Below are 56,482 nucleotides of genomic sequence, written 5' to 3'. Positions count from 1 at the left end.
ACTGCGGGTCGTTGAAGAACGGCTCGGGGGGTACGTAGAGCGTGTTCGCGTAGTTCAGCGAACCTCCGCCGACGCCCGCTCCCGCCAGCACCATCACGTTGCCGAGCAGGTGGATGCGCTGGATGCCGTAGAGGCCGAGTGCCGGTGCCCAGAGGTAGTTCTTGAGGTCCCAGGAGTTCTTCGGGAGCGTTTCACGGGTGAAGCGGCGTCCCGCTTCGAGCACGCCGACGCGGTAGCCCTTCTCCGTGAGACGCAGGGCGGAGACGGAGCCGCCGAAGCCGGACCCGACGACGATCACGTCGTAGTCGTACGACGCTTCGCCGGGCCCGCAGAACCCGCCCGCCTCACTGTCCGGCTGTTTCTGGACAGAGCTCTCCTGTGACATTGACTCTCCTCGTTGAGAACTAGCGCAGGTGCAGGGACTTCATGACCTTGAGGCCCAGGCTCATGAACGCCGCGTACTTCTCGTCGTCCATGCCGAAGGACGGCGCGAGCGGCATCAGACGCTGGTGCGCGACGGTCTGCGCCTCGGTGTACTTCAGGATGCCCTCGGAGCCGTGGCGGCGGCCGAGGCCCGAGTCCTTCATGCCGCCCATCGGCGACTGCGCGCTGCCGTAGGCGGGAGCGAAGCCCTCGTTCACGTTGACCGTGCCGGTGCGCAGACGGGCCGCGAGCTTCCGGCCGCGGCTGCCGTCCTTCGTCCAGACCGAGGAGTTCAGTCCGTACGACGTGGAGTTGGAGAGCTCGACGGCTTCGTTCTCGTCGGTGAAGCGGTAGACGGAGACGACGGGGCCGAAGGTCTCCTCGCCGCACACCGCCATGGGGGACTCGACGCCGTCCAGGATGGTCGGCTCGAAGAAGAACGGGCCGATGTCGGGACGGGCGACGCCGCCCGCGATCAGCGTGGCGCCCTTGGCGACCGCCTCGTCGACGTGCCGCTTGGTGGTCTCCAGCTGCCGCTCGCCGACCAGCGAGCCCATGTCGGCGCCGTACGCGAGGGAGCGGCCGAGCCGCATCGCCTTCGTCCGCGCCGCGAAGCGCTCGACGAACTCGTCCGCGATCGACTCGTGGACGTACAGCCGCTCGATGGAGATGCAGAGCTGGCCCGCGGAGGAGAAGCAGGCGCGCACGGCGCCCGCCGCGGCCTTGTCGATGTCGGCGTCGTGCAGGACCAGCATGGCGTTCTTGCCGCCGAGTTCGAGCGAGACGCCGACGAGGCGGCCCGCGGCACCCTGTGCGACCTCGCGGCCGACGCGGGTGGAGCCGGTGAAGGAGACGTAGTCGGCGTGCTTGACGATCTCGGGTCCGATGACGGGACCGTCACCGAGGACGACCTGGAAGACCTCGGCGGGCAGACCGGCCTCGATGATGAGGTCGCGGGCCCACAGGGCGGTCAGGCAGGTCTCCGTGTCGGGCTTCATCACCAGCGCGTTGCCCGCGACGAGCGCGGGAAGGGCGTCGCCGATGGACAGTTCGAGCGGGTAGTTCCAGGGCGCGATCTGGCCGACCACACCGCGCGGCTGACGGTTCTCGGTGACCTTCGTGAGGGTCGGTACGACGCCGGTGTGCCGCTTGGGGTTCAGATACGCGGGGGCCTTGCGGCCGTAGTGCCGGGCGGCGACGGCGACGGCCTGCAGCTCCTCGTGCGCGTGCAGGCGGGCCTTGCCGGTCTCCAGCTGGATGAGGTCGAGGACCTCGGCCTGGCGCTGGAGCACGAGGTCGTGGAAGCGGAGCAGGACCGCGGCGCGGCGGCGGACCGGGGTGCGCTCCCAGGCGATCTGCGCCACGCGGGCGCGCGCGAAGGCAGTGGCCACGTCCTCGGGGGTGGACTCGGGCAGGTCGGCCAGCTTCTCGCCGGTGAACGGCATGTGGTTGGCGGTCCGACCCGAACCGATCACATCCCGGGTGAGCTGCGCGATCAGCTCGGGAGTCACCACGTCGGCGGCGGTGCGCGCGCCTTCGGGAGCGGTGGCTATCGGGTTCGTACCGAGGTGCGCTGCGGTGGCCTGCGAGTCCGTCATGGAGGTGAGCGTAGGCCCAGGTCAGGGATTTGGGTACCCGTCGGTAATCAGCTTTCACCGAGCACACACACGATGCCAGCGATCGCTGGCGGTAAAGCCCCTGATCAGGCCGTTGTCGCGTCACCTTGCCCTTCATAGCGACTCCCAGATCGCGGACGCCCTCGCTCGGGGTGATCACGAGCACCGGAGATCCGAGTGGGAACAACAGCACGCGATCACGTGCAGCCAGACCCCAACCTCAGCCAAATTGGCAGGTACTCAACATGTAACGTCACGGCACCAGGGTTCACTTCCTGACCACAGTGAACCCTCCACTGAAATGGGGCCCATGCCATGAGATCCAAGTTCGCCGCGCTCGCGTTCACCACCGCCGCAGCTACGACCATGACACTGATCGGTCCTGCCGAGGCGGCCGAAGCGGCATCAGCAAGTTCCTGCAGGTCGGTAGCGCTGGGCACCTTCAAAGGTGGATCAGTGTGCTTTTACCACCGCACTGACACTCTCAAGGTCTTCTACTCCAATAGCAGCCAGAAAGGCTGGAAGCTCAAGGGGTCCGGCCACACCACCAGTGGGCGGAAGATCAAGTGCGTGAACAGCAAGCGGGATTCCATCAAGACCTGCGACTACAACTTGTCCGAGAGGTCCCATCTGACCTATCGGCTTACCGCGAGTAGGTCTGGATCCAACACCATCGAGACTTCCTGGCTCACAGTGAGCGTTCGTACGGGAAAGCGGATCAACAGCTGACTTCGACTTCCCAGGGGCACCCAGTACAGGTGCCCCTGGGTGCGAGTCCAGGCCGTCAAGGCTTTGCGATCTCCAGCTCGGCGATCGCGGTCTTGGCGACCTCACGGCCGCGATCGACGAAGTCGCCCTTGCTCGGGTAGTCGATCCAGAGCTTGTACATGTCGCCGGACTTGGTCATGTAATAGAAGATCTTCGCCTCGCGCGGCTTCGGCGCCTCGGTGTCCGAATCGTCCACGTAGGAGACCGCGTTCTCGGCGGATTCCCCGTCCTTGTAGGAGGTCTTGGCAGACTTGACCTTGGGAGCCGGGGCCTCCGCCATGTAGCTCTTGTCGCCGCCCTCTATCGCGTCTCCGTCCGCGTAGGCCTGTGACGGTGCCGAATTGGCGATCTCGTTCGTGCTGTCCTCGGACTTCTTCTCAAGGCTGAGAGTGATCGAGACCGCGTGGCTCGGGTCCGTGTAAGCGACCCAGTGCTCCGTCTTGTCGACCCCGTCCGCCTCGGACTTCACATAGTCCGGCGGCGCCGCCACCGTCGCGCCCAGCGCCTTCTCCTCGTGCGACTCCCAGCTGTCCGCCTCGGCCGCCGCGAATGGATTCATGACCACGAGTACGCCTGCGACCACGGCTGCGACGACTACCGCGCCGATGCCGATGAGCCCCTTGCGGCCTAGCGTCACGCCCTTGCCGCCACCGCCACCGTTACCGCCACCGCCGAACTGGACGACCTGCGTCGGCGCAGGCTGCGGCGGGCGGGCCGTTTCCTCCAGGAGGGTGCGGACCTGGGCGGCGCGGGGGCGTTGGCCGGGGTCCTTGGTGAGGAGGCCGTTGATCGTCTGGGCCAGCGGGCCGGAGGCCGAGGCGGGCGCCGCCGGGGTCGCGTTCAGGACGGACTGGAGCGTCGCGGGGGTGTTGTTGCGGCGGAACGGCGATACGCCCTCCGTCGCGGCGTAGAGGACCACGCCGAGCGACCAGAGGTCCGACGCGGGGCCGGGGCGCTGGCCGAGCACCCGCTCCGGGGCGATGAACTCGGGCGAACCGACGAAGCCGCCCGTGTCCGTCAGGTTCGTCTCGCCCTCGATCTGGGCGATGCCGAAGTCCGTGAGGATGACGCGGTCGTGCTGGCCCAGCATCACGTTGTCCGGCTTCACGTCACGGTGCAGGATGCCCGCCTGGTGGGCGGCGTCCAGGGCGCCGAGCACCTCGAGGCCGATGCGGGCGGCCTCGCGGGCGCCCAGGGTGCCCTCCTGGAGCGCGGCGCCGAGCGAGCGGCCCTGGACCAGCTCCATGACGATCCACGGCTGGCCGTCCTCCACCGCCACGTCGTGGACGTTGACCACGGCCGGGTGGTCGAGGCGGGCCGCGGCACGCGCCTCGCGGCGCATCCGCTCGAAGACGTTGCTGCGCTCGCGCTCGGGCAGGTGGTCGGGGATGCGGGGTTCCTTGACGGCGACCTCGCGGTCCACCGTCTCGTCCTTCGCGCGCCAGACCGTGCCCATGCCGCCGTGGCCGAGCTTGGACAGCAGGCGGTAGCGGCCCGCGATCAGGCGCCCCGCGCCCGGGTCCGGCTCGGACGCCTGGTTCGGCACCACCTGGGTGGGCTGGGCGTACGGCGACGGGGGCGGCGTGGGCGCGGCGGGCTGCTGCGGCCCCCCGGAGTGCTGCGGCCCCCTGGAGTGCTGCGGCCCTCCGGAGTGTTGCGGCCCCCCGGAGTGCTGCGCGGTCTGCTGCTGCGACTGCGGCGTCTGCGGCTGCGGCTGCTGTGGCGGCTGCAGTCCGAAGCTGGTGGGCTCGTACGGGCCGTAGTTGGCTCCCCCGTCATTACTCATGCCCACATCAGTACCTTGCCGAAGGCCGCCGGTTCCACTCGGGTCACCGACTTGTGACAGGGGTGATGCGCCCGCCCCCCGTACGAACAAACCTCACCGGCAAACCTCACCGGCGCATGAACGAGTCCACCGCCGTATCGAAGTACCGCCTGCCCTCCTCGGCCTTGCCGACCGGCGCCGAGACCCACACGTCGAACATCCGGCCGCCCTCCTCCCAGCACAGGTCGTACGTGTGCCGGGCGCCCTCCGCCGCCGTGAAGCCGTCCCAGCTGAACTGCCAGAGGGCCGCGGGCCGTCCGTTGTGCGAGGTCTCGGTGACCTCGCCGCCCCGGTAGCCGGGATTGTTCTCCGGCCCCTTGGCGTCGGAGCGGCGCTGCACGGCCAGCGGGCCGCCCGGCTCGGGGGCCGACTCCTTGATGCCGATGCGGAAGGTGCCGCCCGAGGACTTGTAGAAGGTGCGGGGTCCGTCCACCTCGCGCGTGAAGCCGTCCGGCACCGCGAGCGTGAACCCCCGGGAGTCCTCCCGCACGCGGTAGCCCTCCGGGGCCTCGGGCGAGGAGGGCTTCGGGGTGCGGGAGCCGCGCGTGACCGTCACCGTCGGGGTCGGCGACGGTGACGGGCTCACCGTCTTCGTCGGCGCGGACTGCGAGGCCGGACTCGACGGCGTACCGCCGTTCCCCTCGCCGTCCCTGCTCATCAGGAGCGCGGCGGACACCCCGGCCCCGGCCACCGCGGCCACCAGCGCGGCGGCGAGCAGCATGGCGCGGCGACGGCGCCGGGAAGGACCCGCGGGCTGCGCGGGCGGATGGGTGGGCAGGTCGCGGTAGGTGGGCGTGTAGCCGCCGGACCCGCCCGGCAGCGCCGACGGCTGGCCGCCGGCCCGGCCCGCCGGTGTCGACGGCATCCGCCCCGTCTCGACGTACGTCCGCAGCAGCCGCTCCGCGTCCTCCGCGCCGAGCCGGTGGTCCGGGTTGCGTTCGAGGAGGCCCAGGATGACGGGCAGCAGCGGCGCGGCGGCGGGCGGCGGCCGGATCTCGTCGAAGACGACGGCGTGCAGTACGCCGCTGATCGAGTCCCGGCGGAAGGGCGACTCGCCGGTCAGCGCGGCGACGAGCAGCGCGCCGAGCGACCAGAGGTCGGACGCGGGCCCCGTCCGCTCCCCCGACATCCGCTCGGGCGCGGTGTATTCGGGTGAGCCGACGAACGACCCGATCTCCGTGAGCGTCGTCGCCCCGCTGACCTGCGCGATCCCGAAGTCGGTGAGGACGACGCGCCCGGTCGCCTCCTCCAGGAGTACGTTCGCGGGCTTGATGTCACGGTGCAGCACCCCGGCGGCGTGCGCGACCCGCAGCGCGCCCAGCAGATCGATGCCCATCCGGGCCACCGCCCGCGCGTTCATCGGGCCCTGCCGTGCGATCCGCCCGGCCAGCGAACCGCCCTCGATCAACTCCATGACGATGTACGGGTGGTCGCTCTGCACGACGACGTCGTGGACGACGATGATGTGCGGATGCTGGAGCTGCGCCGCCGCCCGCGCCTCGCGCAGGGTGCGTTCGCGCTGCTGCATCGCGTCGGATTCGGAGAGCGTGTCGTCGAGCGCGAGTTCCTTCACGGCGACCCTGCGGCCGAGGAACTGATCCGTGGCCTGCCAGACGACGCCCATGCCACCCCTGCCGAGCCGCACATCCAGGCGGTAACGGCCAGCTATGACCCGGGCGTTGTCCCCCACGCTCCCCATGCGGCCATCATGCCCCACACGTGTGCGAACGGACCCTCCGGACCTGGGTGGCGGACTGGTTCCGGCCGCTCGTCCCGGTCATCCCGACTGCGAACGGCCGCGTTCAGCGCTCCCGCCAGCCCCGGAGCATCGCGTCGAACTGCTGTCGGGCCTTGTTCCAGTCGGCGGCGGGGGACGACATGTAAATCACGTACTCGACGCCGTCACGGCTGATATAGGACTGTGAGATGGCGCGGCGCGGGCCCGCGGTCGTGTCGTTCGCGCCCGCCTTCCAGCTGAACTCCCAGAGCGCGCCGGGCCGGTCGCGGAAGGTGTTCTGGTCCAGTTGCAGCCGCTTGTAGGCGGGCAGCTTGGGGCTCAGGTTCTTCTCGAGGTCCAGCTGGTGCGTGTAGGGGCTCTCGAACGTCGTGTTGCGGTCGATGGCGATGCGTACGAAGTGGCGCCCGTGGTCGGGGGTGTAGTCGATCTGAGTGCCGTCGGCCTCGCGCTCCCAGCCCCTGGGCAGCATGAGGCTGAAGCCCTCGGCGTCCTTCACCCGCTGCCAGTTCTCGGGGATGCCGCCGACGGCCTTGCCCGGCTCCTTGTCGCCGGACTGCTGCGTACCGCCGTCGTCGCCGTTCTCGTAGTACAGGTACCCGGCGGTTCCGCCGCCGAGCAGCACGACCGCGGCGGCCACGGCGACGATCGCGGGCCACTTGCGGCGCTTCGGGGGGCGGTTCGCGGGCTGGTGGGTGCCCTGCTGGTGGGTGCCCGACTGGTGGGTGCCCTGCTGGTGAGTGCCTTGGACGACGGTGCCGGAGTGGTGGAGTGCGGAGTGGAGGCCTGCGCCGGGGCCGTTCCCGTGGGCTACGGTGCCGGGCTCTGCGGGGTGGTAGCCGTGCTGCGGGGTGTGCTGATGCGGCTGCTGTTCCTGCTGTTGCCGGTGCGGTGACTGCTGCTGTCGCTGCTGTTGCTGTTGTCGCTGCTGTTGCTGTTGCTGAGACGTGGCGTGGACCTGTGTGGGCACGTACGCCTGCCCCGCGCTCGGCTGCCGTCCCTCCGCCGCCTCGGCGAGCATCAGCTCGGCCTCCTCCGCGGTCGGCCGGGTGTCCGGGTCCTTGCGCAGGAGCGCGCCGATGACAGGGGCCAGCACGCCCGCGTACTCGGCGGGGGCGGGCTCCTCGGTGACCACGGCCTGCATGGTGCCCAGCGGCGACGTACGCCGGAACGGGGAGTTCCCCTCGACCGCCGTGTACAGCGTGGCGCCCAGCGCCCACAGGTCGGACGCGGGCCCGGGGTTGGCGCCGCTGACCCGCTCGGGCGCCAGATAGTCGACGGAGCCGACGACCTCGCCGGTCCGCGTGATCGTCGAGTCCCCCTCGATCGCCGCGATCCCGAAGTCGGTCAGCAGGATGCGCCGGTCGTTCGACAGGAGTACGTTGCCGGGCTTGACGTCGCGGTGCAGGACCCCGGCGGCGTGCGCGGCGCGCAGGGCCTTCAGGGTCCACAGGCCGATGCGGGCTGCCTCGACGGGCGCGATGCGGCCCTGCTCCTTGACGGCGTCCGCGAGCGAGCAGCCCTCGACCAGCTCCATCACGATCCAGGGGCGGTCGTCGTACTCGAGCACGTCGTGGACGGTGACGACCGCGGGGTGGTTGATCCGGGCCGCGGCCCGCGCCTCCGCGTGCGTACGCGCGAAAAGGACCGCGCGGTCGGCCTCCTGCACGAACTGCGCTGCCGTCAGTTCCTTGACGGCGACGGTCCGGTGCAGCACCTCGTCGTGCGCGCGCCACACTCGTCCCATGCCACCGCGGCCTATGGACTCACCGAGCCGGTAGCGGCCCGCGAGGAGCAGGCCCTGCATCTGATTCACGATCCCCCGCAATGGTTCTGACATGGCCCAGGTTAGGGAGCCGGTGGCGTGCGGGGAACCTCCGGGGGTGCTCGGAGACCTCACTGTGACGCGTGACGCAGCGACAGCGGGCCTTTCCCGGGGCGGAGAAGCACCACGAAACGCCCGTCGGGAACAGATCAGCCGGTGACCTGATAGGTCGTCGACGCCTGCTCGTAGAACCGGTCGACTGCGTCCCGCTCGGCCTCGGGCCCGCGGATCTGCACGACGTGGTACTTCCCGCCGACGATCATCGCGAGATTGCGTACGAAGATGTCGCCGCCGCCTGGACCCTGCCAGGTGAACTGCCCCTCGCCCATGGCCCGTCCGCCCACGTCGATCCTGCGCATCCCGGAGGACACCGCCCAGGTCGAGTCGCGGAACGGCTGCAGCTCGCGCTCGTGCTCGCGCTGGTACTTCATCGGGTCGCTGCCGTACTCGTCCGTGCCGTCCCGCCCCGGCACCACGATCAGTTCGAAGTCGCCCCGCGTGTAGAGGACCTGCCCACGGCCGTTCTTGGGCTTGCGGTCCCAGCCGCTCGCGACAGCGACCCGGAAGCCCTCGGCGTCCTTGCGGAGCGTGAAGCCCTTGGGCACCTCGGGATCGTTGGTCTGCGGCTTCTGCGAGCCGGTGCTCGTCTCCGGTTTGCCGCTCGGCTTGTCGCCGGGCTTGTCGCTCGGCTTGTCGGACTTGCCGTCCTCGCTGGGCTTGGCGCTGGAGCTGGCGCCGGGGTCGGGCCCCTGGCTGGTGCCGGGATCACCGGCGGAACCGGCCCGCTCGCTGCCCTCGTTCTCGCCCGACTTGGGCATGAAGGCCACGGCGTACGCGATCGCCGCGACGAGCCCGACCAGGATGATGATGAGCAGCAGGCGCCCCAGCGAACGCGGCCGTCCGCTCCCGCTCCTCTTGGGCGCGGGGGCGCGTGGTGGGGCGGGGGCGCGTGGGGGTGCGCCCACGGACGCGGACGTGGCCGCCATCGGCCTGGCTTCCCGGCCGCGCTCGGTCTGTTTGGTCTGCTTGTGCTGCTTGGTCTGCTTGGTCTGCTTGGTCTGCTTGTGCTTGCGACGCCCGTCCTGCCGGGAGTTCGACGTGGGGGCGGCGGTCGCGGGGGCGCGCCGCTTCTTGCGGCGTACGAGATCACCGCGACGGCGTACGACGGGCAGCCGCCTGGCGTCGAACGGAGGCGCGGGCACGACGTTCGCCCCGGCTTCCGGTTCGGGCGCGGAGCGGACCAGCGAGCGCAGCCAGCCGTTCAGCTCCTCGAAGTCGAGCCGCTCGGTGGGGTCCTGACGCAGCAGCGACTCGACGACGGGCCGGAGCGGACCGCACTCCTCCGCGAAGGCGGGCGGCTCGGCGCAGACCAGTTGGACGAGCTCGAAGGTGCTCTCCTCCGGGTAGGGCGCGTGGCCCTGCACGGCCCGGAACAGCAGCGCGCCGAGCGCCCAGAGGTCGGTGGCGGGCCCGATGGGCGGTGCGAGCTGCCAGTTCTCGTGCACGGGCCCGGCCTGCTCGGGCGCCCACCGCTCGGTCACACCCCCGACCACGGTCATCCGCGCATGCCGGGCCCGCTCGGCAGCAAGCGCGGTGGCGGGCCCACGCCGGGCCCCACTGCGCTCGGCGACGAGGGCGTCCCAGTAGCTGTGGCCGGAGGTGGAGGGGGTGGGGGCAGGTGCGGGTGCAGTTGTGGGTGGGGGTGGGGTGTAGCCGCGGTGGGAGGCCTGTCCGCCCCTGCCCGCGTCCCGCTCGGCGAACCCGCCGGCAGGCCCACCGGCACCGCCAACGCCCCCGCCGCTCCCGCCCCTGGGCACAGCCCCGTGCCACTGCTTCGTACCCCGGACGCCGTACGGGTCCAGGATCCGCCCGGCAGCCTCGGCTTCACCGCTGCTCCCGCTGCCGCCGCCCCCGTACCCGCCCTCCGCGCCATACCCGCGCGGCCCTTCATCGTCGTACCCCTCGTGACCTTCGTACCCGTCACGCCCGTCGCGCCCCTCGGTCCTCGCCGGGTCATCGACCTCGCCGAAACCCGGGCTCGCCCCGTACGCCCCGCCGTCCCTGGGACCCGGCAACTCCGCACCCGTCGACGCGGAGCCCCGCCGGCCCTCGTCCTCGCTCACCCGCGCCGCGGCCCGCGCCCCGGCGCGATACGCGGCTATGGCGCTGGAGCGGGTCGGCCGTGCGTCGCCCCGGGGCGGTTCCACGGCCGGAGCGGCCTCGATCGCGGCATGACCACGCGAACGATCGCTCTCCTCGACCTCATGGGCCTCGTCAGGCTCACCCGCATCGGCCCCACCACCAGCACCGGCACCGGCGTCCGAGGCGTCCTCAGCCGCCCCGCCCCCGAAGCCCGAGACGAACTCCTCGGGCCGAGGGTCGTACCCGCACAGCGCCTCTTCCGCCGCGCCCGCCGCCAGGCCCGTGAGGACCACCCGGCCGTCGTCGCAGACCAGGACCGTGCGGGCGGTGATGTTCCGGTGGACCCAGCCGTGCGCGTGGAGGACCCGCAGGGCCGTCACCACGTCCGCCGCGACCTCCGCCGCCCGGTAGGGACTCAGCGGCCGGTCCGCGAGCAGCGCGGCCAGCGGCCTCGCCGCCACCAACTCGCTCACTATCCACAGCGAACCGCCCTCGGCGAACACGTCGAAGACCTGGTCGAGCCGCGGATGATCGGGAATCTGCGCGGCGGCCTGCGCCGCCTCTATGGCGCGCCGCACCGCCGGATCGGACGGCCTGCGTGTCGTACGCGCCGAAGGCCTCCGCACCGCCCCCGCGCTCACGAACCCCGCCGGAAGCTCTCCCTCCGGCAGATCGCGCTCATCGAGCTCAAGGACTTCCGCGTCGACGACCTCGGGCAACGGCACCTGCCTGACCAGGACTTCCTGGCCGCTGTACGTGTCGAAGGCGCGCGTCTCGGCGAGTTCGTACTCGTCCGCGGGAGGCAGCGGCAGGCGATAGCGGTCGGCGAGTACCCGCCCCGCGTATTCGTCCACGACGCCTCCCCCGTCCGCACGGTGGTCAATTCCGTTCGTCTAACGCCTTGTTGTGGCTGCGTACGGTCCGCAGCCACTCACGATACGTGCCGGAGGCAAACCACATTGAGGGGATGCGAGATCTCGCCGGGACCCGTTCCGTGGACCCGTTCCGTGGACCCGTTCCGCGGACCCGTTCCGCGGACCCCCGCTACTTCTTCGGCTTGAACGACTTCGTCAAGGTCTGCCAGGTGTCCTTGCGCTCGGCGCTGCTCCACTTGTCGGCCTTGGCCGTGTACATGATTCCGTAGCCCTGGTGGTCGTTGACGACGAACCCACGGTCTATCGAGCGGTACTTCGTGCCGCCTTCGACGTACGTGAACTCCCAGTCGGCCGTGTTCCACCCGCGGTAGTCGGCCTTCTCTATCCGGATCCGCTTGTACTGCGACCGGACCATGTGCAGTTCCTGCTTCTTCCAGTCACCCACGGGGTCGGACTTGGGGGTGGGTGTCCAGCCGATCAGCAGCTTCTGCCCGTTCGGACCGGTGAAACGCGCGCCCGCGGTGGAAGTGGACTGGTACTTCCAGCCCTTGGGCAGGCCCACCGAGAAACCTTGGGAGTGCTTGTACGTCGACTCGACACCGTCCTTCGGCTTCTTGCCGGAGTCGTCGCTGTCGTCGTCGTTGCCGCCGTCGCTCGGGTCCTTGCCCTCGTCCGTACCAGGGCTCGCCCCCGAGCCCGCACCCTTGTCCGCTTCGCCCTTGCCCTTCTCAGCGCCGCCGTCCTTCCCGGCGCCCTTGTCCGTCTCCCCGTCCTTCTCGCCGCTGCCCGCGGTCGCCCCACTGGACGCGGCCTTGTCCCCGCCGTTGTTGCTGTCCTGCCCACCGCTGTCGTCCTCGTTGCCCAGGGCGAAGGCCAGCACGGCCCCGAGAACCGCGAGCGCGAGAGCCAGCGAGAAGATCACGAGCGTGCGCCGAGGCACCACGTCGGTGAGCGAAGCCTTGGGAGGAGCCGCACGCGGAGGCTGCGCGGGAGGCGCAGCGGGAGCGCTCGCACCCTTGCCCCCGACCGCCGACTTCGCCCCGGAACCGGAACCAGAAGTAACAGCAGGCGAAGACGCAGAGGCAGAGGCAGAACCCGCCGCAGCGGAACCCGAAGCCGCGCCACCCGCCCCGGCACGCGACGGCTTCTCCGCCACCGCACCAGAACCGGAACCGGAACCGGAACCGGAATCAGCAGCCGAGGCACCCCCGGAAGCACCCGCACCCGCACCCGCACCCCGCGCGGTAGCCGCAGCCGCGGCCTTCCGCACCGACCGGAGCGCACCCTTCAGCCGCTCTCCGGAGTCCGCCGAGGACCCGGCGGTCCCAGAAGCCCCAGAAGCCCCGGCAGTCTCAGACGTGGCCCCCGCACCAGCCGCACCAGCGGCCCCCGCGCCGACACCACCCTTGTTCCTGCCCTTGCCGAACCGCTTCCCCAAGGCCGGCGGCACCGGAGGCAGCGGCACGACCTTCGTCGCGTCGACCGGCTCCGGCTCGTCCTTGACCTCGGGTGCGTGGATCACGTCGATGAGGAGCGCCCGCGCCCCGGTGTCGTCGAGCCGCTGGTCGGGGTCCTTGGCGAGCAGGCCGTAGATGACCTTCTCCAACGGTCCCGCGTTCGTCGGCTGTTCGACGTCCTCGGTCATCACCGCGGTGAGGGTCGCGATCGCCGACCCCTTGTCGTACGGAGGAACGCCCTCCACCGCCGCGTACAGCAGACCGCCCAGCGACCACAGGTCGGCCGCCGGACCCGGCTTGTGCCCTCGTGCCCGCTCGGGCGAGATGTACGAGGGCGCGCCGACGAGCATGCCGGTGGACGTGATCGAAGGGTCACCCTCGACCTGCGCGATGCCGAAGTCCGTGAGGACGACCCGTCCGTCCTCGGCGATCAGCACGTTCGACGGCTTCACGTCGCGGTGCAGGATTCCCTCGCGGTGCGCGGACCGCAGGACGTCGAGCACCGCGAGCCCGACCTCGGCCGCGCGCCTCGGCGTGAGCAGCCCGTCCTCGCGAATGGCCTCGGCGAGCGACTTGCCCTCGACCAGCTCCATCACGATCCACGGGCGGTCGTCCTCGTCGACCACGTCGTACACGGTCACCGCACTGGTGTTGCGGATCCGCGCGATCGCCTTGGCCTCACGCAACGTACGCGTGATGAGCCGGCGCTTCTCCTCGTCGTCGATGCTCGACGGGAAGCGCAGCTCCTTCACCGCGACCGTCCGGCCGAGTGTCTCGTCCTTGGCGCGCCAGACGGTTCCCATTCCGCCGCGGCCGAGCACTTCTCCCAGCCGGTATCGCCCGGAGAGGAGACGTTCGCTCTTGTCCTGACGGGACTGACCCGCCTGCTCCGCGTCCGACATGCGTCCCCTCTGCTGCTACCGCTGCTACCCGCGCAACCCGCCCTGACAGAGCCTCCATTGTCCCTCACTCAGGGACCGGTCTACGCCCAGGGTCCAACGTCCCTCATGATGGGCTCCGCACAAGGAGGCGCCGCCATGCCCAACGCACGGACACTGCTGGCCATACCCCTTGCGGTGACCCTCATCGGCCTGACTTCCGCCAGTGCGCCGCCGGCCGCCGAACCGGCCACGGACGCCACTCTTCCGCTGCTCGTCACCCGAGGCAAGGCCCCCGCCGCGGCTCTGTTGGCCCACGAAGCCCCATGGTCGACAACCGCGCCGGGCGCCCCGGACGCACAACCGGAACAGCGGACGACCCGACCGCCCCAGTGGCACTTCGCGCAGGCCAACAGGACCACGGCCGCCGACACCACCACAGGCACGGACAAAAGCCAAGCACCCGCCACCGGTACGGGAAGCAGTGCCCCGACCGGACGTGACCCCGGCGCCAACACAGGCCCCGGCAGTGGCCGCAGCACAGACGCGGCCATCCGCATCCGCCGCACCGACCACTTCCGCGTGGGCAGCATCACCAAGACGTTCATCGCGACGGTCGTACTCCAACTCGCCGCCGAACATCGTCTTTCTCTGTCCGACCCTGTGGACCTCCACCTGCCCGGTCTCATCCGCGGCAAGCATCTCGACGGCCGCGCCCTCACCCTGCGCGCGCTGCTCACCCACACCAGCGGCCTCGCGGACTACACCACCGACACCAAAGGCCTCGTCCCCCTCACTCCGGCGGAGGCGGTCCGCACCGCCCTCGCCCACCCCGCGACCGCACCCGGCCGCTGGTCGTACTCCAACACCAACTACGTCGTCCTGGGCATGGTGATCCAGCAGGTCACCGGCCGCTCGTACGCCACCGAGACCGAACGCCGCGTCATCACTCCCCTTCGCCTGTCCGGCACTTCCTTCCCCGGCAACCGCACCACGCTCCCCTCCCCGCACGGTCGCGCGTACACGAGCGGGGGCCGGGACGTCACCGCCCTCAACCCGCGCGTCGCGGGCGCCGCGGGCGAGCTGGTCTCCACGCTCGCCGACCTGGACCGCTTCTACTCGGCCCTCCTCGCTGGCCGGCTACTCCCCGCGCCCCAGCTGCGCCAGATGCTCAACACCCGCGCCGCGGAGGGCAGCTACGGCATGGGCCTCTACCCGCAGAAGCTGCCCTGCGGCACCACGGTCTGGGGCCACAACGGCCGCATGGCCGGGAGCTACGTCCGTACGGCCGCCACCCGCGACGGCGACCGTGTCCTGACTTTCCGGGTCAACACGGACGGGGTGGCTGACCCGGACCTCGAACGGACACTCCTGGCGGCCGAGTTCTGCCCGTAGCCAGACCGTAGCCAGAGCCCCGCAGGGGCGGTGGAGCGCCTACAGCGGCACGATGTCCGGCGCCCCGAGCCGCGCCGCGTCCGCCGTCAGGTCGTCCGGCTGCCGCTGCGACTCGCGCTCCGCCTCCACCCGCTTCTCGTAGTGCTGGACCTCCCGCTCCACCTGGTCCTTGTCCCAGCCGAGGACCGACGCCATCAGCTCCGCGCACAACCGCGCGCTGCGCGTGCCCCGGTCGAACGTCTCGATCGAGATGCGCGTGCGCCGGGTCAGCACGTCGTCCAGATGCCGTGCGCCCTCGTGGGACGCGGCATAGACGATCTCGGCGCGCAGATAGTCGTCCGCGGCGGGCAGCGGCTCGCCCAGGGTGGGGTCGGCCGTGATGAGGGCGAGGACTTCCTCCGCCAGCGATCCGTACCGGTTCAACAGGTGCTCCACGCGCACCACATGAAGGCCTGTGCGGGCCGCGATCCGGGCGCGCGCGTTCCACAGCGCCTTGTACCCTTCGGCGCCGACCAGCGGAATGTCCTCGGTGACGCACTCGGCCACCCGCTGGTCGAGGCCGTGCACCGCCTCGTCCACGGCGTCCTTCGCCATCACCCGGTACGTCGTGTACTTGCCGCCCGCGATGACCACCAGGCCCGGCGCCGGATGGGCCACCGTGTGCTCGCGCGACAGCTTGCTCGTGGCGTCCGACTCGCCGGCGAGCAGCGGCCTGAGCCCCGCGTACACCCCTTGCACGTCGTCCCGCGAGAGGGGCACGCCGAGCACCGAGTTCACGTGTTCGAGCAGATAGTCGATGTCGGCGCTGGACGCCGCCGGGTGCGCCTTGTCCAGGTCCCATTCGGTGTCGGTCGTGCCCACGATCCAGTGCCGGCCCCACGGGATGACGAAGAGGACGCTCTTCTCCGTCCGCAGGATCAGGCCGGTCGTCGAGTTGATCCGGTCCTTCGGTACGACCAGATGGATGCCCTTGGACGCCCTGACGTGGAACTGGCCCCGCTCGCCGACCATCGCCTGCGTGTCGTCCGTCCACACACCCGTGGCGTTGACCACCTGCTTGGCCCTGACCTCGTACTCCCCGCCGCCCTCGACGTCCTGCACCGTGGCGCCGACGACGCGCTCGCCCTCGCGCAGGAAGCCCGTCACCCTCGCGCGGTTGGCGACCTTCGCGCCGTACGCGGCGGCCGTGCGCACCAGCGTGGCCACGTAACGCGCGTCGTCCATCTGCGCGTCGTAGTACTGCATGGCCCCCGTCAGCGCGTCCTTCTTCAGACACGGGGCGACACGCAGGGCGTGACGACGGGTCAGGTGGCGGTGCATGGGCAGGCCTCGGCCGTGCCCCCGTGACATCGACATGGCGTCGTACAACGCGACGCCCGATCCGGCGTAGATCCGCTCCCAGCCCTTGTGCTGCAAGGGGTACAGGAACGGCACCGGCTTCACGAGGTGCGGGGCGAGCCGCTCCAGGAGCAGGCCGCGCTCCTTGAGCGCCTCGCGCACCAGCGCGAAGTCGAGCATCTCCAGATAACGCAGGCCGCCGTGGATCAACTTGCTCGACCGGCTCGACGTGCCCGACGCCCAGTCCCGCGCCTCGACGAGGCCGGTGGACAGACCGCGGGTCACGGCGTCCAGTGCGGTGCCCGCACCGACCACTCCCGCGCCCACGACCAGGACATCCAGCTCCCGCTCGGCCATTTCCGCCAGTGACTCGGCACGCTCCGCCGGTCCCAAGGTCGCTGTCCTCACCGCTGCCTCCCGTGTGCTGTCGGGTGTGGTCGCGCTCACATCATGCCCAGATTCTGACCGTGCCCGCTGAGTTCGACCGCCGCCTGTGGACAACTCGCGGCCAACACTCCGACGCCTGACACAGCACAATGCCGCATAACGGTCATATTTACTCCTAGTCTGACATTGCGCTGGTCCACCTTGTCCACAGGGCTTGCGCGCTCGTCCCGCTCCGGCTATTGGGAGGACGGCCCACCGCCATGCCCGCAGATCTCGCCGTCATCGGACTCGGCCACCTCGGCCTGCCCCTCGCCCAGGCCGCCGTCTCCGGCGGCATCGCCACCATCGGCTACGACCCCGCACGCGCCGTCGACCTGGCAAGCGGCCGCCTGCCCTGCGACGGCGCCGAGGGAACCCTCACCGCCGCCGATGTCCGCCGGATGCTCTCGGGGGGCTTTAGACCCACCACCGACCCGGTCCAGCTCGGCCGGGTCCGCACCGCGGTCATCTGCGCCCCCACTCCTCCGGCGGCCGACCGCACCCTCGACCTGAGCCAGGTGGCCGAAGCCGCCCGCGCCCTGGCCGCGCGGCTGCGCCCGCACACCACGGTCATCCTCGAGTCACCCGTTTACCCCGGAACCACAGAGGAATTCCTGCGCCCCATCCTCGAAGAGGGCTCAGGCCTGCGCGCGGGCCGCGACTTCCACCTCGCCCACTCGCCGGGACGCCTCGACCCGGGCAACCGCACCCACGGCTACGCGGGCACCCCCAAGGTCATCGGCGGCCTCACCCCGGCCTGCACCGAATCGGCCGCCGCCTTCTACGGCCGCCTCACGGACAAGGTCGTACGCGCGCGTGGCCCACGCGAGGCCGAGACCGTGCACCTCCTGGAGACCAACTACCGGCACGTGAACATGGCCCTGGTCAATGAGATGGCCGTGCTCTGCCACGACCTGAGCATCGACCTGTGGGACGTCATCCGGTGCGCCGAGACCAAGCCCTTCGGCTTCCAGGCCTTCCGCCCGGGACCCGGCGTCGGCGGCCACGGAGTCCCCCTGGACATCCCGGGACCCGGCCGCGGCGCCCGCCCCCTGCGCATGGTCGAGCTGGCCCAGCAGGTCAACGACCGCATGCCCCGGTACGTGATCCAGCGCTCGGCGACCCTGCTCAACGAGCACGGCAAGTCCGCCCGCGGCGCCCGCGTCCTGCTCCTCGGCGTCACCTACAAGCCCGACCTCGCCGACCAGCAGGGCTCCCCCGCCCAGGAGGTCGCGACCCGCCTGATGGAGCTGGGCGCCGCCGTCAGCTACCACGACCCCTACGTCCCCAGCTGGAGCGTCCTGGGCCACCCCGTGCCCCGCGCGGACTCCCTCTACGAAGCGGCGGCCGACGCCGACCTCACGATCCTGCTCCAGCACCACCGCACGTACGACCTGCAAGGTCTCGCGGTGAAGGCCCAGCTGCTCCTCGACACCCGGGGCGCGACCCCGGCGGGCGCGGCCCACCGGCTCTGACGGACGGACGGCACGCGAAAGGGCCCCGGCAGGAGTACCGGGGCCCTTCGTGCAACCGAAACGATCAGCGGCTGTGCTGCGAGTCCGCGACCGTCACCTCGACGCGCTGGAACTCCTTGAGCTCGCTGTAGCCCGTCGTCGCCATCGCACGGCGCAGCGCCCCGAAGAAGTTCATCGAGCCGTCCGGGATGTGCGAGGGACCGCTGAGGATCTCCTCCGTCGTGCCGACCACACCGAGGTCGACGCGCTTGCCGCGCGGCACGTCCTCGTGGACGGCCTCCATGCCCCAGTGGTGGCCCTTGCCCGGCGCGTCCGTGGCGCGCGCCAGCGGGGAGCCGATCATCACCGAGTCGGCGCCGCAGGCGATGGCCTTGGGCAGGTCGCCGGACCAGCCGACGCCGCCGTCCGCGATGACGTGCACGTACCGGCCGCCGGACTCGTCCATGTAGTCACGGCGGGCGGCGGCGACGTCCGCGACGGCCGTGGCCATCGGCACCTGGATGCCCAGGACGTTGCGCGTGGTGTGCGCGGCGCCGCCGCCGAAGCCGACGAGGACACCGGCCGCGCCCGTGCGCATCAGGTGCAGGGCCGCGGTGTACGTGGCGCAGCCGCCGACGATCACCGGGACGTCGAGCTCGTAGATGAACTGCTTGAGGTTGAGCGGCTCGGCGGCGCCGGAGACGTGCTCGGCGGAGACGGTGGTGCCGCGGATGACGAAGATGTCGACACCGGCGTCCACGACGGCCTTGGAGAACTCGGCGGTGCGCTGCGGGGAGAGCGCGGCGGCGGTGACCACGCCCGAGTCGCGCACCTCCTTGATGCGCTGCCCGATCAGGTCGGCCTGGATCGGAGCCGCGTAGATCTCCTGGAGGCGCCGGGTCGCGTTGTCGGTGTCCAGCTCCGCGATCTCGTCGAGCAGCGGCTGCGGGTCCTCGTACCGCGTCCACAGGCCTTCGAGGTTCAGTACGCCGAGACCACCGAGCTCACCGATGCGGATCGCGGTCTGCGGCGAGACGACCGAGTCCATCGGCGCGGCCAGGAAGGGCAGCTCGAAGCGGTAGGCGTCGATCTGCCAGGCGATCGAGACCTCCTTCGGGTCGCGGGTACGACGGCTCGGCACGACGGCGATGTCGTCGAAGGCGTACGCCCGGCGGCCGCGCTTGCCGCGCCCGATCTCGATCTCAGTCACGTGGGTGGCCCTTCAGCTTTCTTCGGTACTTCGCACTTCTTACGCACTTCGGCACTCGGTCTGCCGTTCCAGTATCCCCGACGCGCGCGAAGGGGGCGGCCCCGGGAATCCGGACCGCCCCCACGCGCGCGTACGCGGCGAAATTCGGGTCAGCGCTTGTTCGTGTAGTTCGGCGCCTCGACCGTCATCTGGATGTCGTGCGGGTGGCTCTCCTTGAGGCCCGCGGAGGTGATGCGCACGAAGCGGCCCTTGGACTCCATCTCGTCGATGGAGGCGGCGCCCACGTAACCCATCGTCTGGCGCAGGCCGCCGACGAGCTGGTGCAGCACGTTGGCCAGCGGGCCGCGGTAGGCCACCTGGCCCTCGATGCCCTCGGGGACGAGCTTGTCGTCCGAGGAGACCTCCGCCTGGAAGTAGCGGTCCTTCGAGTACGAGCGTCCCTGGCCACGGGATTGCATCGCGCCGAGCGAACCCATGCCGCGGTAGGACTTGAACTGCTTGCCGTTGATGAACATCAGCTCACCCGGCGACTCCTCGCAGCCCGCGAGCAGCGAGCCGAGCATCACGGTGTCGGCGCCGGCGGCCAGCGCCTTGCCGATGTCACCGGAGTACTGGAGGCCGCCGTCGCCGATGACCGGGACACCGGCCGCGCGCGCCGCTACGGCCGCTTCGTAGATGGCGGTGACCTGCGGGACGCCGATTCCGGCGACCACGCGCGTGGTGCAGATGGAGCCCGGTCCGACACCGACCTTGACGCCGTCGACACCGGCGTCGATGAGCGCCTGGGCGCCGTCACGCGTCGCTACGTTGCCACCGATGACGTCGACGTTCACGCCCGACTTGATCTTCGACATCCAGCTCAGGGCGTTGCTGTTGTGCCCGTGGGAGGTGTCGACGATCAGGAAGTCGACCCCGGCCGCGGCAAGGGCCTGCGCCCGCTCCAGCGCCTCGGGGCTCGCGCCGACGGCGGCGCCGACGAGGAGACGGCCCTCGGCGTCCTTGGCGGCGTTCGGGTACTGCTCGGCCTTCTTGAAGTCCTTGACGGTGATGAGGCCCTTGAGGATCCCCGCGTCGTCGACGAGCGGCAGCTTCTCGATCTTGTGGCGGCGGAGCAGCTCCATGGCGTCGACGCCGGAGATGCCGACCTTGCCGGTCACGAGCGGCATGGGCGTCATGACCTCGCGCACCTGGCGGCCGCGGTCGTTCTCGAAAGCCATGTCGCGGTTGGTGACGATGCCGAGCAGCTTGCCCGCCGGGTCGGTCACCGGGACGCCGCTGATGCGGAACTTCGCGCACAGCGCGTCAGCCTCCCCCAGCGTCGCGTCCGGGTGCACCGTGATCGGGTCGGTCACCATGCCGGACTCGGAGCGCTTCACGAGGTCGACCTGGTTGACCTGGTCCTCGATCGACAGGTTGCGGTGCAGCACGCCGACGCCACCCTGCCGCGCCATGGCGATGGCCATGCGGGCCTCGGTGACCTTGTCCATCGCCGCGGAAAGCAGCGGGATGTTCACGCGGACGTTGCGGGAGATGCGGGACGAGGTGTCGACCGCGTTCGGGAGGACCTCCGACGCGCCCGGCAGCAACAGCACGTCGTCGTAGGTCAGCCCGAGCGTCGCGAATTTCTCGGGCACCCCAGTCGAAGAGCCGCCGTTTGCAGTCATGACACCTTCCCCAAATGGCCTTGATCGGTGCGGATGTCCATGCTAACGGGAATCGAGGGTGTCTCATTCCACGATCAAGATCATCGACCAGGTTTGTACGTTCATACGTCGCGAACGGACACCGAGGGCCACCGTCAGGGCAACCGGTGATCGTTATTGCTCGGCCAGTGCCCGCAATCGACTCAACGCGCGATGCTGCGCGACCCGCACCGCGCCCGGGGACATCCCCAGCATCTGCCCGGTCTCCTCGGCCGTGAGCCCGACCGCGATCCGCAGGAGCAGCAGCTCGCGCTGGTTCTCCGGAAGGTTGGCCATGAGCTTCTTGGCCCACTCGGCGTCGCTGCTGAGCAGCGCGCGCTCCTCGGGACCGAGGGAGTCGTCGGGCCGCTCGGGCATCTCGTCCGACGGCACCGCCGTGGATCCGGGATGGCGCATCGCCGCGCGCTGGAGGTCCGCGACCTTGTGCGCGGCGATCGCGAAGACGAACGCCTCGAAGGGGCGTCCCGTGTCCTTGTAGCGCGGCAGTGCGAGGAGGACCGCGACGCAGACTTCCTGCGCCAGGTCCTCCACGAAGTGCCGCGCGTCACCCGGAAGTCGGGAGAGCCGTGTGCGGCAGTACCGCAGCGCCAAGGGGTGCACATGAGCCAGGAGATCGTGCGTCGCCTGCTCGTCACCCTCGACCGCGTGAAGGACGAGGGCACCGATCACCGTCGTCTTGTCATCGCGCATCGGTCCATGGTGCCTTGGCGCCGATTGATCCGTGGCACCACGTCCGTAGTTGTGCACCGAAGCGTTATGAGCAGGTGCGCCGGAACTCATCTCGTGCGCCCTCCCCTCCCGCTCGACCGACCTGTCCCCGAGGAACTCCACACCTCAAGGATGCGGCATCGGCGGCGAAGCAACGGCAACCGCTCCCGGGAGAGGGCGCGACGGGCGCCCGTCGCCCCGCCCACCGCACGGCGGGCGGGGCTCGCCGTGCTCGCACGGCGGCACACCTATCGGACCAGGCCCCAGCGGAAACCGAGCGCCACGGCGTGCGCCCGGTCCGAGGCGCCGAGCTTCTTGAAGAGCCGCCTGGCGTGGGTCTTGACCGTGTCCTCGGAGAGAAAAAGCTCACGTCCGATCTCGGCGTTGGACCGGCCGTGGCTCATGCCCTCGAGCACCTGGATCTCCCGCGCGGTGAGCGTGGGCGCCGCGCCCATCTCGGCCGAGCGCAGTCTGCGCGGAGCCAGTCGCCACGTCGGGTCCGCGAGCGCCTGCGTGACGGTCGCCCGCAGTTCGGCGCGCGAGGCGTCCTTGTGCAGATAGCCCCGGGCACCGGCGGCGACCGCGAGCGCGACACCGTCCAGGTCCTCGGCCACGGTGAGCATGATGATGCGCGCACCGGGGTCGGCGGACAGCAGCCGCCGGACCGTCTCGACGCCGCCCAGACCGGGCATGCGTACGTCCATCAGAATCAGGTCCGAGCGGTCGGCGCCCCAGCGGCGGAGGACTTCCTCGCCGTTGGCCGCTGTCGTCACGCGCTCGACGCCGGGCACGGTCGCGACCGCTCGGCGGAGCGCCTCTCGGGCAAGCGGGGAGTCGTCGCAGACGAGGACGGATGTCATGACTGTCCTCCGCGGCTCTCACAGCTGCTGCGCGTCACCTTGAGCCTCCAGGCTGGTACATATTCGTCACCTGTGCGGTTGACGCTCTCGGACATCTGCCCGAGCGCTTGTTCTTTCAACCGCCTCGCACTCTCAACGACGGTCACCCGAAAGAGTTACGGGGCGGTCGGCCACGTTCGGCACTCTACGTGAGGGCGCGGACACAGAGCAGGCAGCGCAAGAGACCCTCAACCTTTCATCACAACCCATGCCCCATTTAGCCCCTTTCCCTTCCTTTTGCTGGTGTCTGTGGCTAGATTTTCCAATGAGTCATATTTTCATCTCCTTAGACAGTAGATGTACGGTCGTGGGCACCGTATCCGCGCAGAACGGCTACCAGGAGACAAGCAATGGCAGATTTCTCCCGCCTTCCCGGACCGAACGCAGATCTCTGGGACTGGCAGCTCCTCGCCGCCTGCAGGGGGGTCGACAGCTCGCTCTTCTTCCACCCCGAGGGCGAGCGGGGCGCGGCACGCAGCGCCCGTGAGAACTCCGCCAAGGAGGTCTGCATGCGGTGCCCGGTGCGCGCGGAGTGCGCCGCTCACGCCCTCGCGGTACGGGAGCCGTACGGCGTGTGGGGCGGACTCACCGAGGACGAGCGCGAGGAACTCATGGGCCGCGCCCGCAACCGCCTCGTCACGACATCCACGCCGTCGGTGTCGGCTGCGGCCTCAGCCGCGGCCGCCGCATCGAGCGGCGGCATGGTCACGCGGCACTGAAGGAAACGACAGAACTGAAGGAACGTTTCTTCGCGAGCGCTCAGCGCTGCGCGGCCCGCGCGAGGTGGTCCAGCGTGGCCGCCACGGCGGGCACCTGCGCCAGATCCGGCAGGGTGAGCGCGACGATTTCACGCTGGACGGCAGGCTCCACCGTCACTGTGCGTGCACCTTTGGGGCGTACGGACTCGATGGCGAGCTCGGGCAGCACCGCGACCCCCAGTCCTGCGCCGACCAGGCCGATCACGGCCGGGTAGTCATCGGTCGCGAAGTCGATGCGGGGCACGAAACCGGCCCCCTCGCAGACCTCGACCAGCTGCCTGCGACAGCGCGGACAGCCCGCGATCCACGGCTCGTCGGCCAGTTCCCCGATGGCGACCGACTCCGCCTTGGCGAGCCGGTGGCCCTCGGGCACGAGGCCGACGAGCCGGTCGGCGAGCAGCGGGCGCACGACCAGGTCGTCCCACTCCTCGGCGGCCGACGCGCCGTCGTACCGGAAGGCGAGCGCCACGTCGCAGTCGCCCTCGCGGAGCATCTCGACCGAGCGCGGCGGCTCGGCGTCCACGAGCGAGACCCGGGTGCCGGGGTGCGCGGCGCGCAGGGCGGCCAGCGCGCTCGGCACCAGCGTCGAGCTGCCGCTGGGGAAGGAGACGAGGCGTACGCGGCCCGCCCGCAGGCCCGCGATGGCGGCGACCTCCTCCTCGGCGGCGGTCAGTCCCGCCAGGATCCCGGCGGCGTGCCGGACCAGGGACTCGCCCGCCTGGGTGAGGCGCATCTCGCGGCCCGTACGGATCAGCAGTGGCGTGCCGACGGAGGTTTCGAGCGCCTTCATCTGCTGGCTGACGGCCGGCTGGGTGCAGCCGAGCTCGCGCGCGGCGGCCGAGAAGGAGCCGGTGGCGGCGACCGCACGCAGGACGCGGAGATGACGGGCCTCGATCATGGATCAAGCATAAGGGACACTTGGATCAAACGCCCAATAATGCGTCGACGCTTTGAGCGGGCTCGCCTAGCCTTCCGCCATGAAGCTTCTTTCCGTGAATCTGGGCCGGTTCAAAGCCGTGGAGTACACCGACGCGCCCGCGGGTGGCACGGGCATCGACAAGCAGCCCGCCGAGGGGGCCGTACGGGTGGCGGCTCCCGGCGCGAAGGGTGTCGCCGGGAGCGGGGTCGCCGGGGACGAGGTCTGCGACCTGCGCCACCACGGCGGGGACGACCAGGCGGTGTACGCCTTCGCTCGCGAGGACCTCGACGCGTGGGAGCGCCTGCTCGGCCGCACACTGGCCAACGGCTCCTTCGGCGAGAACCTCACGACGTCGGGCCTCGACGTGAACGGCGCGAAGATCGGCGAGCGCTGGCGCGTCGGCCCCGATCTGCTCCTGGAGGTGACGTCGGGCCGCATTCCCTGCCAGACGTTCCAGGGGCATCTCGGCGAGAAGAGGTGGGTCAAACGCTTCACGCAGCAGGGCGCTCCCGGCGCCTATCTGCGGGTGATCGAGCCGGGTGAGATCCGGGGCGGCGACCCGGTCGAGATCGTGCACCGCCCGGAGCACGACATCACCGTCGCCCTCCAGTTCAGGGCCGTCACGACGGAGAAGCATCTGCTGCCGAGTCTGCTCGCCGCCGGGGACGCGCTCCACTCGGAGTTGACCGAGACGGCCCGTACGTACGCGCGGAAGTACGGCTCGCAGGTGTCGTAACTGGCTTGCGGGCCCGGCGACTTGAAGGGTCAGCAGGTCAAGAGGCCGTCCGGGCGACACAAGGGGCCCCGGATCTCACTAGCCTTGGTGCATGACTACGGCTCTGATTACGGGATCGACCGCCGGTATCGGCGCGGCCTTCGCCCGGCGGCTCGCCGGTGACGGCCACAACCTGATCCTGGTGGCACGCAACACCGAGCGGCTGCGGGAGCAGGCGACCGAACTGCACGACCGGCACGGCATCGAGGCGGAGGTCCTCACCGCGGACCTCGCGACGGACGACGGGATCGCCGCCGTCGAGAAGCGGCTCGCGGACCGCAGGAATCCGGTCGACCTCCTGGTGAACAACGCCGGGTTCGGCAACAAGGGCCAGTACCTGGAGGTGTCGATCGAGGACGAGCTGACGATGCTCAAGGTGCACTGCGAGGCGGTGCTCCGCCTCACGTCGGCGGCGACGGAGTCGATGCGGGAGCGCGGTCGCGGGGGCGTCGTCAACGTCGCTTCGGTGGCCGCGTTCGTGCCGCGCGGGACGTACGGCGCGTCGAAGGCGTGGGTCGTGCAGTTCACGCAGGGCGCGGCGAAGGATCTGGCCGGCTCCGGGGTGCGGCTGATGGCCCTGTGCCCCGGATTCGTACGCACCGAGTTCCACGAGCGCGCCGGGATGGGGACGTCCAACATCCCCAAGTGGATGTGGCTCGACGCGGACAAGCTGGTCGCGGCGGCGATCGCCGACCTGGCACGCGGCAAAACCCTGTCCATCCCGGACCCGCGCTACAAGGCGCTGATGGGCGTGGTGAAAGTGACCCCGAGGGCGCTGCTCGGCGGGGTGACGTCACGTACGGGACGCAAGTACGGCCCGCAGTAAGAAGAGCGCCCCGTAAGGGGCCCGGGGAACTGCGCGAGGACGGACCACGCCCCGCGGTCGGCGACGGCGCGCAACCCGGCAGACGCGCATCCGAGAACGCACCGAGGCCCGGCGCCCCCAAGCGGGGGCACCGGGCCTCGTTCAGCTCATCGGAGCGACGGGTCAGTGAGAGTGACCGTGCCCGTGACCGGCGTCAGCCTCGTCCTCGGCCGGCTTCTCGACGACCAGGGTCTCGGTCGTCAGGAGCAGCGAGGCGATGGACGCGGCGTTCTCCAGCGCGGAGCGCGTCACCTTGACCGGGTCGATGACGCCGGCCTTGACCAGGTCGCCGTACTCACCGGTCGCGGCGTTGAAGCCGAAGCCCTTGTCGAGCTCGGCGACCTTCGAGGTGATGACGTAGCCCTCGAGGCCGGCGTTCTCGGCGATCCAGCGCAGCGGCTCGACGGCGGCGCGGCGGACGACGGCGACACCGGTGGCCTCGTCGCCCTCCTTGCCGAGGTTGCCCTCGAGAACCTTGACGGCGTGCACCAGAGCGGAGCCACCACCGGAGACGATGCCCTCCTCGACCGCGGCGCGGGTCGCGGAGATGGCGTCCTCCAGACGGTGCTTCTTCTCCTTGAGCTCGACCTCGGTGGCAGCGCCGACCTTGATCACGCAGACGCCACCGGCGAGCTTCGCCAGGCGCTCCTGCAGCTTCTCGCGGTCCCAGTCCGAGTCCGTGGACTCGATCTCGGCCTTGATCTGGTTGACGCGGCCCGCGACCTCGGAGGCGTCGCCGCCGCCGTCCACGACGGTGGTGTCGTCCTTGGTGATGGTCACGCGGCGCGCGGTGCCGAGCACGTCGAGGCCGACCTGGTCGAGCTTGAGGCCGACCTCTTCGGCGATGACGGTGGCACCGGTGAGGGTGGCGAGGTCACCGAGCATGGCCTTGCGGCGGTCGCCGAAGCCGGGGGCCTTCACCGCGACGGCGTTGAAGGTGCCACGGATCTTGTTCACGACCAGGGTCGAAAGGGCCTCGCCCTCGACGTCCTCGGCGATGATCAGGAGCGGCTTCGAGGCGTTGGTCTGGATGACCTTCTCGAGCAGCGGCAGGAGGTCCTGGATGGAGGAGATCTTGCCCTGGTGGATCAGGATGTACGGGTCGTCGAGGACGGCCTCCATACGCTCCTGGTCGGACACCATGTACGGGGACAGGTAGCCCTTGTCGAAGGCCATGCCCTCGGTGAAGTCCAGCTCCAGGCCGAAGGTGTTGGACTCCTCGACGGTGATGACACCGTCCTTGCCGACCTTGTCCATCGCCTCGGCGATGAGCTCGCCGACCTGCGGGTCCTGGGCGGACAGACCGGCGACGGCCGCGATGTCGGCCTTGTCGTCGATCGGGCGCGCGGTCGCGAGGAGCTCCTCGGACACGGCCTTGACGGCGGCGTCGATGCCCTTCTTCAGGGCGGCCGGGGAGGCGCCGGCGGCTACGTTGCGCAGGCCTTCCTTGACCAGGGCCTGGGCGAGGACCGTCGCGGTGGTGGTGCCGTCACCCGCGATGTCGTTGGTCTTGGTCGCCACCTCCTTGACGAGCTGCGCGCCGAGGTTCTCGTACGGGTCCTCGACCTCGACCTCACGGGCGATGGTGACGCCGTCGTTGGTGATGGTGGGGGCGCCGAACTTCTTGTCGATGACGACGTTGCGGCCGCGGGGGCCGATCGTCACCTTGACCGTGTCGGCAAGCTTGTTGACGCCGCGCTCGAGGGCGCGACGGGCGTCCTCGTCGAACTTCAGGATCTTCGCCATGGGAGCGGTTCAGCCCTCTCGAAACTCGGGTTTAACGAGCTGCGCCCCTCGCCGCCCGGCAATCAGCGGGGTGACCAGGGGCGCAGCTCAAAAAAGTAAAACTGGTGAAGCGGGTGAAGCGGTGAATTACTTCTCGACGATCGCGAGGACGTCGCGAGCCGAGAGGACGAGGTACTCGTCGCCGTTGTACTTCACCTCGGTGCCGCCGTACTTGCTGTACAGCACGACGTCGCCGACCTTCACGTCGAGCGGCAGGCGCTCGCCGTTCTCGAAGCGCCCCGGGCCCACGGCGAGGACAGCACCCTCCTGGGGCTTCTCCTTCGCGGTGTCCGGAATGACCAGGCCGGAGGCCGTGGTCTGCTCGGCGTCGAGCGGCTGGACCACAATGCGGTCCTCGAGCGGCTTAATGGCAACCTTGGAGCTGGCGGTCGTCACGATCCGGTCTCCCCCTTCGGAGATCTACGGGGTTAACAGTCTGGGGTGGCGACCAGGTGGATCCGTCGTCGCGGGTGCCGGACCTGCCCGTCGCTGTTGGCACTCTCCAGTGGTGAGTGCCAAGCCCGAGACTAGGACGACGATTAGCACTCGGTCAAGCGGACTGCTAATTCGCTGACGCGGGTCTTATCCGGGTGGAGCGCTTTTCGGGGGCACGAGCCCGGCCTCACGCCCCTCCGGGCAGCGGTTCCCGGCAGGCGGCGACTGCGTCCCCGTAGCCATGCGCCGCCCGGTTTCCGGCGCTCCCGCGGGGGGCGCGCAGCTCGGCGAGGCCCCCGGTTTCCTCGGCGGGACCTTCTCGGCGGCCTTGCGGCCCAGGCGTTCGATCGGATCGACCGACTGTGCGCACCCGGTGAGCAGCGCGGGCGCGAGCACGCCCGCCGCGAGGGCCGCGGCGAAGTAGCGGTGCGCCCGCGCCCGCCCGGTCACAGGTAGTCCTCCAGCCTGGCCACCGCGTACCCCTTGTCGGTGACCGTCTTCATGACCTTGCGGATCATGTCGGGCATCGTGCCCTTCCAGTCCTCGCGCCCCCGGAAGTGCGTGAGGATGATGTCGCCGGGATGCAGGTCCCGGTCCCACTCCCGCCAGTCCATGCGGTTGGGGAAGGCCTCGGACGCCCACAGCGGGACCGCCTTGATGCCGCAGGACTTGGCGGCGCGCAGCGAGTCCACGTTGTAGTTGCCGTACGGCGGGCGGAAGAGTTCGGGCCGCTTGCCGTAGCGCTTCTGGATGGTGTTCTGCATGCCGCAGATCTCGCGGCGCTGCCCCTCGTACGAAAGCCCCGGCAGATAGCGGTGGTTGAGGGTGTGGTTGTTCAGCGTGACACCGCGGGACTGCATCTTCTTGAAGTAGCCGTAGTCCTCCTTGACCAGGTAGTCACTGAGGAACGCGGTGTACGGGATCTTCAGCTCGCTCATCATCTTGAGCAGCGCGGGGTCCTTCTCGGCGCCGTCGTCGATGGTCAGGAAGACGATCTTCTTCTTGGTCGGGACGGTCGTGAAGACGGGCGGCAGACTCGCCTGCCCCTTGACCTCGAACCCCTTGCGGGTGGTGATCCGCGGCTTCTGGGCCGGCGGCAGCGGCGCGGTCAGCGGGGTCTTCGCCAGGCCCCAGCGCTTCGCGGCGGCGGCGCGGGCGACCTCGGCGACGCGGAGTTTCTGGGCGTAGGTGTCGAGGGCGCGGGCGGGCGGCGCGTCCAGGCGCTGCTGGCCGGGGGCGGGATTGACCCCGCCGTCGGAGCCCGACGCACAGCCCGAGGCGATCGCGGCGACGGTGAGCACGGCCGCCGCGGCCCGCACCCGCCCCCGCGCCCTGCCCCACGCCGGGACCTGACCCTTCCGTCTCGCCCCGAATTTGTCGTTTTGTCGTACTAGTTGCATGGCGCCGGATCTTTGCAGCTCACGGCCCTGCGGACGGGCCGACACCGCCGCCGGGCGCGCACCATCCACCGACTGGCCCACAATGGGCCGGGTGAACGACCTCGACACCGCCCTGACCTCCTTCGCCGCGCTGCTCACCGCCGAAGGCCGGTCCCTGCTCGATCTCGACGAGGTGCGCGAGGCCGATCCGGCCCGGGAGCTGGCCGTCGCCACCCGTCTGCGCCGCGAGCACCCGGCGGAGCTGGTCACGGCGGTGCTCGCGCAGGCGCGGCTGCGGCGGCGGGCGGTGGCGAAGTTCGGTGGGCCGGACGCGGGGCGGATGTTCTTCACGCCGAACGGCGTCGAGCAGGCGACGCGCACGAGCGTGGCCGTGCACCGCGCCGAGAGCTTCAAGTCCCTCGGCGTGCGCAGCGTGGCCGATCTCTGCTGTGGCATCGGCGGCGACGCGATCGCCCTCGCGCGGGCCGGTATCGCCGTCCTCGCCGTCGACCGCGACCCGCTGACCTGCGCGGTGGCGCGCGCGAACGCGGACGCGCTGGGACTCGCCGACCTCATCGAGGTGCGCGAGGCCGATGTCACCGAGGTCGACACGGCCGCGTACGACGCCGTCTTCGTGGACCCGGCGCGGCGTGGCGGCCGGGGCCGCATCTTCGACCCCGAGGCGTACTCCCCGCCCCTCTCCTGGGCCGTCCGGGCCGCCCGCAAGGCTCCGCACGCGGCGCTGAAGATCGCTCCCGGCATTCCGCACGAGGCGGTGCCCGCCGAGGCCGCGGCGGAGTGGATCTCGGACGGCGGTGACGTGAAGGAGGCCGTGCTGTGGTTCGGCACGGACACCCCGTCGTCGCATCGCGCGACGCTGCTGCCGTCGGGCGCGTCCCTGTGGTCCTCGCTCGACGCGATGCTGCCGGATCCGGCGGTGCGGGCGGTGGGGCGCTATCTGTACGAGCCGGACGGCGCCGTCATCCGGGCGCATCTGGTGGCGGAGGTGGCCGCGCGGGTGGAGGGCGGACTGATCGACGAGACCATCGCGTACGTCACCTCCGACGCGCTGCACGCGACTCCGTACGCGGTGGCGTACGAGATCACCGATCAACTGCCCTTCGGGGTGAAGAAGTTGAAGGCGGTGCTGCGGGAGCGGGAGGTCGGGATCCTGACGGTGAAGAAGCGGGGCTCCGCGGTGGAACCGGAGGAACTGCGCCGCAAGGTGAAGCCCCAGGGCAAGAACTCGGCCACCGTTTTCCTGACCCGGGTGGCGGGGGCGCCGACGATGCTGATCGGGCGGCCGGTGGTGGGGAACTGACTTTCTTTTCCCCAACCCCGCCCCTTCCCGAAAACCGGCTGCGCCGGGGCCTTGCCTGCCGTCATCACCGGCTTCGCCGAGTTCGTCCTCAATCGCCGGACGGGCTACAGGATTCAGCCCGCCCCAGCAACAACTCCCGCTCCCGCCCATTGCGCGTGAGCCCCGCCGCCCGCTCGAACTCCTCCCGCGCCTCCGCCACCCGACCGAGCCGCAGCAGCACGTCACCCCGCACACTCGGCAGCAAGTGATAGCCCTTCAGGGCAGGTTCAGAGGCGAGGGCGTCCAACAGCGGCAGCGCCTGCGCCGGTCCCTCGGCCATCGACACCGCCACCGCGCGGTTCAGTTCGACCACCGGTGACGGGGCGCGGGCGGCGAGGAGTTCGTAGAGGGCGGCGATCTGCGGCCAGTCCGTGTCCTCGTACGACACGGCGTTCGCGTGGCAGGCGGCGATCGCGGCCTGGAGCTCGTAAGCTCCCGGGCCGCCCGTCGAGACGGCCCGCGCACGGGCGAGCGCCGCGAAGCCCCGCCGGATCAGCGGCCGGTTCCAGTGCCGGCGGTCCTGGTCCGCGAGGAGCACCGGCTCGCCCTTCGGCCCCGTCCGCGCCGCCGAGCGGGACGTCTGGAGCTCCAACAGCGCCGCGAGGCCGTGCACTTCGGGCTCCCGCGGCATCAGGGCGGCCAGCACGCGGACGAGCCGCAGCGCGTCCTCGCACAGCGACGGCCGCAGCCAGTCGTCGCCCGCCGTGGCCGCGTACCCCTCGTTGAAGATGAGGTAGATGACTTCGAGCACCGAGCCGAGCCTGGCCTCGCGCTCGGCTCCGTACGGCACTTCGAAGGGCACGCCCTTGGCCGCGAGGGTCCGCTTCGCGCGCACGATGCGCTGGGCCACCGTCGCCTCGGGGACCAGCATCGCGCGGGCGATCTCCGGCGTCGTGAGCCCGCCGAGCAGCCGCAGGGTGAGCGCGACGCGGGCCTCGGCGGAGAGCACCGGGTGGCAGGCGGTGAAGACGAGGCGCAGGAGGTCGTCGTCGATGTCGTCCGGGTCGGCGGGCCCTTGGACATGGGGCGGGGCCGCCTCCAGGTCGCGGCCCATCTCCTGGAGCTTGCGCTCGTAGCGCTCCCTGCGGCGCACGAGGTCGATGGCGCGGCGCTTGGCGGTGGTCATCAGCCAGGCGCCCGGGTTGTCGGGGACGCCGTCCAGCGGCCACTGTTCGAGCGCGGCGACCAGCGCGTCCTGCGCGAGCTCCTCCGCGATGCCCACGTCGCGCACGATCCGCGCGACACCGGCGATCAGGCGCGGGGACTCCATCCGGAAGACGGTCTCGATGGCGCCGCGGGGCGCGTCCGGGCGAGGGGGCTCTGAAGAGTGGTCCTTCACGGCCACCCATCAGAGCACCCCGCGCGGGGCACCGCAAAGACCCGGCGCCCGCACCCCGTGGATCGGGCCCGGCCCCGTGGCTCAGCCCTCGATGATCTCCCGGACCTCCGCCGTCACGGTCCACTTCTCGTCGTGGGTCCTCAGGAAGCGGCCGGCCCACTCGACGGCCTCGGCCCTGTCCTTGCACTGCGTGATCGAGTAGCCGCCGACGACCTCCTTGGCCTCGGTGAACGGGCCGTCCGTGACGGAGAGCCGGCCGCCCTCCCAGTGCACCTGGGTGGTCTGGGCGCTTGGCGTGAGGCCCGCGGTGTCGAGCATCACCCCGGCCTTGGTGATCTCTTCGAGGAGCGCGCCCATGCGCTCGCCCATCTCGGGGCTGGGGCCGCCCTCGGGAGAGTTCTTCTCGTCGACGCGGATCATCGTCAGAAAGCGCGGCATGGTGATGTTCCCTTCGGCTGTCGCGCGCCCCGCGGGCCACGCGACGGGCGGGGCTTCTTCCCGCCTCTCACCTCTGCGTCGAACGGGATACGCCCGGATCGACATCGTCTCCGAGGTTCTTCGAAATTTCTTCCTGAGCGGGCGGCGGAGCCGAAGGGGAGGGCGAAGGCGTACGCGCCGGATGCAGCACCGCGGTGGCCACCGCCGCCGCCACCAGCAGCGCCGCGGCGACGCCGAACGCCGTCGCGTAACCCTCCGCGAGCGCGCCCACCCCCCGGCCGGCCCCCGTCACGCCCGACGCCACCGTCACCAGCACGGCGAGCCCCAGCGAACCGCCCAGCTGCCGCGAGCTGTTGAGCAGCCCCGAAGCCATGCCGGTCTCCTCGGCGGCGACACCGGACGTCGCCGCCGTGCCCAGCGGCACGAAGCACATGCCGATGCCGACGCTCGCCACCAGCGAGGGCCCCACGACCGACCCCAGGAAGGTGCCGCCGGGCCCGACGGTGAGGGCGAACCACACGAATCCCGCCGCCCCGAGCAGCCCTCCGGTCACCAGAAGCGCCCGCTCCCCGAGGCGCCCGGCGTTCCGTGCCGAGACCACCGACCCGGCGACGATGCCCGCGCAGAACGGCAGGAAGGCCGCTCCCGCCCGCGTCGGCCCGTACGACATGACCTCCTGGAGGTAGAGCGAGGTGAAGTAGAAGGCGGCGAACTGCCCGGACGACATCAGCAGCGCGAAGGCGTTCGCGGAGAGCACGGGGCGATTCCTGAGCAGGCCGGGGCGCAGCAGCGGCTCACGCTGCCGGAACTCGACGACGGCGAACGCGGCGAGCAGCGCGAGCGCCGCGCCGAGGGTGCCCAGGGTCGTGCCGGATCCCCAGGCGTACGTCTCCGTGCGGACGAGGCCGAGGACGAGCGCCGCCATGCCCGCCGTGACGAGGAGCGCCCCCAGCACGTCGAGCCGGGGCGCGGGAACGGTGCGCCGGTCGGCGGGCACGCCGTGCCGCGCGAGGAGGAGGGCCGCGAGCACCACCGGGACGTTGATCAGCATCACGGAGCGCCAGCCCGCCCAGTCGGTGAGCACCCCGCCCGCCATCACTCCGACCGCGCCGCCGAGCGCCCCCGCCGCGCCCCAGAGCCCGAGCGCACGCGCACGCGCGGGCCCGGCCGCGTAGGTGACGGTGATCAGCGCGAGCGCGACGGGTGCGAGCGCCGCCGCTCCCGCACCCTGCACGGCCCGCGCCGCGACGAGCTGCCCCGGCGACTGCGCGAGCCCGCCCGCCAGGCTCGCGACGCCGAAGACCGCGAACCCGGCGATCAGGGTGCGCCGCCGCCCCACCAGGTCGGCCAGGCGCCCGCCCAGCATGAGGAGGCCGCCGAAGGCGAGCGCGTAGGCGTTGACGACCCAGAGCAGCGAATCGGCTCCGAAGCCGATGTCGTCGCCGATGTCGGGCAGCGCGATGTTCACGACGGACATGTCGAGGGAGACGAGGAACTGCACGGTGAGCAGCACCGGCAGCAGCCAACGGGCCCCTGAGGACTTCGGGTCAGCGGGATTCACCATGCCGACAGACATTACTATACGCGTATAGAAAATACAGGGGCGTGCGCCACCGCCACGGCACGGGCGCGACAATGAGCCACGTGGAAGCAGAGAAACCAGCGCCGGAAGCAGCGAAGCCGGGCCCGGAGAAGTCGGGCGAGCAGCAGAAGAAGAAGCGCGGTCGCCCCAGCCGCATCGACCTCGACACGATCGTCGGCATCGCGCGCCGCATCCTGCAGGAGGAGGGCGTGGCCGCCCTGAGCATGCGCAGGGTCGCCAAGGAGGTCGGCACGACGCCGATGGCGCTCTACCACCACGTACGCGACAAGGACGAGCTCCTGATGCTCACCCTGTCGGGCACGGCCGACTCGGTCCCGCGCCCGGAGCTCCCCGACGACCCGCGCGAACGGCTGCTCGCGGTCTCGGTGCACATGCACGGCACGCTGGCGCGGATGCCCTGGGTGGTCGAGGTGCTGAGCCTGGGCGATCTCACCGACAAGGGCGCGCTGTGGATGGTCGAGGAGATCGTCGCCACCTGCGTCGACTGCGGGCTGACCACGCCCCAGGCCGTCGCCGCCTACCGGACCATCTGGCACTGCGTCTACGGCGACCTGGTCTTCCGGCAGGCGATGGCCCGCCGCGCCGACGAGCCGGACCGGGGGCGCCACTTCCCCGGCATGCTCACGGACGCGGACGCCGGCGAGCTCCCCCACCTGGCCGCGCTCGCCGGCCGCTGGCTCGAACTGACCGAGGGCTACGACGTGTCGGTGCAGCTCGGCGCGGTCATCGACGGGCTCCTGGGGCAGGCGCGGCGCCCCTGAATCACCCCCGTCGAATACGGAGCGTCAGTCCAGGCCCGCCGACTCGAACCGCCACCTGTGCACCGCCCGCGTCACCAACTCCGGGGCGGGCTCGGGCAGTTCGGGGAGGTCGGCTTCGTACGCGGCATCCCACCACGTCAGGACGAGCACCCGGTCCTGCGGGGCGCGGAAGCTCTCGCGCCTGAGCGGCTCGCCGTCCAGGACCTGGGCGCGCGCCCAGGCGAGCAGTTCCTCGCCCCGGCCGTCGGCGGCGCGGGCCTCCCACATCAGCGCGACGGTCACGAGTACAGGTTCTCCTTGCTGACCTCGTGCACGTGGTCGTGGCCGTGCGAGTGGCCCGGGACGTGCGGCTCCGTCACCGGGAGCGAGGAGTCCGCCGAGAGGTCCCAGTCGGAGGCCGAGCGGTTGCGGGCCACCATCTCCGCGCCGAGTGCGGCCACCATCGCGCCGTTGTCCGTGCAGAGCTTCGGCCGGGGCACCCGCAGCCGGATCCCGGCCGCCTCGCACCGCTCCTGCGCGAGGGCGCGCAGCCGCGTGTTGGCGGCCACGCCGCCGCCGATCATCAGGTGGTCCACGCCCTCGTCCTTGCAGGCCCGCACGGCCTTGCGGGTGAGCACGTCGACGACCGCCTCCTGGAAGGACGCCGACACGTCACGCACGGGCACCTCCTCGCCCGCGGCCCGCTTGGCCTCGATCCAGCGCGCGACGGAGGTCTTCAGGCCGGAGAAGGAGAAGTCGTACGCCGGGTCGCGCGGCCCGGTGAGACCGCGCGGGAAGGTGATCGCGTTCGGGTCGCCCTCCTTCGCGTACCGGTCGATGACGGGTCCGCCGGGGAAGCCGAGGTTGAGCACCCGGGCGATCTTGTCGAAGGCCTCGCCCGCCGCGTCGTCGATGGTCGCGCCCAGCGGACGCACGTCCGACGTGATGTCGGTGGAGAGCAGCAGCGAGGAGTGGCCGCCGGAGACGAGCAGCGCCATCGTCGGCTCGGGCAGCGCGCCGTGCTCCAACTGGTCCACGCAGATGTGCGAGGCCAGGTGGTTCACTCCGTAGAGCGGCTTGCCGAGCGCGTACGCGTACGCCTTGGCCGCCGAGACACCCACGAGCAGCGCGCCCGCGAGGCCGGGCCCGGCGGTCACCGCGATGCCGTCGAGGTCCTTCGCGCTCACGCCCGCTTCCTTCAGGGCGCGCTCGATGGTGGGCACCATCGCCTCCAGGTGCGCGCGCGAGGCGACCTCGGGCACGACGCCGCCGTAGCGGGCGTGCTCGTCGACGCTGGAGGCGATGGCGTCGGCGAGCAGGGTGGTGCCGCGGACGATGCCGACACCGGTCTCGTCGCAGGAGGTCTCGATGCCGAGGACGAGAGGTTGATCGCGCGAGTCAGCCATGGGTGTCGGTTCCTTGTACGGATGTCGATGGATCGGTCAGACGCATGACCAGGGCGTCCACATTGCCCGGCTGGTAGTAGCCGCGCCGGAAGCCGATGGGCTCGAAGCCGAAGCGCTCGTACAGCTTCTGCGCCCGTGTGTTGTCGACCCGCACCTCGAGCATGACCTCGGCGCACTCGAAGGCGGTGGCCGCGCAGAGCAGATCGGTCAGGAGCCGGGAGCCGAGCCCGGTGCCCCAGTGGCTCGGGGCCACGGCGATGGTCTGCACGTCGGCCTGGTCGCCCTGCGCGGCGAGCCCCGCGTACCCGACGAGGCGGTCCCCGTCCATCGCCACCACGTAGCGGCGGGTGGCCAGCGGACCGCGCGCGTGGGCGAGCTCGGACCAGAACATGCCGCGCGACCAGGCGTCGTCGGGGAAGAGTTCCTTCTCCAGGACGAAGACCGGCTCGATGTCCCACCAGCGCATCTCGCGCAGGACGGCTGTCGTCACGGACGTCACTTGGGGGTGACCACCTTGTAGTTCTTGGGGACCTGCGCGTCAGGACGGCGCAGGTACAGCGGCCTGGGGGCCAGCAGTTCCTCGCCCGCGGCCAGCTTCCGCACGGCGAGCGCGGCGAGCGAGGCCGCCGAGACGTTCTCGGGGGCGCGGGCCTGCGGGAAGGTCTCGGGGTAGAGCACCGCGCCGGCGCCGACGGCGGGCAGGCCCGCCACCTCGTCCGCGATGTCGGCGGGGCGGTCCACGGCGGCCTCGGTCAGGCGGGTGCGCGGGTCCGCGTACCGCGCCCAGTAGACCTCCTTGCGCCGCGCGTCCGTGGCGACGACGAAGGGGCCGTCCTCGATGCCGGACTCGTAGGCGAGGCCGTCGAGCGTGCACACGCCGTGCACCGGCACGCCGAGCGCGAGGCCGAAGGTCTCGGCGGTCATCAGGCCGACACGCAGGCCCGTGTAGGGGCCGGGGCCCACGCCGACGACGATGCCGGTCACGGCGTCGAGTCTGAGCCCGGCTTCGGCGAGCACGCGGTCGACGGCGGGAAGCAGCAGCTCGCCATGGCGGCGGGCGTCCACCTGGCTGGAGGCTGCGACGACGGACGAGCCGTCGTGCAGCGCGACGGTGACGGCGGGGGTGGCGGTATCCAGAGCGAGCAAGAGCACGCGAATAGCCTACGGCTCCGGCGCCCGGAGCACGGCCGACCCGGGATGCCGCACACCTGCTGCTAACGTCACCCCGTAGCCGTACGGAGTACGAAGAGGGTGGCGCAGTTGTCCAGGAGCAGCTCGGGATTCGTGGCCGGGCTCACCGCCGCCGCGCTCGCCGCGGTCGGCTTCCTCGCCTACCAGGCGTCGGCCAGCGTGCCCGACTCCCTGGGCAAGAAGCCGGACACGTCCCCTTCCGCGTCGGCCTCGCGCTCCCCCAAGGACAAGGCCGACCCGACGACCGTCCCGGCGCAGTCCGGTGCGGGCGAGCGGGTCGTCTACTCGGTGGGCGAGGACCGCGTGTGGCTGGTCACGGCATCCGGCAAGGCGCGGCGCACGTTCAAGGTCACGCCGAGCACGGTGGACCCGGTCCCCGGCACGTACGCGGTCACCTCGCGCTCGGGCACCGTCACCGGAACGGACGGCGTGGCGATCGAGCACGTCGTGCGCTTCGCGAACGTGGACGGGGTCGCGATCGGCTTCAGCGCGGCGACGGACGGCTCGACGCCGAAGCCGGACCCGTCGAAGAAGACCGGCGGCATCCGCGAGTCCCGCAAGGACGGCAACGCGATGTGGGAGTTCGCGACGATCAGCAAGAAGGTCGTCGTCGTTCCGTAGGGACGTCACCCGCGGGCGCCGGATCGCGCGGCGGTGTCGAGACGGCGCTGGCGGCCGCGCAGGACGCCAGCAGATCGCGCATGGAAATCCCCGATGGCCCCGATGGCCCCGACAGCCCGTGCGGTCGGGGCTCTACGTCACGTTCTGAAGCCGACATGGACGCCTCCTGGGCTCCGGGGGCAGACGTGGTTAGGTAGACCTAACCAGTACCGGTATCCATGTGACCACGCCCGGAGCACGCCGCGCAACATCTTCCCGACGCCTTGTCGGAATGTTCGGGCGAAAAGACGAGGATCAGGCCGAAAGCAGCGTGAGGTCGGCCTCCTGCCACCGCGTCCCGACCCCGGTCAGCGTCACTTCGCGCACCTCGTCCGTCGTGTCGCCGACGGCCCGGTCGATGACGACACGCAGACGGCTCTCGGAGAGCTCCTCCACCTTGCCGTCGCCCCACTCCACGACGATCACCGATTCGGGGAGCGACACGTCGAGGTCGAGGTCCTCCATCTCGTCGAGGCCGCCGCCCAGGCGGTACGCGTCCACATGCACCAGGGGCGGCCCCTGGGAGAGGGACGGGTGGACGCGGGCGATGACGAAGGTCGGGGACGTGACGGCGCCCCGGACGCCGAGGCCCTCGCCCAGGCCGCGGGTCAGTGTCGTCTTGCCCGCGCCGAGCTCGCCGGTGAGCATCACGAGGTCACCGGGGCGCAGCAGCTTGGCGAGGCGGCGACCCAGGTCGCCCATCTGCTCGGGGGAGGTGACGGTGATGCCCAGGGAGTTCACGGGGGCCGGGCTGTGCGGTGCTTCCATGCCCACCCACGTTAGCCGCTGGACGTCCGTGCATCGGCCGCCGCGGGGACGGCGCCCGTGCGGGCGAGGAGGTCCGCGAGGCGGTCCGTGACGACCTCGGGGTGCTCCAGCATGACCAGGTGCCCGGCGTCCGGTACGAGCACGAGCTCGGCGTCCGGGAGCAGATCGGCGATGACCTCGCTGTGCGCGCTGGGCGTCACCAGGTCCTTGTCCCCCGCGAGGACGAGCACGGGAAGCCGGGAGAAGTGCTTGAGCGCCTCCGTCTTGTCGTGCTCGGCGAAGGCCGGGTAGAACTCCGCGACCACGTCGATGGGCGTCGACTCGATCATCCGCTCGGCGAACCGCGAGATCGCCGGGTCCACGTCCCTGGACGAGAACGAGTAGCGCTTGATGATCCCGGCGAAGAGGTCAGCGGTGGCCCGCCGCCCCTTCTCCACGAGATCGGCCTGCGAGCCCAGCGCCTTCAGGACGCCGGGGAGCACGCGCCGCACGGCGTTCATCCCGGCCACCGGAAGGCCGAAGTTGACCTCGCCGAGCCGCCCGGAGGACGTACCCACCAGGGCGACGCCGACGACGCGCTCGCGGATCAGCTCCGGGAAGTGGTCGGCCAGCGCCATCGTCGTCATGCCGCCCATGGAGTGCCCGACCAGGACCAGCGGCCCCTCGGGCGCCGCAGCGTCGATGACCGCCTTCAGGTCCCGCCCCAGCTGGTCGATGGAGACCGGCGCCCCGTCCGCGAGCTGCGCCACTCCGCGCTCGGACCGGCCGTGGCTGCGCTGGTCCCAGTACACACAGCGCACGACGCCGCGCAGGGCGGCCCGCTGGAAGTGCCAGGAGTCCTGGCTCAGGCAGTAGCCATGGCTGAAGACGACGGTGACCGGGGCGGGGGTCTTGCGCCCGAAGAGCCTGCGGCGGCGCGGTGCCTGCGCGCTCTCGCTGTCCGCCGATGCCTCGTCGACCTCGTCGACCTCGTACGAGAGTTCCGTGCCGTCGTCCGCGTACGCGCTGCCCGGCATGCCGCGCAGCGAGCCGTACGGACCCGACGCGTCGAGAGCGAGCCGCGCCTTCTTGCGCATGCCCCGGCCGACGGTCAGCCGCTCGATGGCGACACCGGCCGCGGCGCCCGCGGCGACGACGCCTATCGCGGCACCGGCGAAGCCGGCCCTGCGCCAGTTCCCGGCCGCCGCGGCGACTTCCGTCGCCGCTTGTGCGGCCGCCCCCGTGCTGGTCTCGCTCACGTGCCGCTCCTACTCACTCGTCGGGTCGCTCATTCACATGGACGCGCGGAACACGCGATCCGATGCGGGTGACGATCTCGTACGCGATGGTGCCCGCCGCCTGCGCCCAGTCCTCCGCGGTCGGCTCTCCCCGGTCGCCGGGGCCGAACAGGACGGCTTCGGAGCCCACCGCCGGTTCGTCGCCGCCGAGGTCGACCACGAACTGGTCCATGGCGATGCGTCCCGCGACCGTGCGCCACTTGCCGCCGACGAGGACGGGTCCGGTGCCGGACGCGTGGCGCGGGATCCCGTCCCCGTACCCGACGGGGACCAGGCCGAGGGTCGTGTCGCCGGGTGTGACGTAGTGATGCCCGTAGCTGACGCCGTGACCCCCCGGGGCGTGCTTCACGAGGGCGAGCGAGGCGCTGAGCGTCATGACGGGCCGCAGGCCGAACTCCTGCGAGGTGCCGACCTCGGGGCTCGGCGAGATCCCGTACATCGCGATCCCGGGACGTACGAGATCGAAGTGGGTCTCCGGAAGCGTGAGCGTGCCGGGCGAGTTGGCGATGTGCCGCACCTCGGGGCGGATCCCGCGCTCCTCGGCGGCGGCGACCATCTCGCGGAAGAGCGCGAGTTGCGCGGCGATGGACGGGTGCCCCGGCTCGTCGGCGCACGCGAAGTGCGACCAGATCCCCGTCACGCGCACCAGGCCCTCGGCCTCGGCCTGCCGCGCCTGCGAGACGAGCTCGGGCCAGTCGTCGGGCATGCATCCGTTGCGCCCGAGCCCGGTGTCGGCCTTCAACTGAACCCGTGCCGTACGCCCCACGGACCGCGCGGCGGCGGACACTTCACGCAAGGCCCAGAGCCCGCTCACCGACATGTCGAGGTCGGCTTCGACGCCCTCGCGCCAGGGCCCGCCGGGAGTCCACAGCCAGCACATGAGGCGGCCCTTGATCCCGGCGGCCCGCAGCGCGAGCGCTTCCTCGGGGGTCGCCGTGCCCACCCAGGTGGCTCCCGCCTGAACGGCGGCACGGGCGCAGGGCACCATGCCGTGTCCGTAGGCGTCCGCCTTCACGACGGCCATGAAGGCGGCGCCTGGCGCGAGGGCGCGCAAAGTCCGCACGTTGGCCCGGAGGGCGGCCAGATCGATCTCGGCGCGGGCACGCAGGGGTGCGGTCTCAGTCATAACGCCGACCAGTGTCTCAGAGCCCGCTGACACCCCGGCAGCCGCGCGCCTCAGGTGCCGGGCCTGCTTCCCCACGCGTAGACCCGGTCTCCCTTGTGCAGGGTCTTCCACAGGGCGCGTGCGTCGTCGACCCGCATGTTCACGCAGCCGCGCGAGCCCGGCGGGCTGTAGATGTTGCCGTAGATGGCGTGGAAGGCCTGTCCGCCGTTGAAGAACTGGCTGTACGGCATGGGGGTCTCGTAGATCGACGACCAGTGGTTCTTGTGCTTCCAGTAGATCTTGTGCCAGCCGACCCGGGTCGCGTACCCGGCCCGTCCGCTGCGAATGGGCACGGGCCCGAGCAGCACCTTCCTGCCCTTCTGCACCCACATCAACTGCCGCCGCAGATCGACGCAGGCGAGGCGGTACGCGCGCGTGGGGCACTTCTTGGCGGCGTTCGGCTCCTTGCGTGCGGAAATGAGCCGCATCCGGGCCCACGTGGTGGGGCCCGCGAACCCGATGGCGGGCCGGATGCCCTCCTTGCGCTGGAAGGCGCGGATCGCCCGGCAGTCCTTGGGGGACTGCTTGCCGTCCACGGAGAGCTTCAGCCACCGCTCGGCCTGCCGCTGATAGGGCCCGGTGCTCGCGGTGCACCGAGCGGCGGCGGCCTTCTTCTGCACCTCGCCCGGCGGCACGTACTCGATGAGCTGCTCCCCGACGGCGTCGGCGGGCTCGATGGCGTCCTCGGCGGCGCTGGGGGTGTAGACGTGCGGCTTCAGATCCTGGTCGGGGGTATCGCGCTGCCACGGGTGCCGGGGCGGGAGCGGGACGCCGGGGACCAGGTGGGCGCCGGGAGCGGGGCTTGGCGGGGTGGGACCGGCGAACGCGGGCGCCGCGGGGAGGGCGGCGGCCAGCGCGAGCAACACGCCAAGGCCCCGCCGAACTGTCTTACTGATCATGCGACGAGCGAACCCCGCTGCCACCCCCCACCGCCCCGCGCCACACTGCGGGGTCACCCAAAGAGCGTCCCCCCGCCACCGCCGTGAGCCGTATCCCCCGCAGCCCCACCAAACCGAACAAGCTTTCCCACCCACACGCCCGATTACCCCGCAGCGCCAAGGAATCATGGCGAAACCCGAGGTGGTCGGGAGCGCACGTTAAAGCGAGGGCGGACGGGGTCGGGAGACCGCCCCCACGCACCCGCGGTCGGCATCGAGACGTGAGGGGACGTGCCGGTATTTCCGCCCGGAGCACGGTTCCTGTCACTCCCCAGCCGAAGTACCAAAGCGGCCACCGGACGATGGCGAGGACGGACATACCGGCGCGGCACCGGCCCCCCAGACGCACCGGCACCGCACCCCGCGCACCCGCACCGGACCCGGCACCCCACAGACGGACCAGCCCCACAGCACGCCCCACGCACCCGCACCCGCACCCGCAGGACACACCACCCGCAAGCCAGCCCCCGCGCCCCGCTACTCCCCCCGAACACTCCGCCAGGCCAGCGGAATCGCCCCCGCCACATCGTGCGCCCCCACCGGCGCCCCCTCCGCCGCCAGCCGCCCCGCCAGCCCATGCAGATACGCCCCCACAGCCCCCGCGTCCCCCGCACCAAGACCCGCCGCCAGCAACGCCCCCGCCAGCCCCGAAAGAACGTCCCCGCTGCCCGCGGTCGCGAGCCACGGCGTTCCCGTCGGGTTGGCCCGCACGACACCCCCGCCCTCCCGACCGCCCCCGGCGACCAGCGTCGTGGACCCCTTGAGCAGCACAGTCGCCCCGTACCGCCCCGCCAGCTCCCGCACGGCCGCGAGACGCCCGCGTTCGACCTCCTCCCGCGCGACCCCCAGCAGCGCAGCCGCCTCCCCCGCGTGCGGCGTGAGCAACGTAGGCGCGGCCCGCCCCCGCACCACCCCGGCGTCGGCGAGCCGCAGCCCGTCCGCGTCGATCAGTACGGGCACATCCGCCCCGACCACGTCCGCGAGCCGCTCGGCATCGTCCCCGAGCCCCGGACCGACCACCCAGGCCTGCACCCGCCCCGCCTTGGACGGCGGCCCGGCGGAGACGAGGGTCTCCGGGAACCGCGCGATGACGGCATCCGCCGCGTGCCCCACGTACCGCACGGCCCCCGCGCCACCCCGCAGCGCACCGGCGACGGAGAGCACCGCCGCCCCCGGATACCGGGCGGACCCGGCGACGATCCCCACGACACCCCGCCGGTACTTGTCGCTCTCCCCGGTCGGCATGGGCAGCAGCGAGGCCACGTCGACGTACTGAAGCGCCTCCACCTCACCCGCACCCAGCCCGGCACCGGCCCCGGCCCCACCCCCGAGCCCGATGTCGACGAGCCGCACGACCCCCGCGTACTCCCGCCCGGGATCGACCAACAGCCCCGGCTTGTACGCCCCGAAGGTCACCGTCACGTCGGCCCGAACCGCGTCCCCGCTCACCTCACCGCTGTCGGCGTCCACCCCGCTCGGCAGATCGACGGCGACGACAGGAACCCCCAACTCCCGCACGAGCCCGACCACTTGAGCAGCCTCGGCCCGCAGCCCACCCTTCCCCCCGATACCGACGATCCCGTCAACGACAAGATCAGCCCCCCGCAGAACATCCCGAGAACCAGAACCAGAACCAGAAGCGGAGGCGGAGGCGGAAGCGGAAGCAGAACCAACAACCCGCCCCCCAGCCCCCCGGAACGCCGCAAGCCCCCCCACATGCACCCGTTCGGGCGAAAGCAGCACCGCGGCCACCCCAGCCCCCCGCCGGGCAAGCCGCGCCCCCGCGTACAACGCGTCGCCCCCGTTGTCCCCGCTCCCCACGAGCAGCACGACCCGGGAGCCGTACACCTTGCCCAGCACCTCGGCACAGACCACCGCGAGCCCCGCAGCGGCCCGCTGCATCAGGGCGCCTTCCGGCACCCGAGCCATCAACTCCCGCTCAGCCGCCCTTACCGTCTCCACCGAGTACGCAGTACGCATACCCCGAGTGTCACCCCGCGCCGCCCACAGCGCCTACCCCCCGGCGATCACCCCAGCGCCTACCCCTCGGCGATCACCACGGCGGACGCCACCCCCGCGTCATGGCTGAGCGAGACATGCCACGACCGCACCCCCAGCTCGGCGGCCCGCGCGGCCACCGTCCCCTTCACCCGCAGCCGCGGCTGCCCGCTGCCCTCGACGAACACCTCCGCGTCCGTCCACCGCAGCCCCCCGGGCGCACCCAGCGCCTTGGCCAGCGCCTCCTTGGCCGCGAACCGCGCCGCCAGCGAGGCGATGCCCCGCCGCTCGCCGCTCGGCAACAGCACCTCACGCTCCACGAAAAGCCGCCCGGCCATCCCGGGCGTGCGCTGTAGCGCCGCCTCGAACCGCTCGATCTCGGCCACGTCGATTCCGACCCCAATAATCACGAACAGCAGCCTACGAGCCCCCGTTGCCCCGCCCACTCAAGCCCCGCGGGGCAACACACCCCAACCACTCAAGCCCCGCAGGGCGCCGCAGGGCAACGCACACCAACCGCCAAAGCCCCGCAGGGTGACGCACCCCACCCCCCGCCCCGTTCAAACAGCCGTAACAATGGACTGTGATCTCTTCGGTCTCCGTACCCCCGACGACCCCGCGGAGCGCCCACCGGCACAGGCCGGAGGCGACTCCCTACGTCGACCTCACCCGCACCGAGTGGAGCGCCCTGCGCGACAAGACGCCGCTCCCCCTGACCGCAGCGGAGCTGGAGGAGCTGCGCGGCCTGGGCGATGTCATCGACCTGGACGAGGTGCGGGACATCTACCTCCCGCTCTCCCGCCTCCTGAACCTCTACGTAGGGGCCACGGACGGCCTGCGCGGCGCGCTCAACACCTTCCTCGGCGAGAAGGGCTCCCAGTCGGGCACGCCTTTCGTCATAGGGGTCGCGGGCTCGGTGGCGGTCGGCAAGTCGACCGTCGCCCGCCTCCTCCAGGCCCTGCTCTCCCGCTGGCCCGAGCATCCCCGCGTCGAGCGGGTGACGACGGACGGCTTCCTGCTGCCCACCAAGGAGCTCCAGGCCCGTGGCCTGATGTCCCGCAAGGGCTTCCCGGAGTCGTACGACAGAAGGGCCCTGACCCGCTTCGTGGCGGACATCAAGGCGGGCAAGGACGAGGTGACGGCGCCCGTCTACTCCCACCTGATCTACGACATCGTGCCGGACCAGCGCCTCACGGTCCGCCGCCCCGACATCCTCATCGTCGAGGGCATCAACGTCCTCCAGCCGGCCCTCCCCGGCAAGGACGGCCGCACCCGCGTGGGCCTCGCCGACTACTTCGACTTCAGCGTGTACGTGGACGCCCGCGCGGAGGACATCGAGCGCTGGTACCTCAACCGCTTCAAGAAGCTCCGCGCCACGGCGTTCAAGGACCCCTCCTCGTACTTCCGCAAGTACACCCAGGTCTCGGAGGAAGAGGCCCTGGACTACGCCCGCACGACCTGGCGCACGATCAACAAGCCCAACCTCCTGGAGAACGTGGCCCCGACCCGCGGACGCGCCGCCCTGGTCATCCGCAAGGGCCCCGACCACAAGGTGCGGAAGCTGAGCCTGCGCAAGCTCTGACCCGGTGCGTCCCGTGCGGGCGGCTAATCTGCGCGCATGCTGCATCTACGCCTGATCACCCCGGCGGACAGAACAGACGACGTGGTGCGTCTGATCGAGGGGACGACCGGCGCCACCCACCTCGCCGTGGTGCCGGGCGCGGCCCGCAATCCCGTAGGCGACGTCGTGATGTGCGACGTGGCCCGCGAGGCGGGCGACGAGCTGATCGGCGCCCTGCGCGCGCTCGGCGTCGACGAGTCGGGCTCGATCGCGGTCGAGACCATCGACCTGTCCCTGTCCCGCCGCGCCGACAAGGCGGAGGACGACGCCCCGGGCGAGGGCGCGGACGCGGTCCTGTGGGAGCAGCTCTCCGACGCGACCCACGAGGAGTCGACGCTCTCGGTCACGTACGTCGCCTTCATCACGATCGCCACGATGATCGCGGCCTGCGGCGTGGTCCTCGACAACGCGATCCTGATCGTCGGCGCGATGGCGGTGGGCCCCGAGTTCGGCCCCCTCGCGGGCTTCTGCACCGCCCTGGTCCGGCGTGCCTCGCGCCTGGCCCTGCGCTCGCTTCTCGCGCTCCTGGTGGGCTTCGCGGTCGCGATGGCGGTGACGGTCGGCTTCAGCTACTTCATGGACGCGGTGAACCTGTTCAGCGACGAAGCCCTGAAGTCGGAGCGCCCGAACACGAACTTCATCTACCGCCCCGACTGGTTCTCGTTCGTGGTGGCGGTCCTCGCGGGCGCGGCGGGCATGCTCTCCCTGACCTCGTCGAAGTCGGGCGCGCTGGTCGGCGTCGCGATCTCGGTGACGACGGTCCCCGCGGCGGCGAACGCGGCGGTGGCCTTCAGCTATGCCGAGTACAAGCAGGCGTGGGGGTCCACCCAGCAGCTCCTGCTCAACCTGCTGGGCATCGTCCTGGCCGGCACGCTCACGCTGCTCGCCCAGAAGTTCCTCTGGGCCAAGCAGCGCGAGCGCACCGCCAGGTCACGACCGGCCTAGGCGGGCAACCGGCCTAGCCCAGCGCGGACTTCACCACGTCGGCGAGGCGCTCGGCGACCGACTGTGCCTGGTCGATGTCGGCGGCCTCGACCATGACGCGCACCAGCGGCTCCGTACCGGAAGAGCGCAGCAGCACCCGTCCCGTGGCCCCCAGTTCACGCTCGGCGTCGGCGACGGCGGCCGTCAGCTCGGCCGAAGTGGTGACCTGCGACTTGTCGACGTCGGGCACGTTGATCAGGACCTGCGGAAGCCGCTCCATGACCCCGGCGAGATCGGCGAGGCTGCGCCCGGTCTCCGCGACGCGCGCGGCGAGCAGAAGACCCGTCAGCGTGCCGTCACCCGTGGTCGCGTGGTCCAGGATGATCACGTGCCCGGACTGCTCGCCGCCGAGGGCGAAGCCGTGCTGCTTCATCGACTCCAGGACGTACCGGTCGCCGACGGCGGTCTGCACGAAGGAGAGGCCCTCGCGCTCCATGGCGAGCTTGAAGCCCAGGTTCGACATGACCGTCGCGACGACGGTGTCCGAACGCAGCGTGCCGTGCTCCCGCATGGCCAGCGCGAGGACGGCGAGGATCTGGTCGCCGTCGATCTCGGCGCCCGTGTGGTCCACGGCGAGGCAGCGGTCCGCGTCACCGTCATGCGCGACTCCGAAGTCGGCGCCGTGCTCGACGACGGCGGCCTTCAACAAGCCCAGGTGGGTGGAGCCGCAGCCGTCGTTGATGTTCAGGCCGTCGGGCTTGGCGCCGATCGTGATGATCTCGGCACCGGCGCGCGCGAACGCCTCGGGCGAGACACGGGCGGCGGCGCCGTGCGCCTCGTCGAGGACGATCTTCAGTCCGTCGAGGCGGTTGGGGAGCACGCCGAGGAGATGCGCCACGTACTGGTCGAGGCCCTGGTCGTACGTCTGCACACGGCCGACGCCCGCGCCCGTGGGACGCGCCCAGGGAGCGCCGGTGCGGTGCTCCTCGTACACGGACTCGATGCGGTCCTCCAGCTCGTCGGCCAGCTTGTGGCCGCCGCGCGCGAAGAACTTGATGCCGTTGTCCGGCATGGCGTTGTGGCTCGCGGAGAGCATCACGCCGAGGTCGGCGCCCAGCGCACCGGTGAGATGCGCCACCGCGGGGGTGGGCAGCACACCGACGAGCTGGACGTCCACGCCCGCGCTCGCGAGACCGGCGACCACCGCGGCTTCCAGGAACTCCCCCGACGCGCGGGGATCCCTGCCGACCACCGCGACCGGCCGATGGCCCTCGAACGTGCCCACTTCGCCGAGCACATGAGCCGCCGCCACGGAGAGCCCGAGCGCGAGCTCGGCCGTCAGATCCGCGTTGGCGACACCGCGCACGCCGTCCGTGCCGAAGAGTCGTCCCACTGCTGTCCTCCTCCGGACTTCTGCCCCGGGATCACCGGGGTCCCGATAAACGAACGCCCCGGCAGCACACAACGTGCCGCCGGGGCGAACGAACAGTACAAGCAGGCAGATTAGCGCTTGCTGTACTGCGGAGCCTTACGGGCCTTCTTGAGACCGGCCTTCTTGCGCTCGACCGCACGGTCGTCACGCTTGAGGTAACCGGCCTTCTTGAGGGCGGCACGGTTGTTCTCCGTGTCGGCCTCGTTCAGCGCACGGGCGACACCGAGACGGAGCGCACCGGCCTGACCGGAGACGCCGCCACCCGAGATGCGGGCGATGACGTCGTAGCGGTTGTCCAGCTCGAGCACCTTGAAGGGCTCGTTGACTTCCTGCTGGTGGACCTTGTTCGGGAAGTAGTCCTCGAGCGTGCGCCCGTTGACCTTCCACTTGCCGGTGCCCGGGACGATCCGGACACGGGCGATGGCGTTCTTGCGACGGCCCAGGCCGGCGGCCGGCTGGGGGTCGCCGAAGCGCGCGGCGTTCGACTCAGAGGTGTACTCGCCCTCGACGGGCACCTCGGACTCGGTGGTGTACTGCTCGACGTCAACAACCTCGGTCTCTTCGACCGGCTGCTCAACGGTGGTCTCGGCCACGATTCTCCTCAGAATTCTTTACGTCTTTGGGGGTGGTGGCCGGAACTACTGCGCGACCTGGGTGATCTCGAACGGGACCGGCTGCTGAGCGCCGTGCGGGTGCTGGTCGCCCGCGTAGATCTTCAGCTTCGAGAGCATCTGACGGCCCAGGGTGTTCTTGGGGATCATGCCCTTGATGGCCTTCTCGACGGCCTTCTCGGGGTTCTTCGCAAGAAGCTCGTCGTAGCGGACGGAACGCAGACCACCCGGGTAGCCGGAGTGGCGGTACGCCATCTTCTGGGTCTTCTTGTTGCCGGAGAGGTGAACCTTCTCGGCGTTGATGATGATGACGAAGTCGCCCATGTCCATGTGGGGCGCGTAAATCGCCTTGTGCTTGCCCCGCAGGAGGTTGGCTGCAGTGGTCGCCAGACGACCCAGGACGATGTCCTGAGCGTCGATGACGTGCCACTGGCGGGTCACATCGCCGGGCTTGGGGCTGTACGTACGCACTTCGTAGCCTTCGCTTCTTCAGTGGATGGGGTCCAGACACACGGCATCCCAGAAGCGATCGTGCAGCTGGGGCTCACAGTGCCGGGGACGCTGCCCGTATGCGAGCCACTGGTAACTGCTCCAGGGAACCTACGCAAGGCCCTTCGCGTGAGAACGACGAAGCCAATACGTATAACAATTTTCGAGAGTACCCGCAGCGCCCCACACGGGTCAAAACGCGGACCTGGAGACGGGCATCGCCGCCTCCACCGCCTCGGGCGGTTCTGCGCCGTCAAGGCTAACCGCCCCTCGCCGCACACAGGACCGGCCCACGGTGAAGGCCAGTACACACAGCGTGAGTGAATCCCTGAAGGCCCGCCTGGTGCCGGGTTCCAGCCAAGGCCAGGTGAAGCCGGGAATCTGCGGGACGAGCGCGAGCCAGAACCACTTGTCGCGCGCCACCGCCCCCGGCACGAGCGCCCCCGCGAGCAGCAGGGGCACGACGACGAGCAGGTAGTGGTCGTACGACGGCCTGGACACCAGGAAGGCCGCCAGCATCAGCATCACGGCCGTCTCGACCACCCGCGGCTCCCCCGGCCCCCCACCGCCCCGCCAGCGCCGCCACGCGCACCACACCCCGGCCCCCGCCGCCGCCAGGGCGAGCAGGGACGCCGCCCCCTGCGGCACCCCGAGCCGCGGCAGCACCGCACCGGGCGACGCCTCATAGAGCCGTACGAAGCTGTCGTCGCCCCGCAGCAGGAACGGCAGCGTCCGCGTGAAGAACCCCGCGGGGTCCGGCATCGCGAGCGCGGCCCCGGCCGACACCACCGCCGGCACGAGCACCGCGCCGGCGAGCCCCCGCCACCGGCGCGCGAAGACGAAGAGCAGCACCACGGGCGCGAGCAGCGGCTTCACGGCGACCGCCGCCCCGATCACCAGACCCGCGGCCACCCACCTCCCCCGGCACACCAGGAGCAGGGCGAGCGGCAGGGCCGCCGCCGAGGCCACGGTCCAGTTGCCGAGGTCGACGAGGTGACCGAACGGCGCGAACCCCACGGCGAGCGCGAGCAGCCCCAGCACCGCGAACCGGCTCCGCCACGCCACCCCGTGGATCCGCAGCGCACACCCCCACCCGACGACGAGCGAGGCCGTGACCCCGGCAGGGACGAGGAAGCGCACCACGCCCTGCGGAAGCAGCGCCTGCGGCACCGCGGCGAGCACGGCCCCCGGCAGATAGAGGAAGTGCCGGTCGGCATAGGGCGAGCGCCCGTCCAGCCAGGCCTCGGCCGCCCGCACCACGATGGCGTTGTCCATCCCGCCGTCCGGGACCCGCAGCCCCACCCGGACGACCGCGGCGGCCAGCACGGCCCCGAGCACCGCCCAGGCATGCCAGGTCGCCGGCCGCGACAACCACCCACTAACAGCTGCTTTGCCCGTATTCATAGGGATCAGGCTAGGTCGGGCCCCTGCCCCGGCCCCCGCTCAACATCCCCAACTCCCCGTCTAAGATGCGGCGCATGAGCTTTGGGCAAGGGGGACCTCAGTGGGGTCCAGGGGATTCACAGACGCCTGACTGGGCGGCGCTCGCCGAGGCATCCGAATCGCGCACCCGGCGCCGCAAATGGCTGATGGTCGGTGGCGGCGCGCTCGCCACCGTCGTGGTCGCGGCAGCCGTCGCCGTCGCGGTCGTCACCGCGAACAGCGACAACTCCTCCGCCGCGAACAAACCGGCCAGCGAGCTGCCCTCCACCGCGGACATCCCCGGCGCGAGCGAGAAGCCGGAGCCGTCCTTCGAGGAGACGACGCCGCCGCCCCCGCCGGACCCCAAGGAGTTCATCTCCAGCGCGAAGAAGGACAAGGCGCCGCTCAGCGCCGACACGCTCTTCCCCGGCAAGTCGCTGACCTCGGGCGAGCGCGTGTACAAGAAGGGCGCCACCAACGGCACCAAGAAGTGCGCGAGCGTCACGCAGGCCAAGCTGGGCGCGATCCTCACCAAGAACGACTGCACCCAGCTCTTCCGCGCCAGCTACGTGAAGGACAACATCGCCGTCACGGTCGGCGTCGCCGTCTTCGACACGGCGGCCCAGGCCGCCAAGGTCAACGAGCAGGCGAAGGAAGGCCTGGTCCTCTCGCTGTCCGGCAAGGGCGTGCCCGACTTCTGCCGTACGGCGGTCTGCCGCGGCACGTACAACGCCTACGGCCGCTACGCCTACTTCACGACCTCCGGCTTCACCAGCGACAAGGACGTCACGGTCAAGGAGCGCAAGGTCTACACGGTCGGCGACGACCTGGCCCGCTTCGCCTTCGGCCAGATCAACCGGCGGGGCGAGGCCCAGGCTTCCGCCGCGGCCAACGCCCCGCAGTAGCCGGGCGGTCGGGAGTCCGGCGCCCGGGACTCAGCAGCATCCGGCGCCGGGCAACGTCCGCTTGTTGCGCGCTTCCTTGGCGCGCGCGGCGAGCAACTCGTCGGCGGGGTAGCCGACTTCTTCGAGCGTCAGCCCGTGCGGCCGTACGACATGCACGGCGGAGTCCCGCACCCCGGCGGCAAGAACCTTGGCGGGCCACTCGACGGGCCGATGCCCGTCACCCACGAACAACATGGCGCCCACCAGGGACCGCACCATGTTGTGGCAGAAGGCGTCCGCCCGCACGGTCGCTTCGAGGATCCCGTCGGGCCGCCGCTCCCAGCGCAGTTCCTGGAGCGTACGAATGGTCGTGGCGCCCTCACGCTTCTTGCAGTAGGCCGCGAAGTCGTGCTCCCCGATGAGCTTCTCGGCGGCCTGGTTCATCGCGTCGAGGTCCAACTCCCAGTCGTGCCACAGCACATGACTGCGCAGCAGGGGGTCGACGCCACCCGGGTGATCGGTCACGCGATAGGCGTAACGCCGCCACACGGCCGCGAACCGCGCGTTGAACCCCGCGGGGGCCTCGGCCACCTTCCAGATCCGCACGTCATGCGGCAGCCGCCCGGCGAGCCGCCGCAGCAGCTTGTCGCTGTGCTCGGCCCACACCTCCTCGGGCAGATCGACGTGGGCGACCTGCCCCCGGGCATGCACCCCGCTGTCGGTCCGCCCCGCGACGGTCAGCTCGTACGTCTCCTGCGACCGCGTCACGGTCCGCAGCGCGTCCTCGATCTCCCCCTGGACGGTCCGCTGCCCCTGCCGCTGCTTGGCCCAGCCGGAGAAGTCCTTGCCGTCGTAGGAAAGATCCAGCCGTACCCGCACGAACCCGGGCTCTACTTCATCGCTCACACCAACAATCCTCTCAGCACCAGGGACATGCGTGGGCATGCGAAAGCGGGCCCGCCCCGAAGGGCGGACCCGCTCACAGCAAGGCAGAGCCTCAGGCGTCCTTGGACTCGTCCTTGGACTCCTCAGCGGCCTCAACCGGCTTCGCGTCCTCGACGGGCGCGTCGTCCTTCTTGAGGGCGTCTTCCTTGACGGCGCGCTTGGTCGCCGCCTCGGCCTCACCGGTGGCAGCCTGCGCCACGGTCAGGGCCTCCACCAGCTCGATGACCGCCATGGGCGCGTTGTCGCCACGACGGTTACCGATCTTGGTGATACGGGTGTAACCACCCGGGCGGTTCTCGTAGCGCGGGCCGATCTCGGTGAAGAGCGTGTGCACGATGCTCTTGTCCGTGATCACCTGGAGCACCTGGCGGCGGTTGTGAAGGTCACCCTTCTTCGCCTTGGTGACCAGACGCTCCGCGTAGGGACGCAGACGGCGGGCCTTCGCCTCGGTGGTGGTGATGCGGCCGTACTCGAAGAGCTGCTTGGCGAGGTTCGCCAGAAGAAGCTTCTCGTGCGCGGCGCTGCCGCCCATACGGGCACCCTTGGTGGGCTTCGGCATGGTGTTTCTCCTTGTTGTCTGCCCCGGCCGTATCAGGTACCGGAGTCAGTGGCACCGCGCCCCGTAAGGGACGCGGGGAACTGCGCGAGCAATCAAGACGCACGCGCAGCCAAAATCAGATCAGTACTGCTCGGTCTCGACGAACCCGGCGTCCGCGTCGTCGTCGGCGCCGAAGGCGTCGGCCGCGGCGGTCGGGTCGAAGCCGGGAGGCGAGTCCTTGAGCGCGAGACCCATGCCGTTCAGCTTCATCTTGACCTCGTCGATCGACTTCGCACCGAAGTTGCGGATGTCGAGCAGGTCCGCCTCGGAGCGGGCCACGAGCTCACCCACGGAGTGGATGCCCTCGCGCTTGAGGCAGTTGTACGACCGAACGGTGAGCTCCAGCTCCTCGATCGGCAGGGCGAGATCGGCGGCCAGGGCCGCGTCCGTCGGCGAGGGGCCCATGTCGATGCCCTCGGCGTCGATGTTGAGCTCGCGCGCCAGACCGAACAGCTCGACCAGGGTCTTGCCGGCGGACGCCATGGCGTCGCGCGGGCGCATGGCCTGCTTGGTCTCGACGTCGACGATCAGCTTGTCGAAGTCGGTGCGCTGCTCGACACGGGTCGCCTCGACCTTGTACGTGACCTTGAGCACCGGCGAGTAGATGGAGTCGACCGGAATACGGCCGATCTCCTGGCCCACCTGCTTGTTCTGGACGGCGGAGACGTAGCCGCGACCGCGCTCGACGGTCAGCTCCATCTCCAGCTTGCCCTTGCCGTTGAGCGTGGCGAGGACCAGGTCGGGGTTGTGCACCTCGACACCGGCCGGCGGCGCGATGTCCGCGGCGGTCACGAGGCCCGGTCCCTGCTTGCGCAGGTACATCACGACGGGCTCGTCGTGCTCGCTGCTGACGACCAGCTGCTTGATGTTGAGGATGAGGTCGGTGACGTCTTCCTTGACACCCGGCACGGTGGTGAACTCGTGCAGCACGCCGTCGATGCGGATGGACGTGACGGCCGCACCCGGGATCGAGGAGAGCAGGGTCCGGCGCAGGGAGTTGCCCAGGGTGTAGCCGAAGCCCGGCTCCAGCGGCTCGATCACGAACCGGGAGCGGAATTCGTCGACGACCTCTTCGGTCAACGAGGGACGCTGAGCGATCAGCATGAAAAGAGTCCTTCAGTCAGGGGCACCCACTATTTGATGCCCTGATGCCACCGGGCGGTAGCCCGATACATACGCAGTACAAGGGTACGGGCGGTGAAGCTCCGAAGAGCCGCACCGCCCGAAATCCTCAGACCAAGCTACGTGCGTCAGACGCGGCGACGCTTGGGGGGACGGCAGCCGTTGTGCGGCGTCGGCGTGACGTCCTGGATCGAACCGACCTCGAGGCCGGTGGCCTGGAGGGAGCGGATCGCGGTCTCACGGCCGGAGCCGGGACCCTTGACGAAGACGTCAACCTTGCGCATGCCGTGCTCCTGGGCGCGACGCGCGGCCGACTCGGCGGCCATCTGCGCGGCGAACGGAGTCGACTTACGCGAGCCCTTGAAGCCGACGTGGCCGGCGGAGGCCCAGCTGATCACGTTGCCCGTGGGGTCCGTGATCGAGACGATGGTGTTGTTGAACGTGCTCTTGATGTGGGCGTGCCCATGAGCGACGTTCTTCTTTTCCTTGCGGCGCACCTTCTTGGCAGCGCCCTGACGACCCTTGGGGGGCATCTATTAACTCCTACGCGAGGTGGTCGGTCCTGCAGCGACAGCTGTCGATCGACCGCTGAGGACTACTTCTTGCCCGGCTTCTTCTTACCGGCGATGGCGCGACGCGGGCCCTTACGGGTGCGGGCGTTGGTGCTGGTGCGCTGTCCGCGGACGGGCAGGCCACGACGGTGACGAAGACCCTGGTAGCAACCGATCTCGACCTTGCGGCGGATGTCGGCCTGGATCTCGCGGCGGAGGTCACCCTCGGTCTGGAGGTTCGCGTCCACGTACTCGCGGATCTTGATCAGGTCCTCTTCGGACAGATCACGAACACGGGTGTTGCGGTCCACACCGGTGGCGTCCAGCGTCTGCTGGGACAGCGTGCGGCCAATGCCGAACACGTACGTGAGGGCGACCTCGACGCGCTTTTCGCGCGGGAGGTCAACACCTTCAAGGCGTGCCATTCAAGGCTCCTGTTGATTTTCGGAGGTCTTCAGCAGGAACGGTCCCAGGTGCCGTACGAGGTACATCCTGGGTCCCCGGCCTCCGACCGGGGGTGTCGCCCTCCATCACTGAAGAGGGACGCGTCCTGCATATGTGCTTACGTGCGTCGCGCGAAAATCTGCGAACTGCAGTCGTGCGTCAGCCCTGGCGCTGCTTGTGGCGCGGGTTGTCGCAGATAACCATGACCCGGCCGTGACGGCGGATCACCCTGCACTTGTCGCAGATCTTCTTGACGCTCGGCTTGACCTTCATTGGTGAGGTTCTCCGGGTCAGTGCCACACCCCACGTGAATGGGATGCGGGCAAGATCTACTTGTACCGGTAGACGATCCGGCCACGGGTCAGGTCGTAAGGAGACAACTCCACCACGACCCGGTCGTCAGGGAGGATGCGGATGTAGTGCATACGCATCTTGCCGCTGATGTGTGCCAGGACCTGGTGGCCGTTCTGGAGCTCAACCTTGAACATGGCGTTCGGAAGAGACTCAACGACAGTGCCCTCGATCTCGATGGCACCTTGCTTCTTGGCCACGCTCTGCCCTTCGAATCGACTACCTTGATCGACTTCGTACGCCGCATGCAGGCACACGGATGCACGAGAGCCGACGAGTCAGTCTACGTCAGGCCACCCGGAAAGACGAATCGAGGAAGAATGCCCCATCGTCAAGATCCTTAAGCACCCGGGGCCCTGCTGTGGGCAGGCGTTCCGCAGGGCGGAACGGGTAGCCACAGCCCACCACTGCAGGGCACCGCTCCAGCACAGCGGCCACTCCAACGCAGACGGGGCCCGTCAGCCCAGCGGATCGGAGGCAACGGCAACGCCGTACTCGGCAAGCTGCGCCGGACTCAGTCCGTCGGCGGCTCGGCCGACCGCAGGTCACTTCGCCAACGGGTCCGGCGCCGTGGTGACCCCGTACTCCGCCAGCTTCGCCTTGCCGCAGTCG

General features: G+C 70.7%; 52 protein-coding genes (1 of these 52 cut by a window edge). 12 read left to right on the top strand and 40 right to left on the bottom strand.

The window, feature by feature from the left end; all coding sequences use genetic code 11:
* A protein-coding gene (locus tag ACFUPX_RS11355; protein ID WP_383319673.1) for a GMC oxidoreductase crosses the window boundary here: on the bottom strand, positions 1-385 show its start. Its footprint begins 1,460 nt before the window's first position; 385 of the gene's 1,845 nt are visible here — the first part of the coding sequence; it begins with the start codon at positions 383-385; the stop codon falls past the left edge of the window.
* Positions 386-404: 19 nt separating this feature from the next.
* Entirely contained in the window at positions 405-2,021 is a 1,617-nt protein-coding gene (locus tag ACFUPX_RS11350) for a succinic semialdehyde dehydrogenase (RefSeq protein ID WP_383319670.1), read from the bottom strand.
* A 333-nt stretch (positions 2,022-2,354) separates the two neighbouring features.
* On the opposite strand from ACFUPX_RS11350, the gene ACFUPX_RS11345 reads away from it, so the two are divergent.
* Positions 2,355-2,768, top strand: coding sequence for a hypothetical protein (locus ACFUPX_RS11345; RefSeq protein ID WP_383319667.1), 414 nt, complete (start codon positions 2,355-2,357; stop codon positions 2,766-2,768).
* A gap of 55 nt (positions 2,769-2,823) precedes the next feature.
* Here ACFUPX_RS11345 and ACFUPX_RS11340 read toward each other — a convergent pair whose 3' ends face one another.
* The 5 genes from ACFUPX_RS11340 to ACFUPX_RS11320 form a co-directional block, all read right to left on the bottom strand.
* Entirely contained in the window at positions 2,824-4,593 is a 1,770-nt protein-coding gene (locus tag ACFUPX_RS11340) for a serine/threonine-protein kinase (RefSeq protein ID WP_383319664.1), read from the bottom strand.
* A gap of 106 nt (positions 4,594-4,699) precedes the next feature.
* The gene (locus ACFUPX_RS11335; protein WP_383319661.1) at positions 4,700-6,331 is read right to left on the bottom strand and encodes a serine/threonine-protein kinase; all 1,632 of its coding nucleotides are present in this window, start codon (positions 6,329-6,331) and stop codon (positions 4,700-4,702) included.
* Positions 6,332-6,434: 103 nt separating this feature from the next.
* Complete coding sequence (locus ACFUPX_RS11330) at positions 6,435-8,174, bottom strand: protein kinase (RefSeq protein ID WP_383319778.1); 1,740 nt, start codon at positions 8,172-8,174, stop codon at positions 6,435-6,437.
* Positions 8,175-8,341: 167 nt separating this feature from the next.
* Entirely contained in the window at positions 8,342-11,188 is a 2,847-nt protein-coding gene (locus ACFUPX_RS11325) for a protein kinase (protein ID WP_383319658.1), read from the bottom strand.
* Positions 11,189-11,378: 190 nt separating this feature from the next.
* Positions 11,379-13,568 (bottom strand): serine/threonine-protein kinase, encoded by a 2,190-nt coding sequence (locus ACFUPX_RS11320; RefSeq protein ID WP_383319655.1) that lies wholly within the window; start codon positions 13,566-13,568, stop codon positions 11,379-11,381.
* A 135-nt stretch (positions 13,569-13,703) separates the two neighbouring features.
* Here ACFUPX_RS11320 and ACFUPX_RS11315 point away from each other — a divergent pair, with 135 nt between their 5' ends.
* A complete protein-coding gene (locus ACFUPX_RS11315) occupies positions 13,704-14,939 on the top strand; it encodes a serine hydrolase domain-containing protein (RefSeq protein WP_383319652.1) in 1,236 nt (411 codons plus the stop codon).
* A 39-nt stretch (positions 14,940-14,978) separates the two neighbouring features.
* On the opposite strand, the gene ACFUPX_RS11310 is transcribed toward ACFUPX_RS11315, so the two are convergent.
* Positions 14,979-16,685 carry a glycerol-3-phosphate dehydrogenase/oxidase gene (locus ACFUPX_RS11310; protein WP_383319649.1) on the bottom strand — a complete coding sequence of 569 codons (1,707 nt, stop codon included), beginning with the start codon at positions 16,683-16,685 and terminating at the stop codon, positions 14,979-14,981.
* A gap of 239 nt (positions 16,686-16,924) precedes the next feature.
* Between ACFUPX_RS11310 and ACFUPX_RS11305 the strand changes: the two genes are divergently transcribed.
* Positions 16,925-18,178: a nucleotide sugar dehydrogenase gene (locus tag ACFUPX_RS11305; protein WP_383319646.1), complete on the top strand. Its 1,254-nt coding sequence runs from the start codon at positions 16,925-16,927 to the stop codon at positions 18,176-18,178.
* A 64-nt stretch (positions 18,179-18,242) separates the two neighbouring features.
* Here the strand turns inward: ACFUPX_RS11305 and ACFUPX_RS11300 are convergent, their stop codons facing one another.
* The 4 genes from ACFUPX_RS11300 to ACFUPX_RS11285 all read right to left on the bottom strand — a co-directional run bounded on the left by ACFUPX_RS11300 (position 18,243) and on the right by ACFUPX_RS11285 (position 22,638).
* Positions 18,243-19,367 (bottom strand): GuaB3 family IMP dehydrogenase-related protein, encoded by a 1,125-nt coding sequence (locus ACFUPX_RS11300; RefSeq protein ID WP_383319643.1) that lies wholly within the window; start codon positions 19,365-19,367, stop codon positions 18,243-18,245.
* Positions 19,368-19,516: 149 nt separating this feature from the next.
* Positions 19,517-21,031 (bottom strand): IMP dehydrogenase, encoded by a 1,515-nt coding sequence (gene guaB / locus ACFUPX_RS11295; RefSeq protein WP_383319640.1) that lies wholly within the window; start codon positions 21,029-21,031, stop codon positions 19,517-19,519.
* 153 nt (positions 21,032-21,184) lie between these two features.
* On the bottom strand, positions 21,185-21,760 hold the full coding sequence (locus ACFUPX_RS11290; protein WP_383319637.1) for a sigma-70 family RNA polymerase sigma factor: 576 nt from the start codon (positions 21,758-21,760) through the stop codon (positions 21,185-21,187).
* Between the two features lie 266 nt (positions 21,761-22,026).
* Positions 22,027-22,638 (bottom strand): response regulator transcription factor, encoded by a 612-nt coding sequence (locus ACFUPX_RS11285; protein WP_003948568.1) that lies wholly within the window; start codon positions 22,636-22,638, stop codon positions 22,027-22,029.
* 389 nt (positions 22,639-23,027) lie between these two features.
* Between ACFUPX_RS11285 and ACFUPX_RS11280 the strand changes: the two genes are divergently transcribed.
* Positions 23,028-23,396, top strand: coding sequence for a WhiB family transcriptional regulator (locus tag ACFUPX_RS11280; protein ID WP_383319634.1), 369 nt, complete (start codon positions 23,028-23,030; stop codon positions 23,394-23,396).
* Between the two features lie 40 nt (positions 23,397-23,436).
* Here the strand turns inward: ACFUPX_RS11280 and ACFUPX_RS11275 are convergent, their stop codons facing one another.
* On the bottom strand, positions 23,437-24,333 hold the full coding sequence (locus ACFUPX_RS11275) for a LysR family transcriptional regulator (protein WP_383319630.1): 897 nt from the start codon (positions 24,331-24,333) through the stop codon (positions 23,437-23,439).
* Positions 24,334-24,412: 79 nt separating this feature from the next.
* On the opposite strand from ACFUPX_RS11275, the gene ACFUPX_RS11270 reads away from it, so the two are divergent.
* Together ACFUPX_RS11270 and ACFUPX_RS11265 are read left to right on the top strand one after the other, a co-directional pair.
* Positions 24,413-25,090, top strand: coding sequence for an MOSC domain-containing protein (locus ACFUPX_RS11270; RefSeq protein ID WP_383319627.1), 678 nt, complete (start codon positions 24,413-24,415; stop codon positions 25,088-25,090).
* Positions 25,091-25,181: 91 nt separating this feature from the next.
* A complete protein-coding gene (locus ACFUPX_RS11265) occupies positions 25,182-25,955 on the top strand; it encodes an SDR family NAD(P)-dependent oxidoreductase (RefSeq protein WP_383319624.1) in 774 nt (257 codons plus the stop codon).
* A gap of 162 nt (positions 25,956-26,117) precedes the next feature.
* On the opposite strand, the gene groL is transcribed toward ACFUPX_RS11265, so the two are convergent.
* From groL to ACFUPX_RS11250, 3 genes are all read right to left on the bottom strand, one after another.
* On the bottom strand, positions 26,118-27,740 hold the full coding sequence (gene groL, locus ACFUPX_RS11260) for a chaperonin GroEL (RefSeq protein ID WP_383319621.1): 1,623 nt from the start codon (positions 27,738-27,740) through the stop codon (positions 26,118-26,120).
* 126 nt (positions 27,741-27,866) lie between these two features.
* A complete protein-coding gene (gene groES, locus ACFUPX_RS11255; RefSeq protein ID WP_006347174.1) occupies positions 27,867-28,175 on the bottom strand; it encodes a co-chaperone GroES in 309 nt (102 codons plus the stop codon).
* A 485-nt stretch (positions 28,176-28,660) separates the two neighbouring features.
* Positions 28,661-29,614, bottom strand: a complete 954-nt coding sequence (locus ACFUPX_RS11250) for a polysaccharide deacetylase family protein (RefSeq protein ID WP_383319617.1) — start codon at positions 29,612-29,614, stop codon at positions 28,661-28,663.
* Between the two features lie 91 nt (positions 29,615-29,705).
* On the opposite strand from ACFUPX_RS11250, the gene ACFUPX_RS11245 reads away from it, so the two are divergent.
* Complete coding sequence (locus ACFUPX_RS11245; RefSeq protein WP_383319614.1) at positions 29,706-30,914, top strand: methyltransferase domain-containing protein; 1,209 nt, start codon at positions 29,706-29,708, stop codon at positions 30,912-30,914.
* Positions 30,915-31,002: 88 nt separating this feature from the next.
* Here ACFUPX_RS11245 and ACFUPX_RS11240 read toward each other — a convergent pair whose 3' ends face one another.
* The 3 genes from ACFUPX_RS11240 to ACFUPX_RS11230 all read right to left on the bottom strand — a co-directional run bounded on the left by ACFUPX_RS11240 (position 31,003) and on the right by ACFUPX_RS11230 (position 34,294).
* Entirely contained in the window at positions 31,003-32,292 is a 1,290-nt protein-coding gene (locus tag ACFUPX_RS11240) for an RNA polymerase sigma factor (RefSeq protein ID WP_383319611.1), read from the bottom strand.
* A gap of 81 nt (positions 32,293-32,373) precedes the next feature.
* A complete protein-coding gene (locus ACFUPX_RS11235; protein ID WP_383319608.1) occupies positions 32,374-32,730 on the bottom strand; it encodes a YciI family protein in 357 nt (118 codons plus the stop codon).
* A gap of 67 nt (positions 32,731-32,797) precedes the next feature.
* Entirely contained in the window at positions 32,798-34,294 is a 1,497-nt protein-coding gene (locus ACFUPX_RS11230; protein ID WP_383319605.1) for an MFS transporter, read from the bottom strand.
* A gap of 71 nt (positions 34,295-34,365) precedes the next feature.
* On the opposite strand from ACFUPX_RS11230, the gene ACFUPX_RS11225 reads away from it, so the two are divergent.
* Positions 34,366-35,094 (top strand): TetR/AcrR family transcriptional regulator, encoded by a 729-nt coding sequence (locus tag ACFUPX_RS11225; protein WP_383319602.1) that lies wholly within the window; start codon positions 34,366-34,368, stop codon positions 35,092-35,094.
* Between the two features lie 24 nt (positions 35,095-35,118).
* Here the strand turns inward: ACFUPX_RS11225 and ACFUPX_RS11220 are convergent, their stop codons facing one another.
* Genes ACFUPX_RS11220 through tsaB form a run of 4 tightly spaced genes read right to left on the bottom strand, consistent with a single transcriptional unit; the run spans position 35,119 to position 37,631 of the window.
* Entirely contained in the window at positions 35,119-35,376 is a 258-nt protein-coding gene (locus ACFUPX_RS11220; RefSeq protein WP_383319599.1) for a hypothetical protein, read from the bottom strand.
* A complete protein-coding gene (gene tsaD / locus ACFUPX_RS11215) occupies positions 35,373-36,479 on the bottom strand; it encodes a tRNA (adenosine(37)-N6)-threonylcarbamoyltransferase complex transferase subunit TsaD (RefSeq protein ID WP_383319596.1) in 1,107 nt (368 codons plus the stop codon). The genes ACFUPX_RS11220 and tsaD overlap by 4 nt, the downstream gene beginning before the upstream one ends.
* Positions 36,472-36,945 (bottom strand): ribosomal protein S18-alanine N-acetyltransferase, encoded by a 474-nt coding sequence (rimI, locus tag ACFUPX_RS11210; RefSeq protein WP_383319776.1) that lies wholly within the window; start codon positions 36,943-36,945, stop codon positions 36,472-36,474. The genes tsaD and rimI overlap by 8 nt, the downstream gene beginning before the upstream one ends.
* A gap of 29 nt (positions 36,946-36,974) precedes the next feature.
* Positions 36,975-37,631, bottom strand: a complete 657-nt coding sequence (tsaB, locus tag ACFUPX_RS11205) for a tRNA (adenosine(37)-N6)-threonylcarbamoyltransferase complex dimerization subunit type 1 TsaB (RefSeq protein WP_383319594.1) — start codon at positions 37,629-37,631, stop codon at positions 36,975-36,977.
* A gap of 108 nt (positions 37,632-37,739) precedes the next feature.
* On the opposite strand from tsaB, the gene ACFUPX_RS11200 reads away from it, so the two are divergent.
* Entirely contained in the window at positions 37,740-38,291 is a 552-nt protein-coding gene (locus tag ACFUPX_RS11200; RefSeq protein WP_383319591.1) for a hypothetical protein, read from the top strand.
* 294 nt (positions 38,292-38,585) lie between these two features.
* Here the strand turns inward: ACFUPX_RS11200 and tsaE are convergent, their stop codons facing one another.
* The 6 genes from tsaE to ACFUPX_RS11170 all read right to left on the bottom strand — a co-directional run bounded on the left by tsaE (position 38,586) and on the right by ACFUPX_RS11170 (position 44,886).
* A complete protein-coding gene (gene tsaE / locus ACFUPX_RS11195) occupies positions 38,586-39,098 on the bottom strand; it encodes a tRNA (adenosine(37)-N6)-threonylcarbamoyltransferase complex ATPase subunit type 1 TsaE (protein ID WP_383319588.1) in 513 nt (170 codons plus the stop codon).
* 11 nt (positions 39,099-39,109) lie between these two features.
* Positions 39,110-40,336, bottom strand: coding sequence for an alpha/beta fold hydrolase (locus ACFUPX_RS11190; protein ID WP_383319585.1), 1,227 nt, complete (start codon positions 40,334-40,336; stop codon positions 39,110-39,112).
* Between the two features lie 13 nt (positions 40,337-40,349).
* Positions 40,350-41,501 carry an alanine racemase gene (alr, locus tag ACFUPX_RS11185; protein ID WP_383319582.1) on the bottom strand — a complete coding sequence of 384 codons (1,152 nt, stop codon included), beginning with the start codon at positions 41,499-41,501 and terminating at the stop codon, positions 40,350-40,352.
* A gap of 50 nt (positions 41,502-41,551) precedes the next feature.
* Positions 41,552-42,439 carry a L,D-transpeptidase family protein gene (locus ACFUPX_RS11180; protein ID WP_383319578.1) on the bottom strand — a complete coding sequence of 296 codons (888 nt, stop codon included), beginning with the start codon at positions 42,437-42,439 and terminating at the stop codon, positions 41,552-41,554.
* 516 nt (positions 42,440-42,955) lie between these two features.
* Positions 42,956-44,458 carry an NAD(P)H-hydrate dehydratase gene (locus tag ACFUPX_RS11175; protein ID WP_383319576.1) on the bottom strand — a complete coding sequence of 501 codons (1,503 nt, stop codon included), beginning with the start codon at positions 44,456-44,458 and terminating at the stop codon, positions 42,956-42,958.
* 59 nt (positions 44,459-44,517) lie between these two features.
* A complete protein-coding gene (locus ACFUPX_RS11170) occupies positions 44,518-44,886 on the bottom strand; it encodes a holo-ACP synthase (RefSeq protein ID WP_383319573.1) in 369 nt (122 codons plus the stop codon).
* A 173-nt stretch (positions 44,887-45,059) separates the two neighbouring features.
* Between ACFUPX_RS11170 and coaA the strand changes: the two genes are divergently transcribed.
* Positions 45,060-46,058 (top strand): type I pantothenate kinase, encoded by a 999-nt coding sequence (gene coaA, locus ACFUPX_RS11165; RefSeq protein WP_383319570.1) that lies wholly within the window; start codon positions 45,060-45,062, stop codon positions 46,056-46,058.
* A gap of 36 nt (positions 46,059-46,094) precedes the next feature.
* Positions 46,095-47,042, top strand: a complete 948-nt coding sequence (locus ACFUPX_RS11160) for a DUF389 domain-containing protein (protein WP_383319567.1) — start codon at positions 46,095-46,097, stop codon at positions 47,040-47,042.
* Positions 47,043-47,055: 13 nt separating this feature from the next.
* On the opposite strand, the gene glmM is transcribed toward ACFUPX_RS11160, so the two are convergent.
* The 4 genes from glmM to ACFUPX_RS11140 form a co-directional block, all read right to left on the bottom strand.
* Positions 47,056-48,414: a phosphoglucosamine mutase gene (gene glmM / locus ACFUPX_RS11155; RefSeq protein ID WP_383319564.1), complete on the bottom strand. Its 1,359-nt coding sequence runs from the start codon at positions 48,412-48,414 to the stop codon at positions 47,056-47,058.
* 110 nt (positions 48,415-48,524) lie between these two features.
* Positions 48,525-49,046, bottom strand: coding sequence for a 30S ribosomal protein S9 (gene rpsI / locus ACFUPX_RS11150; RefSeq protein ID WP_383319561.1), 522 nt, complete (start codon positions 49,044-49,046; stop codon positions 48,525-48,527).
* A gap of 45 nt (positions 49,047-49,091) precedes the next feature.
* Complete coding sequence (gene rplM, locus ACFUPX_RS11145) at positions 49,092-49,535, bottom strand: 50S ribosomal protein L13 (protein WP_361837244.1); 444 nt, start codon at positions 49,533-49,535, stop codon at positions 49,092-49,094.
* Between the two features lie 210 nt (positions 49,536-49,745).
* Positions 49,746-50,957 (bottom strand): glycosyltransferase family 87 protein, encoded by a 1,212-nt coding sequence (locus ACFUPX_RS11140; protein ID WP_383319558.1) that lies wholly within the window; start codon positions 50,955-50,957, stop codon positions 49,746-49,748.
* A gap of 74 nt (positions 50,958-51,031) precedes the next feature.
* Here ACFUPX_RS11140 and ACFUPX_RS11135 point away from each other — a divergent pair, with 74 nt between their 5' ends.
* Positions 51,032-51,880: a hypothetical protein gene (locus ACFUPX_RS11135; RefSeq protein ID WP_383319555.1), complete on the top strand. Its 849-nt coding sequence runs from the start codon at positions 51,032-51,034 to the stop codon at positions 51,878-51,880.
* Positions 51,881-51,910: 30 nt separating this feature from the next.
* On the opposite strand, the gene truA is transcribed toward ACFUPX_RS11135, so the two are convergent.
* The 7 genes from truA to infA all read right to left on the bottom strand — a co-directional run bounded on the left by truA (position 51,911) and on the right by infA (position 56,070).
* Positions 51,911-52,765: a tRNA pseudouridine(38-40) synthase TruA gene (gene truA, locus ACFUPX_RS11130; protein WP_383319552.1), complete on the bottom strand. Its 855-nt coding sequence runs from the start codon at positions 52,763-52,765 to the stop codon at positions 51,911-51,913.
* Between the two features lie 91 nt (positions 52,766-52,856).
* On the bottom strand, positions 52,857-53,363 hold the full coding sequence (gene rplQ, locus ACFUPX_RS11125; RefSeq protein WP_383319549.1) for a 50S ribosomal protein L17: 507 nt from the start codon (positions 53,361-53,363) through the stop codon (positions 52,857-52,859).
* A 120-nt stretch (positions 53,364-53,483) separates the two neighbouring features.
* Complete coding sequence (locus tag ACFUPX_RS11120; RefSeq protein WP_016645160.1) at positions 53,484-54,506, bottom strand: DNA-directed RNA polymerase subunit alpha; 1,023 nt, start codon at positions 54,504-54,506, stop codon at positions 53,484-53,486.
* Positions 54,507-54,652: 146 nt separating this feature from the next.
* A complete protein-coding gene (gene rpsK / locus ACFUPX_RS11115) occupies positions 54,653-55,057 on the bottom strand; it encodes a 30S ribosomal protein S11 (protein ID WP_003948617.1) in 405 nt (134 codons plus the stop codon).
* Between the two features lie 62 nt (positions 55,058-55,119).
* A complete protein-coding gene (gene rpsM, locus ACFUPX_RS11110; protein ID WP_383319545.1) occupies positions 55,120-55,500 on the bottom strand; it encodes a 30S ribosomal protein S13 in 381 nt (126 codons plus the stop codon).
* Between the two features lie 178 nt (positions 55,501-55,678).
* The gene (rpmJ, locus tag ACFUPX_RS11105) at positions 55,679-55,792 is read right to left on the bottom strand and encodes a 50S ribosomal protein L36 (RefSeq protein ID WP_003974245.1); all 114 of its coding nucleotides are present in this window, start codon (positions 55,790-55,792) and stop codon (positions 55,679-55,681) included.
* Between the two features lie 56 nt (positions 55,793-55,848).
* Positions 55,849-56,070 carry a translation initiation factor IF-1 gene (infA, locus tag ACFUPX_RS11100; protein WP_003948620.1) on the bottom strand — a complete coding sequence of 74 codons (222 nt, stop codon included), beginning with the start codon at positions 56,068-56,070 and terminating at the stop codon, positions 55,849-55,851.
* Positions 56,071-56,482: the final 412 nt, after the last annotated feature.

Origin of the sequence: Streptomyces sp. NPDC057302, assembly GCF_042667685.1 — a bacterium.
GTDB lineage: Bacteria > Actinomycetota > Actinomycetes > Streptomycetales > Streptomycetaceae > Streptomyces.
The sequence above is the reverse complement of the archived record's forward strand: the minus strand, read 5'-3'. Positions and strand labels throughout refer to the sequence as shown.

Excerpts from the sequence above, each read along its gene's own strand:
- ACFUPX_RS11350 (WP_383319670.1), bottom strand. The coding sequence starts at position 2,021 with ATGACGGACTCGCAGGCCACCGCAGCGCACCTCGGTACGAACCCGATA.
- ACFUPX_RS11345 (WP_383319667.1), top strand. The coding sequence starts at position 2,355 with ATGAGATCCAAGTTCGCCGCGCTCGCGTTCACCACCGCCGCAGCTACG.
- ACFUPX_RS11340 (WP_383319664.1), bottom strand. The coding sequence starts at position 4,593 with ATGAGTAATGACGGGGGAGCCAACTACGGCCCGTACGAGCCCACCAGC.
- ACFUPX_RS11335 (WP_383319661.1), bottom strand. The coding sequence starts at position 6,331 with ATGGGGAGCGTGGGGGACAACGCCCGGGTCATAGCTGGCCGTTACCGC.
- ACFUPX_RS11330 (WP_383319778.1), bottom strand. The coding sequence starts at position 8,174 with ATGCAGGGCCTGCTCCTCGCGGGCCGCTACCGGCTCGGTGAGTCCATA.
- ACFUPX_RS11320 (WP_383319655.1), bottom strand. The coding sequence starts at position 13,568 with ATGTCGGACGCGGAGCAGGCGGGTCAGTCCCGTCAGGACAAGAGCGAA.
- ACFUPX_RS11315 (WP_383319652.1), top strand. The coding sequence starts at position 13,704 with ATGCCCAACGCACGGACACTGCTGGCCATACCCCTTGCGGTGACCCTC.
- ACFUPX_RS11305 (WP_383319646.1), top strand. The coding sequence starts at position 16,925 with ATGCCCGCAGATCTCGCCGTCATCGGACTCGGCCACCTCGGCCTGCCC.
- guaB (WP_383319640.1), bottom strand. The coding sequence starts at position 21,031 with ATGACTGCAAACGGCGGCTCTTCGACTGGGGTGCCCGAGAAATTCGCG.
- ACFUPX_RS11290 (WP_383319637.1), bottom strand. The coding sequence starts at position 21,760 with ATGCGCGATGACAAGACGACGGTGATCGGTGCCCTCGTCCTTCACGCG.
- ACFUPX_RS11285 (WP_003948568.1), bottom strand. The coding sequence starts at position 22,638 with ATGACATCCGTCCTCGTCTGCGACGACTCCCCGCTTGCCCGAGAGGCG.
- ACFUPX_RS11280 (WP_383319634.1), top strand. The coding sequence starts at position 23,028 with ATGGCAGATTTCTCCCGCCTTCCCGGACCGAACGCAGATCTCTGGGAC.
- ACFUPX_RS11275 (WP_383319630.1), bottom strand. The coding sequence starts at position 24,333 with ATGATCGAGGCCCGTCATCTCCGCGTCCTGCGTGCGGTCGCCGCCACC.
- ACFUPX_RS11270 (WP_383319627.1), top strand. The coding sequence starts at position 24,413 with ATGAAGCTTCTTTCCGTGAATCTGGGCCGGTTCAAAGCCGTGGAGTAC.
- ACFUPX_RS11265 (WP_383319624.1), top strand. The coding sequence starts at position 25,182 with ATGACTACGGCTCTGATTACGGGATCGACCGCCGGTATCGGCGCGGCC.
- groL (WP_383319621.1), bottom strand. The coding sequence starts at position 27,740 with ATGGCGAAGATCCTGAAGTTCGACGAGGACGCCCGTCGCGCCCTCGAG.
- ACFUPX_RS11250 (WP_383319617.1), bottom strand. The coding sequence starts at position 29,614 with ATGCAACTAGTACGACAAAACGACAAATTCGGGGCGAGACGGAAGGGT.
- ACFUPX_RS11235 (WP_383319608.1), bottom strand. The coding sequence starts at position 32,730 with ATGCCGCGCTTTCTGACGATGATCCGCGTCGACGAGAAGAACTCTCCC.
- ACFUPX_RS11230 (WP_383319605.1), bottom strand. The coding sequence starts at position 34,294 with ATGGTGAATCCCGCTGACCCGAAGTCCTCAGGGGCCCGTTGGCTGCTG.
- ACFUPX_RS11225 (WP_383319602.1), top strand. The coding sequence starts at position 34,366 with ATGAGCCACGTGGAAGCAGAGAAACCAGCGCCGGAAGCAGCGAAGCCG.
- tsaD (WP_383319596.1), bottom strand. The coding sequence starts at position 36,479 with ATGGCTGACTCGCGCGATCAACCTCTCGTCCTCGGCATCGAGACCTCC.
- rimI (WP_383319776.1), bottom strand. The coding sequence starts at position 36,945 with ATGCGCTGGTGGGACATCGAGCCGGTCTTCGTCCTGGAGAAGGAACTC.
- tsaE (WP_383319588.1), bottom strand. The coding sequence starts at position 39,098 with ATGGAAGCACCGCACAGCCCGGCCCCCGTGAACTCCCTGGGCATCACC.
- alr (WP_383319582.1), bottom strand. The coding sequence starts at position 41,501 with ATGACTGAGACCGCACCCCTGCGTGCCCGCGCCGAGATCGATCTGGCC.
- ACFUPX_RS11180 (WP_383319578.1), bottom strand. The coding sequence starts at position 42,439 with ATGATCAGTAAGACAGTTCGGCGGGGCCTTGGCGTGTTGCTCGCGCTG.
- ACFUPX_RS11175 (WP_383319576.1), bottom strand. The coding sequence starts at position 44,458 with ATGCGTACTGCGTACTCGGTGGAGACGGTAAGGGCGGCTGAGCGGGAG.
- ACFUPX_RS11160 (WP_383319567.1), top strand. The coding sequence starts at position 46,095 with ATGCTGCATCTACGCCTGATCACCCCGGCGGACAGAACAGACGACGTG.
- ACFUPX_RS11140 (WP_383319558.1), bottom strand. The coding sequence starts at position 50,957 with ATGAATACGGGCAAAGCAGCTGTTAGTGGGTGGTTGTCGCGGCCGGCG.
- ACFUPX_RS11135 (WP_383319555.1), top strand. The coding sequence starts at position 51,032 with ATGAGCTTTGGGCAAGGGGGACCTCAGTGGGGTCCAGGGGATTCACAG.
- rplQ (WP_383319549.1), bottom strand. The coding sequence starts at position 53,363 with ATGCCGAAGCCCACCAAGGGTGCCCGTATGGGCGGCAGCGCCGCGCAC.
- ACFUPX_RS11120 (WP_016645160.1), bottom strand. The coding sequence starts at position 54,506 with ATGCTGATCGCTCAGCGTCCCTCGTTGACCGAAGAGGTCGTCGACGAA.
- rpsK (WP_003948617.1), bottom strand. The coding sequence starts at position 55,057 with ATGCCCCCCAAGGGTCGTCAGGGCGCTGCCAAGAAGGTGCGCCGCAAG.
- rpsM (WP_383319545.1), bottom strand. The coding sequence starts at position 55,500 with ATGGCACGCCTTGAAGGTGTTGACCTCCCGCGCGAAAAGCGCGTCGAG.
- rpmJ (WP_003974245.1), bottom strand. The coding sequence starts at position 55,792 with ATGAAGGTCAAGCCGAGCGTCAAGAAGATCTGCGACAAGTGCAGGGTG.